Origin of the sequence: Anaerotaenia torta, assembly GCF_050433395.1 — a bacterium.
GTDB classification, from domain to species: Bacteria; Bacillota; Clostridia; order Lachnospirales; family Lachnospiraceae; genus Mobilitalea; species Mobilitalea torta.
Genome location: NZ_JBNPXH010000006.1, coordinates 173,014 through 230,684 on the forward strand (window position 1 = coordinate 173,014; position 57,671 = coordinate 230,684).

Genomic DNA, 57,671 nt, shown 5'->3' on the forward strand with positions numbered 1-57,671 from the left:
CATCCAGTCAGGATATCCGTCTGACCGGAGAATATAAGCTGACCTGGGACAGGGATTATACGGTAATATTGAAGAACAAAGCGTTGATCTTATAGTGATAGATTGGAGATGAATGAATGCAGAGATTATGTGTAAGCGATAATCGAAGGTTTTTAACCCTGGAGGATAAGACGCCCTTCTTTTGGCTGGGGGATACTGCGTGGGAATTGTTCCATAAGCTCAGTCTGGAGGAAATCGATTATTACCTTCGAACCAGAGCAGGACAGGGTTATAATGTAGTACAGGCCGTACTGCTGTCCGAGCTGGATGGTATTCATACCGGTAATTATTATGGTAAAAAACCCTTGGGCGAAACGGAGCAGGGCTATGATCCGGCATTGCCATTGTTAGAGGGAGAATTCTCCTATTGGGATATGGCAGACGCTGTAATTGAGATGGCCGGGAAACATGAGATCTATCTGGCTCTGCTGCCTTCCTGGGGCGATAAATGGAATCTGGCGCAGGGAGCGGGCCCGGTAGTTTTTAATGAGGACAATGCCTATGCCTACGGACGCTTCTTGGGGCAAAGGTATCGAAATTGTAATAATATAGTATGGGTGATGGGAGGAGACCGGGATCTTCATACCCTGAAGCATTTTCATATCATTGAAGCTATGGTGAAGGGAATCAAGGATGGAGGAGCTGCTCAGCTAATGACCATGCATCCCATGGGATGTAAAAGCTCTTCCCATTACTTTCATGAAGCGAAGTGGCTGGATTTTAATATGCTGCAGTCCAGTCATGGCAGCAGGAATTACCCGAACTATAGGATGGTTGAAACCGATTATCATAAGATGCCCGTCAAACCGACCCTGGATGGAGAGGCCCGCTATGAGGATATTGCAGTAGGCTTCCAGCCGTCCAATGGATATTTTGATGAGCACGATGTGAGGCAATCGGCTTACTGGGCGGTATTCTCGGGAGCTTTTGGCTATACCTACGGGCATAATAGCATCTGGCAGATGATTAGATCGACGGAGATTAATGAGACATACATTATGGATTGGAAGAGAGCGCTTACCCGAGCCGGAAGCAGGCAAATGATCTTTCTGAAGGAGTTGATGCAGAAATACTCCTGTTTCGACTGGGTGCCTGCCTCCTATTTGGTGAAAAACAACCCTGACGGTGCAAATCATATGACGGTATGCAAGGGCAGCGATTATATCATGGTGTATTCGCCCAATGGAGTACCTTTTGAATTCATTAATGATATGGATTTCAAACCGATAAAATCTCTCCGCTGGTTTTGTCCCAGGAATGGGGAGATCCTGATACAGTCAGAAAGTGTTTCTGAATCTGGTAAAATGATACCGCCTTCCGCCGGAAGAGGGCAAGATTGGGTATTGATCATAAGATAAGGTAAAATACTTGGCTCTGTCGCAGCACGTCGAAAGAAGGGCAGGCCGCCAACTAAGAGGCTTTTCTCCGGAATCATGCCGATGGCTCCGGTCAGGAAGTCTTTATAAGCAATTCTTTTGTCTCCGGTAATCCATTGCCCCTCATGCTCCCAAATTTCTTGCTGCTTCTGTTTTGTCAAAACATCTTTGGCGTCCTCACGCAGGGGACGCCCTTTCTGAATATTCACAATCATTGTTGCCTGGTCAAGCATCTTTTTGATTTCCTTAATATTGTTAGTAGACAATACAAAGATATTAGTATCAACATAAATCTTGTATGTCTTTGCGTAATCTATATCAGCTGCCGTAATTTCAATTTCAAGCTCGTTGGAATACAAAGCATTTGCTCCGTAATGATTTCTTCGGTTATACCATCCGGTTCGGCTTTTGCTTCTTCCGCCAAATCGGCAGCAAAAGCTGTCATAGAAAATACGAAAACCTCGAAAAGGGATAGTAAAATCCCGAAGAAAAGGTAAACAGCAGAATACAGTACAGACGGAGGCTTACATAAATTAATAATTTTATCGTTGAACATATGTTCTTAATGGGGTATAATGAATAGAGATGGCATATTTTAAAATTTCAATAAAATCAGGGAGCAGCTATGCATCGCTTTTATGTAGAGAAGGAACAGATTGCAGATCACACCGCGGTCATTACCGGCCCGGATGTCAATCATATCAGGAATGTTCTGCGTATGAGAGCCGGGGATGAAATAATAATTTGTAATGGACAAGGAAAAGATTGTTATTGTATAATTAATAGGGTGTCCGAGAAGGAAGTGATTGCCGAGGTACAGTCGGTACAGGATACCGGTACCGAGCTGAAGGCGGGAATCACCCTGTTCCAGGGGCTGCCAAAGCAGGATAAGATGGAGCTTATTATTCAAAAGGCGGTTGAACTGGGGGTCTATGAGATTGTTCCGGTGATGACCAGGCGGGTTATCGTGAAGCTGGATGATAAGAAGAAGGAAGAGAAGAAACTGGAGCGATGGCAGGCAATCGCCGAAGGGGCCGCCAAACAGTCCGGACGGGGGATCATACCGGTCATTCTGCCGGTTCAGACCTATGCCCAGGCAATGGAATATGCAAGGACCCTGGACTGCAATATCATTCCTTATGAGAATGCCAAAGGCATAGAATATACAAGAGAGATCATAAACAGCCTGTCACAATACCGCCGAATTGGGGTTTTCATCGGACCGGAGGGGGGCTTCGAGGAAGCGGAGATAGAGTATGCCGCCGAACGGGGAGTTCATCCGGTTACGCTGGGAAGGCGGATTCTGCGGACGGAGACAGCCGGAATGGCGGTTCTGTCCATGATGATGCTGGCGCTGGAGGAAGGCGGAAGGTAGGAATGAATGTTTTTTAGGAGGTAAGTTACCAATGGAGATACAGCTTTGGAGAGAGATACTCGACCCTTATGCCCTGGCGGTGGATGAATTGATTATTAAATTCAACCATATCATTGATGAATATAAGCATGTGGGTGCTTATTCACCGATTGAGCAGGTGACAGGCCGTGTAAAAACGATATCAAGTATTCTGGAGAAAGCCCAGAAGAAGAATTTTGAGTTGGGCCAGTTTGAGGAAATGATTGACGATATTGCAGGAATTCGTATCATCTGCCAGTTTGTTGAAGATATTTACAAGGTGGTGGATATTATTAAGAAGAGATCCGATATGAGAATTAAGAGAGAGAAGGATTATATTAATAATATGAAAAAGAGCGGTTATCGCTCCTATCATTTGATTGTTAATTATGATGTGGAGACTCTGAAGGGAAAGAAGGAGCTTCAGGTAGAGATACAGATCCGAACCCTGGCAATGAATTTCTGGGCAACCATTGAACATTCCCTTCAATATAAGTATAAGCAGAATATGCCGGAGCATATCAGGGAGCGCCTGACTTCGGCGGCGGAGGCAGTCCTGATTCTTGATCAGGATATGTCGGTGGTCCGGGATGAGATTATGGATGCGCAGAATTCCTTTACGGTTAAGGCGAATATCGTGGCAGATATTCTTACCAATATACAGAACCTGTATAAGGTGGCGAAAAAGCAGGAGGTCATCTCCATTCAGGATGAATTCTTCCGCATCTACCAGAACGGAGACCAGGAGGAGCTGACCAGGTTCAGTCAGGAGCTGGATATGATATCTGCCCGCTACCGCGCCCAAAGCCTGAGATAAGAATAACGGAGAGAGAGAATGAATTTACCAAAATCTTTTGAGGACAGAATGAGAAAACTTTTAGGGGCTGAATATGAGGAATATCTGGCGTGTTATACCAAGCCGCATTATGGCGGAGTGCGTATCAATACGCTGAAGACAAGCCCAGAAGAATTCGAGGATATCTGTCCTTTTGAATTGAAACGAATCCCCTGGATTGAAACGGGGTACTATTACGATATACAGGAGCAGCCGGCTAAGCATCCCTTCTATTACGGGGGAGTGTACTATATCCAGGAGCCCAGCGCCATGACACCCGCCAGTCTGCTGCCGGTGGAGCCTGGAGATAGGGTGCTGGATATCTGCGCCGCACCCGGCGGCAAGAGCACGGAGCTGGGAGCCCGGCTGAAGGGGCAGGGCGTGCTGGTATCCAATGATATCAGCAATTCCAGAGCAAAGGCGTTATTGAAGAATATTGAACTGTTCGGTATCCGCAATGCCTTGGTGCTGTCGGAAGCGCCTAACAGGCTGGCGGAATATTTTGAAGGATATTTTGATAAGATACTGGTTGATGCCCCCTGTTCCGGTGAGGGGATGTTCCGTAAAAGCCCCGCCATTATAAAGAACTGGGAGCAGTATGGGGTGGAATATTACAATAAATTACAGAAAGAGATCATACTCTTTGCGGCGAGGATGCTGAAACCGGGAGGATATATGCTTTACTCCACCTGCACCTTTTCCCCGGAGGAGAATGAAGGTACCATTGCCTATTTGATGGAGCAGTGTCCCGAATTTCACGTGGTGCCGGCGCTTCCGGGAGGACGGGCTGCCAGCTATGAGGGATTTGACCGGGGCAGGCAGGAATGGCTTAAGGAATTGGAGAATCCCCCTCAGCTGGCCAAGGACCGGGAACAGGAGCTGGCTCACGGGATACGGCTATGGCCCCATAAGATAGAGGGAGAGGGTCATTTTATCATTCTGCTGCATAAGGATGAGAGTGATTCCGTGGGTTGGGAAAGAGCAGAAGCTGGGAGAGTGACTGCGCCTTCCGAGAGAACAGGGGAGAAAAGAGCGGCTGTGCCCTTAGAGAGAATAGGAGGAAGAGCGGCTGAGCTTTCAGACAGAACAGGGAACAGCAGAGGACAGGCAGGACGGCAGAAACAATTGACGGGAAGCCAGAAGCAATTGGGAAGCCAGGGGCTTCTGACCGAGGAGGCGATGGACTTTATTCGCAATATTAAGTTTCCAGTCAGGGAAGAGCTGCTGCATGTCCATGAGGACCGGGTATATTTGCTGCCCGAAGGCTTGCCCAATCTGAAGGGGCTTCGCATTCTTCGCCAGGGGCTGCTGCTGGGTGAGATGAAGAAGCAGCGTTTTGAACCCTCTCAGGCGCTGGCCTGTGCTTTGACCGTCGAGGATTATGGCAGGGTGCTTCGATGGAAGGCGGAAGATCCCAATGTGATCCGTTATCTCAAGTGTGAAGCCATCGATGTGGGAAGAGAGCTTGAGGATGGCTGGTACCTGGTCTGTGTGGAGAAGTTCCCACTGGGCTGGCTCAAGGCAGCGAAGAATAGCTATAAGAACAAGTACCTCCCCGGTTGGAGATGGGTTTAAGCGTTCTATATCATAGATGGAGATGGAAAATGGCAGAACAGTTACGTCTGGATAAATATTTAGCTGATATGGGAATCGGCACCAGAAGCGAGATTAAGGAATGGATCCGCAAAGGAAGAGTGACGGTGAATCATTCTATTTGCAAGAGGCCCGAGCAGAAGATAGAGATTAAAACCGATCATGTGACTTTTGATGATAAAGAAGTGTGCTATACAAAATATCAATACATCATGCTTCACAAGCCTGCCGGTGTGGTGTCGGCAACGAATGATAAACTCAGCACCACCGTGCTGGATCTTATCCAAGATAAGAAATGCAAGGATTTATTTCCTGTGGGAAGGCTGGATAAGGATACGGAAGGGCTGCTGCTCATCACCAATGACGGTGAGCTGGCTCATCAGCTTCTGTCTCCTAAAAAGCATGTGGATAAGGTGTACTATGCGAAGGTAAAGGGCAGAGTGGTGGAAGAGGACCGGAGGAGGTTCCTGGAAGGTGTGGATATTAAGGATGCGGAGCTGACGCTTCCGGCCAGGCTTAGGATTCTTGTCTCCGGTGAACTGTCCGAAATTGAGCTGACAATTCAGGAAGGCAGATACCACCAGGTCAAGAGAATGTTTGAGGCTGCGGGCAAGGAAGTGGTCTATCTGAAGCGCCTGTCCATGGGAAGCCTGGAGCTGGACCCGAATTTGAAGCCGGGAGAATACAGGAAATTAACAGAGAATGAATTAGAACAATTGAGGAAACAGCAGGTATGAACGGAGGCATCCGATTCATTGTACTGGAATGGAGATTGTCATGTTAAAGGATATCGATGCGGTAATATTTGATTTAGACGGAACCCTGGTGGATTCCATGTGGATGTGGAGAAGGATTGATATTGAATACCTTGCCCGGTTCGGCCTGGATATGCCGGAGGATTTGCAGAAAAGTATAGAAGGGATGAGCTTTTCTGAAACGGCAGTATATTTTAAAGAACGCTTTCAGCTTCCTGACAGTGTGGAGCAGATTAAGCAGGACTGGAATGAAATGGCCTGGGAGAAATACAGGAATGAGGTGCCTGTCAAGGAGGGCGTTATGAAATTCCTGCGTTACCTAAGGCAGGAAAGGATTCCGGCAGGGATCGCCACCAGCAATTCCAGGGAGTTAGCGGAAACGGTACTGAAAAAGCATGATATGGAAGAATATTTCACATCGATCCGCACCTCCTGTGAGGTTGCCAAGGGCAAGCCCTTTCCCGACATCTACCTTTTGGTGGCGGAGGACCTGGGAGTGGAGCCGCAGCGCTGCCTGGTATTTGAGGATGTGCTGCAGGGCGTAATGGCCGGAAAGAATGCCGGTATGAAGGTTTGCGCAGTCTATGATGAACATTCTTCAAAGGATAGAGAAGCGAAAATCAGACTTGCAGATTATTATGTTCATTCCATAAGAGAGGTTCTACATGCGTAGAATGCGGGCGGTGTATCAATGAATTGAATAATTGTATACGTTACTGAAGTTTTCTTTATCGCGTCACTCCCTTTTCGGGAGTGTGGATTGAAATATTAGTCGGAGGGATAAATCGTGAAGCAGTTTTATGTACAACAGAATGAGGCGGGACAGCGGCTGGATAAGCTGCTGGCTAAAATATTGAATAAGGCGCCGAAGAGCTTTATCTATAAGATGCTTCGCAAGAAGAATATTACCTTGAATGGAAAAAAGGCCGACGGTTCTGAGAAGCTGGCGGTACAGGACGAAATCAAGCTGTTTCTCTCCGATGAAACCGTTGCTTCTTTTCAGGAAGAAGATCAGACTACAATGGTAGAATATGAGTTGGATATCCTTTATGAGGATAAGCATATCCTGCTTTTGAATAAACCCCAGGGAATTCTGTCGCAGAAAGCGGAAAAAGGGGATATCTCCATGGTGGAGCATGTGATTTCCTATCTGATTGCCAGCAACCAGCTCACCAGAGAGCAGATGGTCAGCTTTAAGCCGTCGATTTGTAACCGGCTGGACCGGAATACTGGCGGAATACTCATTGCAGGAAAATCACTGGCAGGCCTCCAAGAGATGGCCAGGCTTTTGAAGGACCGTTCCCTCGGCAAGTATTATTTGTGCATTGTAAAGGGAAGAGTGGAGCATAAAGAGCGGATGGAAGGCTATCTGAGTAAGGATGAGAGTAAGAATCAGGTGAAGGTTCTTGCCCGGCCTTCCGAGGATGCGGAATATATCTGCACGGAATATGAACCCATTGCTTATTCCGGGGATAAGCACACACCGGCAGCGGATGCTTTATCGGCGAAACAGGCTCCGTTGGCAAATTACACCTTGCTCAGAGTGAAGCTGATTACGGGAAAATCCCATCAGATCAGGGCTCATCTCTCCAGTTTGGGACATCCGATTATTGGCGACTATAAATATGGAGATCAGAAAACGAATCACTACTTTAAGATAAACTATCAGCTTACCAGCCAGCTTCTGCATTCCTATCAGATCGTATTTCCCGAGATAAAGGGGGAATTCTCCTATCTCTCCGGTAAGGTCTTTACTGCCGGACTGCCCCGGCAGTTTGAACAGATTCGGAGGGAATTATTCGACGGCAGTGAGGCAAAGGAGGGATAGGGATGCCATCATGGAACTCCAGGGGATTAAGGGGCTCCCTGTTAGAGGAGATTATTAATTATACAAACACCAGGTACCGGGACAAGGGGCTGGCACTGATACAGAAGGTACCGACGCCCATTACCCCCATTAATATCGATAAGGAGCACAGGCATATCACTCTGGCTTATTTTGAGCAGAAGAGTACGGTGGACTATATCGGGGTGGTACAGGGAATTCCGGTATGCTTCGATGCCAAGGAATGTGCGGTTGATACCTTCAGCCTGAACAATGTCCATGAACACCAGATTACGTTTATGAAGGAGTTTGAACGGCAGGAAGGAATTGCATTTTTACTGATTTATTTCAGGAAGAGGGATATTTATTATTACCTTACTCTGGACAGGCTCTGTGAATTTTGGGACCGGGCACACAACGGAGGGAGAAAGAGCTTCCGCTATGAGGAACTGGAGGATGGATATCAGATTTCCCTGCAAGGCGGGGCCTGCATTCATTATCTTCCGTTAATTCAGAAGGATTTGGAGCGTAGGGAGAATGCCAGGATGAATAGTGATTAAACAGCTTTACAACAATACCAAAAAGCAGCAGCCGAGTCTATTGATTTGTTGCAGCAGCTTAGAGGAACTGGTCCAAAAGGATACATTCGGTAATTTTCAGCATATATATTATAAAATCATAGGGTAGATGAATGAGGAGGAGAGTTATGAAGCTATACATTAAACAGAAAGTATTTTCCTGGCGCGATCAGTTTACGGTAAAGGATATGAGCGGGGATGACCGGTACTTTGTGGAAGGAGAATTGTTTTCATGGGGGAAGAAGCTGCATGTGATGGATGTTCATGGAAGGGAAGCGGCTTTTATCCAGCAAAAGCTATGGTCCTTCCTGCCGAAATACGATGTTTTTATAGACGGCAGGCACATCGCAGAGATCAGGAAGGAGTTTACCTTCCTGAGAGCACGTTATACCATTGAAGGACTTAACTGGATAATAGAGGGGAATTTTTGGGATCACCGTTATGAAATCACCCAGGGAGGCAGAACGGTGGTTTCTGTTCAAAAGGAATGGTTCACCTGGGGGGACAGCTATTCCCTTGATATTCAGTCCCCGGAGGATGAGATTTACGCACTGGCTGTTGTGCTGGTAATTGATTGTGTCACGGCGCAGCAAAGTAATAATTAAAGCTATCCGGAGGAGATTTTATGACAGATATCATTATTTGGAGTCTTGTTGCAGGAGTGATTGTATGTGGTCTGCTATTGCATATCTATGTATGGAAGTATTATCACTATATCTGTCCAAGGTGTTCCTGCCCCTTTAAGCCGACCTTTTTTCGCTCTCTTATAGCGGTTAATGCTGCGGAGCATCGGAAAATGAAATGTCCGCACTGTCATCTTGAAGGATATATGGAGGCGGTAAAGGATAAACCCAAGGGAAGAAAATGAGCGGGGAATGCCACACCTTGGCCATCGAGATTTTTACGGAGACAGGGCGGATTATGGGGTGTTCCCTATAACCGAAAGATAGTTAACAGTTTCCGGGAGCTGACCAGCATGTTAATAAAATGATTAGTACATACAAATAATCCGATAAAGAAGGTCTTAAAATGAGCACAGAGATCCAGATCAGGATGGCAACGGAGCTGGACGCAGAAGAGCTTTTAAAGGTATATGCTCCCTATGTTACGCATACGGCCATTACTTTTGAATATAAGATCCCATCCATTGCAGAGTTTTCACGGCGTATTAAGAACACTCTGCAAAGATATCCTTACATTGTTGCGGTGGAAGAGAATCACATTGTCGGCTATGCATATGCGTCCGCGTTCAAAGAGCGCGCGGCATACGACTGGGCGGTTGAAACTACCGTGTATTTGAAGCAGGACTGCCGGGGCAAGGGTTTGGGCAAACAGTTATATTTTACTTTGGAAAATATCCTTCAGCATCAGAATATTATTAATTTGAACGCCTGTATTGCATATTCCTCCGTCGGAGACAGCCATCTTGACAATACAAGCGTGGCTTTTCATGAACACCTGGGGTATTCGAAGGTGGCCCATTTTACAAAGTGCGGATATAAATTCGGCAGGTGGTATGATATGATCTGGATGGAGAAAATGCTGGGAGAACATCCGGACACTCCTGATCCGGTTATTCCAATTTCAAATATCATTTTATGAGGGGGAACTATGAATTACACACATTTGGTATCGGTTGCAGCCTTAGTAGTCAATGAAGAGAGGGAAGTGCTTTTAATTAAAAGCCCGGATCGCGGCTGGGAATATCCCGGCGGGATAGTGGAACCGCATGAAACCTTACAGGAAGCCCTCTTCAGGGAAGTAGAAGAAGAGACCGGCGTGCAAATAGAAATTATAAGCTTTGTGGGCATCAGCAAAAACCTTGACAGAGACATTGTTAATATTGATTTTGTCTGCAAATATACCGGCGGGGATTTACAGACCAGCAACGAAAGTTTAGAAGTAAAATGGGTGAGCAAAGAACAGGCCTTTGAATTAGTTCAATATCCCCTAACTCAAAAAAGATTGAAAAATATGTTGTCCTGTGAAACGAAAATGTATTGTTTCGGATTTAAAAAAGAGCCGTTTCAAGTGATGGATGAAGCGGATTATCCGATAGGATTGATGTGACCAATTCTTATGGTATAATTCTTATGGTATTCATCCCGGCTCCTATAGCGGTACGCCTGGCTGCAGATCATACTTCTTTAATTATAGAAGCGTTTGATCTGCATCTGTTTTAATTTAAATCTGTTCGGATGCGTTAAACTATAAATTAATTATGGTGTTGACATGCTTCTATTTATAAATTATAATGTAAAGCACATTATCGTGATAGCGAATTATCAAATCACCGTGATAAAGTAAAAACCAGTACAATTAAGGGAAAGGCTTGGTGCTGACCATGAAAGACAAATTACTGCATACACCGGAGGGAGTCAGAGATATTTACAATTCAGAATGCGCAACAAAATTAATGCTGCAGAATAAACTCCATCATGTGCTGGAGCATTATGGCTTTCAGGACATTCAGACCCCCAGCTTTGAATTTTTCGATATATTTAATCAGGAGAGAGGAACGGTGTCCTCGAAGGATATGTATAAATTCTTTGACCGGGACGGGGAAACCTTAGTGCTACGCCCGGACATTACTCCCTCCATAGCCCGTTGTGTGGCAAAGTATTATAAAGAAGAGGACATGCCCATCCGGCTTTGTTATATTGGGAATACCTTTATTAATAATTCCAGCTATCAGGGAAAGCTGAAGGAAGCTACCCAGCTGGGAGCGGAGCTTATGAACGACGGCAGCATAGAAGCGGATGCAGAGCTGCTGGCACTGACGGTTGAATGCCTGCTGCAGTCGGGGCTGAAAGAGTTCCAGTTAGAGATCGGCTATGCGGACTTCTTTCGTGCTCTGGTGGATGAGGCAGGCTTTACCGAGGAAGAGGAGATCACCAATCTTCGCATCCTGATCTCTAAGAAAAATATGTTTGGGGTAGAGGAGATCATCGGAGCCAGGAAGATGAGCGAGGAATGCCGGGAAATCTTTCTGAAGCTGCCGGAGCTTTTCGGAACCCTTGATATCCTGTCCTATGCCGGAGAGCTGACCTCCAACCCGCGTGCAAAGAAGGCGATTCAGCGCCTGGTTAAGATCAATGAAATTATGTCGGAATACGGTTATGAAAAATATATTTCCTTTGACCTGGGCATGCTCAGCCAGTATGACTATTACACCGGAATCATTTTCAAGGCATATACCTACGGCACCGGTGATGCGGTGGCAACCGGAGGCAGATATGACAATCTGGTGGTGCAGTTCGGCAAGGAGGCCCCGGCCATCGGGCTGGCCATTGTAATCGACCAGCTGATGCTGGCTTTGTCCAGACAGAAGCTGCTGGAAGAACCGGAGGCCCAGGATACCCTGATCCTGTTCCGGCAACAATATCGCAAGCACGCTATTTCCCTGGCAAAGCATTTCCGGAAGGATGGAATTAATACGATTCTACAGATGTCGAATGAAGAATTTTCACTGGAGCAGTATAAAGCTTATGCAAAGCGGATGAGTATCGGAGGAATTCTATTGCTGGAGAATGCGGAAGAGATTACGGTTGTGGATGTGGCTTCGGGAACGGTACAGGCTGCTCCGATGCAGGAGTTTCTTCAATAAGGAGGGAGGATATTATGAGATATATTACCATTGCTCTGGCAAAGGGCCGGCTGGCATTTCATACATTGGAGATGCTGGAGAAAATCGGAATTTCCTGTGATGAGATAAAGGATAAATCCTCCAGAAAGCTGATTTTTGTAAATGAGGAGCTGAAGCTGAAGTTCTTTCTGGCAAAAGCCAGTGATGTGCCCACTTATGTGGAGTATGGAGCTGCTGATATCGGCGTTGTGGGAAAGGATACCATACTGGAGGAAGGCCGCAAGATGTATGAGGTGGTGGACCTGGGGCTGGGCAAATGCAGGATGTGTGTGGCTGGACCCGCTTCCGCCAGGGAATTGCTGAAGCACGGGGAGCTGATCCGGGTAGCTACCAAATATCCCAATATAGCCAAGGATTATTTCTATAATAAGAAGCATCAGACCGTGGAGATTATCAAGCTCAACGGTTCCATTGAATTGGCCCCCATCGTCGGGCTCTCCGAGGTCATCGTAGATATTGTGGAAACAGGCTCCACCCTCCGGGAAAACGGACTTATGGTGCTGGAGGAGATCTGCAGCCTGTCGGCCCGTATGGTGGTCAACGAGGTAAGCATGAAGATGGAGCATGAGAGAATCTCCAAAATAATACGGGATCTGAAGGATGTTGTACAGGGAAATAACGAAGCGTTGGAAAGGGCGGGACAGATATGAGAATCGTTGAGCTGAATGCGGAAACCAGAAAGAATATATTAGAGGACCTGTTAAAGAGAAGTCCGAACCAGTATGAGCAATACGCCGATAAGGTGGCGGATATCTTAAAGGAAGTAAAGACCAGAAGGGATGAAGCCCTGTTTGAATACACAGAGAGGTTTGATAAGGCAAGAATTACGAAGGAAACGATCCGGGTTACGGAGGAGGAGATAGACGACGCATATACTAAGGTGGATTCCTCCGTCGTGGAGGTCATACGCAAGGCTATCAAAAATATTGAAAGCTATCACAGCAAACAGAAGCAGTATGGATGGTTTGATACTACGGAGAACGGAACCATCCTGGGGCAGAAGGTAACTCCCATCGCTGCCGCAGGAGTATATGTGCCGGGGGGTAAGGCAGCCTATCCTTCCTCCGTGCTCATGAATGTGATTCCGGCCAGGGTCGCAGGCGTTACCAGAATAGCCATGACCACCCCTCCCGACCGGGAAGGCAGAGTGAATCCGGGAACTCTGGTAGCCGCAAGGGAAGCCGGAGTGACAGAAATCTATAAGGCGGGAGGAGCCCAGGCAATTGCCGCTCTGGCCTATGGTACGGAGAGCATCGCCAAGGTAGATAAAATTGTTGGCCCCGGCAATATCTATGTGGCATTGGCAAAGAAAGCCGTCTACGGACATGTCAGCATTGATTCCATCGCAGGACCCAGTGAGATTCTGGTATTGGCCGATGAGACCGCCAATCCCCGGTATATTGCGGCAGATCTGCTGTCCCAGGCGGAGCATGACGAATTGGCCTCCGCAATCCTGATTACCACCAGCAAGGAGCTGGCCCGGAAGGTATCCCAGGAGGTAGACCGGTTTGTTCAGGAGCTTTCCCGCAGTGAGATGATACGCAGTTCCCTGGATAATTACGGGTATCTCATGGTGGCGGAGACCCTGGAGGACGCCATTGATGCTGCCAATGAAATTGCTTCCGAACACCTGGAAATCATGACAAAGGATGCTTTTATGGTTATGACGAAGATCAGAAATGCGGGCGCGATCTTTATCGGAGAATATTCCAGCGAGCCTCTGGGCGACTATATGGCCGGACCAAACCACATCCTGCCTACCAACGGCACGGCAAAATTCTTCTCACCCCTGGGGGTGGATGATTTCATCAAGAAGTCAAGTATCATTGCCTATTCCCGGGAAGCTCTGGAGCCGATCTATAAGGATATTGTAAAATTTGCCGATTCGGAGGGATTGACAGCACATGCCAATTCTATTGCGGTACGTTTTGAATAAGATAGGAACGCATTGTTTCGGTTCGTCGAGAAAAGAAGTTTGACATTTAATTGACGTATAGTATAATTAAAGCGGAATGAGCATGATGCGAGCGTGCTCGCGATCATGCGATTGGAGCTGAAGATCATGAACATATCTTTGTTCATGATATAATTAAAGCGGAATGAGGAAATGCAAGCTTGTTTGCGGTTTCCGACTGGAGCTGAAGATCATGAAAGAGAGAAGTATACAGAAAGTGAGGAACATGCAGGATGACCATCCGAAATGCAGTGATAAGCCGTAAGACAAGGGAGACGGAGATCGATATGGAATTTACTGTGGACGGAAGCGGCAAGGCAGAGATTGAGACCGGGGTCGGTTTCTTTGATCATATGCTGGATAGCTTTTCAAGACATGGCTTCTTTGATCTGAAGCTGGCGGTAAAGGGTGATTTATACGTGGATTCACACCATACGGTTGAGGATACCGGTATTGTTCTGGGACAGGCGATAAAAAAAGCATTAGGGGACAAGCAGGGGATAAAACGTTATGGTTCCTGCATTCTTCCCATGGATGAGAGTCTGGTGCTCTGCGCCATTGATTTATCAGGACGGCCTTATTTGTCCTATGAGCTGGATCTCACGGCAGACAGGCTGGGATATATGGAAGCGGAGCTGGTAAAGGAATTTTTCTATGCTCTTTCCTATTCGGCCGGCATGAACTTACATATCAAAAAAATCAGCGGCGGCAATAACCACCACGTGGCGGAAGCGGCCTTCAAAGCCTTTGCCAAGGCTCTGGATGAGGCCTGCGGCTATGACCAGCGGATCAGCGGGGTATTATCAACAAAGGGTTCCATGGAATAGACCTTCCTATAATGTGGGATGATAGAATATGGATCCACCGCTCATTAATTTTTAACTGCCAGGGGCAGAACGGAGGCTGATATGAAATTATTTCCGGCAATTGATATAAAAAACGGGCAATGCGTCAGACTGAGACAGGGCAACTTTCAGGATGTATTGGTATATTCTGACGTACCTTTAAAAATAGCAAAACAATGGGAAGCTGCAGGGGCTTCCTTTATCCATATAGTGGATCTGGACGGAGCTCTGGTGGGACATTCCGTGAATGATGACGTGATCAAGAGTATTGTAGCCGAGGTTAAGCTTCCGATCCAGGTGGGCGGCGGTATCCGGACGATCAAAGACATTGAGAATAAGCTGAACCTGGGAGTGGAGAGAGTAATCATCGGAACCAAGGCGGTGAAGGATCCTGCCTTTATCAAGGAAGTGGTTACCGCTTTCGGGGCGGAACGAATTGTTATCGGTATTGATGCCAAGGATGGCATGGTTGCCATTGAGGGCTGGGAGAAGGTCAGCAACTACCAGGCGACCGCTCTGGCACTGGAAATGAAGCAATATGGAGTACAGACCATTGTTTATACGGATATTTCCAAGGACGGCATGCTGCAGGGGCCGAATATTACCCATACCAAAGAGATGATTCAGATCAGCGGATTAAATATCATTGCTTCCGGCGGCGTATCCTCCATGAAGGATCTGGAGATGCTGGAGGAGATTAAGGCCTATGGGGCTATTGTGGGAAAGGCGCTGTATGAAAACCGAATTGATCTCAGGCAGGCCGTCAGTCTCTATGAGAAGATGAAGTAAAATTCCAGGAGGTATATAGAAAATGTCATACAAGAGGATAATCCCCTATATTAATGCGGAGAATGAGATCCCGGGCAATGTACGTAAGCTGGCCAGGGAATATTCCTCCGGGGGAGCGGACGGACTGCTGATTTATAATTATTCCAAGGATGAGAAATCCAGAGAAGAGTTCCTGGCGTTAGCCAAGGAGCTATCCAGAGAGATAGATATTCCTTTTATCCTGGGCTGCTATGTGCAGCGATTGGAGGATATTAAAAAAGCGATCTATACCGGTGCGGATACGGTACTGATAAAATACACCCTCTTAAACAGCAAGGAACTGCTGAAGGAGGCCGCCGGACGTTTTGGCTCCCAAAAGCTGATGGTAGAAATCGATATGATGGATTGCATGGATACCGACAATGGTAAGCCGGGCGGCACAGATATCTGTCATGCCCTGGCGGAGTACGGAGCTGGTGCGCTTCTGGTCAAGCATGTGGCACTGTCGGTGAACACCAAAGCAAAGATGGAAGCATCGCCAATTCCCGTTATCATCCGTGACAGCCTGATCCGCAATGATATCGGCAATTTGCTGGAGATACCCAATGTGACGGGCGTATCCACGAATTTTTACGAGAATAAGGATATTATGAAGGCGAAGCAGGCCCTGCAATCTGAGGGAATCCAGGTGAACACCTTTAAAAGCAAGCTTCCCTTTTCCGAGTTTAAGAAGGATACCAACGGCCTGGTACCGGTAGTTGTACAGGATTACCGTTCCAGGGAAGTATTAATGCTGGCATATATGAATGAGGAAGCTTATCAGAAGACCGTTGTGACAGGGCGCATGACCTATTACTCCAGAAGCCGTCAGGAGCTGTGGACGAAGGGGGAGACCTCGGGGCATTACCAGTATCTGAAGGAGCTGTCCCTGGATTGTGACAGCGATACCCTCCTGGCCCGGGTGCAGCAGATTGACGCTGCCTGCCACACCGGCAATTACAGCTGTTTCTTCACGGAACTGGTGAAGAAGGATTATAAGAAAATCAATCCCTTCCATGTCTTCCAGGAGGTCTATGATGTTATTCAGGAGCGGAGGAAGAATCCCAAAGAAGGCTCTTATACCAATTATCTCTTTGACAAGGGAATCGATAAGATATTGAAGAAATGCGGAGAGGAAGCCGCCGAGATTATTATTGCTGCTAAAAATCCGGATTCCCAGGAGCTGCGGTATGAGATAGCGGATTTTCTCTATCACCTGATGGTCTTAATGTCGGAATGCAATCTGGACTGGGAGGACATTACCACAGAGCTGGCCAATCGAAAATAGCGGTTCTTATACTAGGATGTGACAGGGAGTGTTATGTTAAAAGCCATGATAAGGTGCTTAGCATAACACTCCCTGCGTAAGAACGAAAATAGTGATTGAATATTTAGACAAATTATTTTATACTAAGAGCTGTCAGCATGACCGGGTGTCCCGGACAAACGCATCGTTTTCGGGGAGGAGATGCCGAAACGGTTTTGCTTCATTGACAGCTGATGCAAGTCTGTTTAAAAATTTATATGATACAAATTTATATTATACAGGAGGCAAGTAACGTGCAAACATATGGAGTAAACGAACTGAGAAAAATGTTTCTGGAATTTTTCGAAAGCAAGGGGCACCTGGTGCTTAACAGCTTTCCTTTAGTTCCTCATAATGATAACAGTCTGCTGCTGATCAATTCCGGTATGGCTCCCTTAAAGCCGTATTTTACCGGACAGGAGATCCCGCCCAGAAAGCGTGTGGCCACCTGCCAGAAGTGTATCCGTACCCCGGATATTGAGAATGTTGGCAAGACGGCAAGACATGGCACTTTCTTTGAGATGCTGGGGAACTTCTCCTTTGGCGATTATTTTAAGCAGGAAGCCATTGCCTGGTCCTGGGAATTCATGACTAAGGTAGTGGGGCTGGAAGCGGACCGTCTGTATCCTTCCGTCTATGAGGAGGATGATGAGGCATTTGAGATCTGGAATAAGGAGATCGGAATTGCACCGGAGCGGATCTTCCGCTTTGGCAAGGCGGATAATTTCTGGGAGCATGGAGCCGGTCCCTGCGGTCCCTGTTCGGAGATTTATTATGACAGGGGTATTAAGTACGGCTGCGGGAAGGAAGGTTGTACCGTCGGCTGTGACTGTGACCGATTCATTGAGATATGGAATAATGTATTCACCCAGTTTAACGGCGATGGAAAGGGCAATTACGAAGAGCTGGAGAATAAGAATATAGATACGGGCATGGGGCTGGAGCGTCTGGCTGCCGTTGTTCAGGATGTGGATTCCATTTTTGACGTGGATACCATGAAAGCAATCCGTGATAAAGTCTGTGCACTGGCTCATGTCCAGTACAAGACGGATGAGAAGAAGGATGTCTCCATCCGTAAGATTACGGATCACATCCGTTCCACCACCTTTATGGCCTCCGACGGCGTTATCCCTTCCAACGAGGGCAGGGGCTATGTTCTGCGCCGGCTTCTCCGGGGAGCTGCCCGTCATGGCAGGCTGCTGGGGATAGAGGGCAATTTCATGGCGGAGCTGGCTAAGGTTGTAATAGAGGAGCACAGGGACGGCTATCCCGAATTGGAGGAGAAGAAGGAATATATTATGAAGCTCCTCACCATAGAAGAGGAGAAATTCAATAAAACCATAGACCAGGGACTTGGAATCCTTGCCGAGATGGAGAAGGAGCTGGAGAAGAGCCGGTCCAAAGTGCTGTCCGGCGAGAACGTATTCAAGCTGTATGATACCTATGGCTTTCCTCTGGACCTGACAAAGGAAATATTAGAGGAGAAGGGCCTGGAGGTAGATGAAAAGGGCTTCCGCGCTGCCATGGAGGTACAAAGGGCCACGGCCAGAGGCGCCCGCGGGACTACGAATTATATGGGAGCGGAGGAGACCGTATACCAGCAGCTGGATGCGGCGCTTACCTCGGTATTTGTAGGGTATGAGACACTTACCCATTCTTCCCCGATTATTGCGTTAACCACGGAAACAGAGCTGGCAGATGAGCTGATCGCAGGACAGAGGGGAACCATTCTGGTTCAGGAAACCCCCTTTTATGCAACCAGCGGCGGACAGGCAGCGGATACCGGGAGCATCCGTACCAAAGAGGCGGAATTCGAAGTGGAAGACACCATTAAGCTTCCCGGCGGCAAGATCGGGCATGTAGGAACCGTTACAAAAGGTATCTTCAAGCTGGGGGACAAGGCGGAGCTAGAAGTGAACGCGGCGCAGAGAGCGGCAACGGCAAAGAATCACAGCGCTACCCATCTGCTGCAGAAAGCTCTCCGCACTGTGCTGGGAGCCCACGTAGAACAGGCTGGCTCCATGGTAAGCGAGGATCGGCTGCGCTTTGACTTCACCCATTTTTCGGCTCTTACTCCGGAGGAAATCAGCCGTGTGGAGGAACTGGTCAATGAGCAGATTTCCAACGGACTTCCGGTGAACACCAGGATCATGAACATTGAGGCGGCCAAGAAGGAAGGCGCCATGGCATTATTCGGAGAGAAATATGCCAATGATGTCCGTGTCGTATCCATGGGAGATTACAGCAAGGAGTTGTGCGGTGGCACACATGTGTCCAATACAGGCGTGATAACCGTATTCAAGATTTTATCCGAGGCAGGCATTGCCGCAGGGGTAAGACGAATCGAAGCGCTGACCGGCAACGGTGTTCTGGCTTATTACAGAGAGCTGGAGCAGGAGCTGAACGCGGCGGCCAGAGCAGCCAGGACGGAACCGTCCCAGCTGACGGCCCGTATTGAGAATTACATGGAAGAAATCAAGGCGTTAAAATCAGAAAATGAAAAATTAAAGAGCAAGCTGGCAGGCAACGCTCTGGGGGATGTCATGAACCAGGTGGCCGAGGTCAAAGGAGTCAGGCTCCTGGCGGTGAAGCTGCCGGACGTGGATATGAATGAGCTTCGCAACCTTGGCGACCAGCTGAAGGAGAAGCTGGGCGAGGGCGTCATCATCCTGGCATCCGCAACCGCACCGGATAAGGTGAATCTGCTTGCAATGGCTACAGAGGGTGCTATGGCAAAGGGAGCCCATGCGGGTAACTTGATTAAGGCATTGGCGGCTCTGGTAGGCGGTGGCGGCGGCGGCAGACCGAATATGGCACAGGCGGGCGGTAAGAACGCGGCGGGTATTGATGCTGTGATTTCTGCTGCGCAGGAGGCACTGGGCAGCCAGATAAAATAGTTTAATAGTTTATTTGTGTTTTGATGTAGGCTTGTTTTTATTACAAATGTCTGGTTTTACTTTGTAGTATACTTATAATACACAATCTACCAAAAACACTTGACAATCTTCAAATGTGGCACTATAATCATTTTAGTGCTATTCAAAAAATACCCAAACAGTTGTTTACGCACAATATACAACTGGAGGGAGGTTAGGTGTGAGAATATGTCCAATGTAATTGTAAAAGACAATGAAACATTAGATAGTGCTCTCCGCAGATTCAAAAGAAACTGCGCGAAAGCAGGTATCCAGCAGGAGATCCGTAAAAGGGAGCATTACGAGAAGCCCAGCGTAAGACGTAAGAAGAAGTCTGAAGCGGCAAGAAAACGTAAATATTAAAAATCAGTTTTGCTGGTTTTTAACGAGAAAAAGCTTTGCTTTTTCGAGTCCATATTAAAATTAATATGTATTATGAAAGAAACTTCCGGCAGTAACTGCTGGAAGTTTTTTGTTGTATGGGGAAGTTCTTCCTGTCATGTAGTCTACTTATTCCGCAAATTTCATATATTATGAATGAAAGCCTGCAAAACAGACTTTAGGGAGGAGCGGTCTGATGCAGGCAGGAATGGAGGCGGGATATGAAGGGACGTCTGAAATCATCCCATAAGCAGTTTAAAAAGGATGCAAAAAATACACTTTATGCAGGTCTTCAGCCAAAGAAGAAAGAAAAAAAGGAAGAAAAGCTCTCTTTCACAGAAGAGATATCCAACCGCCTGGGGCTTCCGGCGGATATCCTGGCCGGTGCGCCGATTATTACAGCCACCGGAAGAAATGAATTGTCCATCGAAAATTATAAGGGAATCATTGAATATAACGGCAATTTGATCAAGGTACAAACAAAGCAGTGCAAGGTCTGTATTGAAGGAAAACAGCTGGATATTCTGTATTTTACCGAGGATGAGATGCGGGTTACCGGATACATACACGCCATTTATTATCAATGACGGGGACCGGTCAAAGGACCGGGTATAATTACATAGGATGGCTGTATACGTCCATAGGAGGGGAATTCTATGTTAATGAAGCTGCTTCGCTGGATCAGAGGTATCCTTTGCGTGGAAATCAGCGGAACGGCACCGGAGCGGTTTATCAATCTGTGCTGCAATAAGAAAATATTTATCTGGAACCTGAAGCAGGCGAACACCGGTTACCAGTTCCATATCCTGGCGAAAAATTATAAGAAGCTGAAGCCCATAGCAAGAAAGACAAGAATTGTTCCCAAAATAAAAAGGAAAACCGGTCTGGTCTTCCTGCTCCACCGATACCGCAAGCGTATCGGATTTTTTGCCGGCGTGCTGCTATGCATGGTATTAATCTATATCCTTTCTCTGTTTATATGGGATATCAGCATTCTGGGCGGTTCCAAATATACGCCGGAGGCCATGCTTTATTTTTTGGAAACGAATCACATTCAGACAGGAATACGGAAGAAGCAGGTAAACTGCCAGGAAATTGAGGAAAATATCCGGCTTGCCTATAATGATATCGGGTGGGTATCCGCCGAGATCAGAGGAACCCGGCTGATTATCAAAATTACGGAGACCAATATGCCGGCCCCCGCAAGGGAGGCGCTGGCCCCCAGCCATATGGTAGCCACCAAAGACGCCATTGTGAAGAAGATCATCACCCGATCCGGCACCCCCATGGTGAAGATTGGGGATGTAGTGAAAAAGGGAGACATCCTGGTGTCGGGAATCCTGTCGATTATGAGTGATTTCGATGAGGTTCTGCGAAAGGAACCCACTGTGGCAGATGCGGACATCCGGTGCAGCTCCTATTATGATTATCAGGATGCCTTTTCCATGACCTATATTCATAGGAATTATACGAAAAAAGAGAAAAAGGGCTATTACATCAATCTCTTTGAAAAGAAATTATTTTTATATAATCCTAGTAATTCTTATGCCATGTATGATATAATTGTAAACGAAAAAGCCCTTCATGTGACTGACAGTTTTTACCTTCCCTTTCGGTATGGTACGATTACCACCAGGGAATATGAGGAGGAAAAGCGTAAGTTTGCGGAGGAAGAAGCAATCAGCAGGGCAAGGGAGCGGCTCAACAGATATCTCAACCGGTTAGCGGAAAATGATGTTATAATAAAAGAGAATAATGTAAGAATAACGATAGAAAATAATAAATGTATTGCCAAAGGAAGAATTCTTGTTGAGGAACCGGCATGGGAATATAAGACAATCCTTGAAAATGAGTGGAGGACAGAGACAGCGGATGAGCATAACGGAGACAATCATTGATATACCCGCAGAGCATGAGAAAAATGTATTTGGCGGGTTTGACATTCATGCGAAAATTATTGAGAGAGCCTTTCATGTTACAATCATCGCCAGGAACGGCGAGGTGAAGGTGGTTGGAGCAGGGGAAGAAGTAGCGAAGGCAAAAAGTGTATTTCTGCAGCTTTTGAAATTATCAAAGAGGGGCAACCAGATTACAGAACAGAACGTAAACTATGCCATTTCTCTTTGCCATGAGGATAAGGAGGAGGCAATTGTTGAGATAGACAAGGATTTAATCTGTCATACTATCAGCGGTAAGCCGATTAAGCCCAAGACCCTCGGACAGAAGACCTATGTGGATCAGATCAGAAAAAAGATGATTGTTTTTGGAGTAGGCCCTGCCGGAACCGGTAAGACCTATCTTGCTATGGCCATGGGAATTACGGCCTTCAAAAACGACGAAGTAAATAAAATCATCCTCACCCGCCCCGCCATTGAGGCAGGTGAGAAGCTGGGATTCCTGCCCGGTGATTTGCAGAGCAAGGTGGACCCGTATCTGCGGCCGCTGTATGATGCCCTGTATCAGATTATGGGGCCGGAGACTTATTTGAAGAATGCAGAAAAAGGCCTGATCGAGGTGGCTCCCCTGGCTTACATGAGGGGGCGCACTTTGGAGAATGCCTTTATTATTCTGGACGAGGCGCAGAACACGACGCCGGCCCAGATGAAGATGTTTTTGACCCGTATCGGTTTTGGCTCCAAGGTGGTAATTACCGGTGACCGGACACAGAAGGATCTTCCTGCGGGCCAGAGCTCGGGATTGGATATTGCATTGAAGGTTCTGGGGAAGATGGAGGATATCGGATTCTCCTATCTGACCAGCCAGGATGTTGTGAGACATCCCCTGGTGCAGAAGATCGTCAAGGCGTATGATGCATATGAGGAGAAGCAGCAGCGCCGCGAGAGCCGGTCTTATGACGGCCATGAGAAGCAGCGCAGACGTGAGGGCCGGTCTTATGACGGTAATGAGGATAAGCAGAGAAGACAGACGGCTCATGCTATGTCCGATAAGAAATTTCGACAGGTGAGTTATAAAACCGCAAAGATCAGGGGAAGCCGAGATGGAAGCAGATAAGATAACAGCGGATACAGAAACAGACAAGAATAATGGGATGATAAAAAAGGAAATCCAGGATAGAAGGAATGGTTCTATCCTTATTGCTGTGCTGCCTGTTCTGGCTGTAGCCCTAGTGATTCTATCCGGCTTTCTTCAGGAAATGTCCGGGGCGGAGATTGCCAGAGCTGCGGTTTTGACCGTAATACTGACGGCGGTAGTTGTCTTTTATATCCGGCTGTATGCGGAGACCGTTCTGAATAAGAGATTGGCTAAAACGATAATTGTCCTGAGTTATCTGGGATCCATCGTTCTTCTGATGGCGGTTCCGGGGCCCAGTTTATACAGCCTGTGGATGATCGGCGGGCTGTTGGCGGCCATGCTGCTGGATCACAGGCTGGGATTGATTTTTCACTTCAGCCTGTCCTTTATCCTGGGGATTCTTTATTCGCCGAGGCCGGAGACAATCATTCATATTCTGATCATCGGCGTGATCATGAATCTGCTTTCCGGAGCGCTCAGAAACAGGTCCACCGTGGTTTATGCCGTGATCATTGTGCTGTCTACCAATGTGACCCTGTCCTTTACCATTAATAACTTTGTTTTTGATTCCCGGGAAAGCTATAATTACCTTTACTCCATGTTCAGTATGCTGGCGGTGCTGGCTTCAGCCTTTGTCCTGTGCCTCTTATATGACAGCAGAGAGACCGATGGCCAAGAAGAACTGGCATCCAGGGAAGGAGAGAAGGAGGTGCCGGAACTGCTTCTTGCCGCGTCAGTGGAGGAAGAGTCTGTGCAGCCGGGGCCTGTCTCTGATACCAGCGCCAGCTACGAGGTGCTCTGCTCCCTGGAGAATGAGCTGATGGTGAAGCTGAAGGAGCATTCTGAGGCGCTCTATGAGCATGCTCTCCGGATAGCGGAGATCTCCGGCAGGGCTGCGGGACAGATCGGAGCCGGAGAGCAGCTGGCCTATGCAGGCGGCCTGTATCACGAAATCGGTAAAATAAAAGGAAAGAATTACATAGAGGAGGGACTGGCAATTGCAGAGGAATATGCCTTTCCCAAGGAATTAAAAGCTATTGTAAAAGAGCATAATATCAAGTATGACAGACCGGGCTCCGTAGAGGCCGCCATAGTAATGCTCACAGACAGCGTTGTATCTACCATTGAATATATATCCGGTTCCGGGGAACATAAATATGCACCGGAGAAGATTATTGATAATATATTTCAGATGCGAATGGAAAAAGGAAGTCTTGATCAATCCGGTCTGTCCCTGAGGGACTACAAGCTTCTAAAGGAATTTTATCTGGGGGAGTACCGGAAGAAAGAGAAGGAAGGAACAGACAAAGTCGGAGGGATAAAACCATGACAATACATTTTGATTATGAGGTTGAAGCATCCTTCGATTTTGATTTTGAAGCGATGGGAAGGAGCGTCATTGAGGCCTGTCTGGATTATGCGGACTGTCCTTATGAAACGGAAGTCAGTATCCTGCTGACGGATAATGAACAGATCCGCCAGATTAATAAGGAATTCCGGGGATTGGACGCTCCCACGGATGTGCTGTCCTTTCCCGCAGTGGATTATGAAGAGCCGGGAGATTTCTCGGGGCTGGAGGAAGCATCGGCGGATTATTTTCATCCGGAGACCGGAGAGCTTTTGCTGGGGGACATTGTGATCTCTCTTGACCGCGCCAGGGAACAGGCTGAGGAGTACGGTCATTCCTTACTGAGGGAGCTGGCCTTTTTACTCACTCACAGCATGTTCCACCTTTTTGGTTATGACCATATGGAGGAAGAGGAGCGCCGGGTCATGGAGGACAAGCAGAGGGATGTGCTGGACAAGCTGGAGATACCGCGATAATCTTTGACCTGATAATGACCGTATGATATTGGAAGAAAGGCACGGATGATTTATGAAAAAAATTGTGTATTATTTATTGATCATACTGATCCTGGCGGCAGCCCTGACCGGATGCAAGAAGAACAAGGGGAATGGCGACAGCATAATTCAGGATTATGAAAATCCCTATGATGAAACCGATGTGACACTGACGCCCAGTGCCTCGCCCACCGTTACCGAGGAGGCAGCCGTTCCTACGCCGGAGGAAGCCAATCATGAGGGTGAGATGAGAAGCTATCTCACCGGCCTGTGGGTGCCGGAAGAGATTGGTACAAAACGGCCCTATGCATTTCAGTTCAGCAATTTTAAAACCGTATCCAATCAATGGGGTATCGGTCAGGCGGATATTGTATATGAGTGCATGGTGGAAGGCGGCATCACCCGACTGCTGGGAATCGGAGAGAATTATACCGGGGACAGGCTGGGGTCTACCCGCAGCTCCCGCCATTACTTTGCCAGCATTGCAGATGAATATGATTCCATTTATATTCATTACGGAAAGACCAAATACGCGGTTTCAAAGCTGAAGCAGCTGGGAATTGATAATCTGGACGGAGAGACCGGAATCGGCGGCACCGTATTCTACAGGGATAAGACCATGAAGGCGCCCCACAATGCCTTTGCTTCCCTGAAGGGAATCCTAAAGGGCATTGAGAAAAAGGGCTATGAAACAAAATATGCCGAGGGTTATCAGCCTCATTATTCTTTCTATGAAGAAGATATGGAGCTGGTATCTTCCGAGGAAGTGAAGAAGCTGACCTTGAAATTCTCCTCTTATACAAAACCTTATTTTGAGTATAATGCGGAGAAGAAGCTTTATTACCGTTATCAATTCGGCGGTCCCCATAAGGATTCCCTTACGGGGGAGCAATTAACCTTTAAGAATATTCTGGTTCAATTCGTGAAGGAATGGAATATTGATAAAAACGGTTACCAGACCATGGATCTGGAGGATGCCAGCGGAACCGGATATTATATAACCAATGGCAAGGCGGTGAATATTACCTGGAAGAAGAATGAAGCCAAAAGCTTTATGCGTTATTATAATGAAGCGGGGGAGGAACTGACCATTAATCCGGGCAAGACCTTTATCACCCTGTTTCCCAGGGACCGCACAAAGGATGTAGTTATCGAATAGCCGTATAAACTGGTTTTCACAAGATAAAGGATTATAGTATACCGAGAGAAAGGAGTAGAAACATGTCAGCAAGAAGCAAGAGCAATCATTTTCTGGTACAGGGTAGCATTCTGGCGGCTGCTTCTATCTTAGTCAGAGTAATAGGGCTGCTTTACCGCATTCCCATGGTACGGATTATCGGAAAAGAGGGCATGGGTCTGTACTCCAATGCGTTTGAGGTTTATAATATGGCGCTGATCCTTTCCTCTTACAGCATTCCTCTTGCCGTATCCAAGCTGGTGGCAGTCAGAAGGGTGAAAAAGGAGTACCGGAACTCGTACCGGGTATTCTTAAGCGCGATGCTTTTTGCGGCGGGAATCGGATTGATCGCCACAATGCTTCTCTTCTTCGGGGCGAATACCTTGGCCACCTTATTGTTTGACAGTCCGGATACCGCGTTGCCTCTGAGGGTGCTGGCTCCCACCATATTTGTTTTTTCCGTGATGGGAGTGCTGCGGGGGTTCTATCAGGGGAAGAATACGATGATTCCCACGGCGGTATCCCAGGTACTGGAGCAGCTTGTCAATGCTGCCGTCAGCGTATACGCCTCCTGGGTTTTAATAAAAAATAACAGCGCGTCCCCGAATATGTCTTCTTACGGTGCGGCGGGAGGCACCCTTGGAACCTTTATTGGCGCCTGCATCTCATTGATCTTCCTGATCTTTGTTTTCGCGGTCTATAAACCGGTACTGAACCGGCAGCTGAGGCATGATAACTCATCCCGCCGGGAAAGCTACCAGGAGCTATTCCGTCTGCTGCTGCTGACTATTGCACCCATTATTCTGAGCCAAACGGTGTATCAGATCAGCGGTCTGATCGACAGCTCTCTCTTCGGGCATATCATGAAGAACAAGGTCATTGCGGCTTTTGATCTTCCGGTTCTGATGAAGGAGGGCGCCGTGGCGGGCCAGCTCTACATAGAACGGTTCCGCAACGCGCTGATCGGTATTTACAGCGGAGAATACAGGCTGCTGACCAATGTGCCGGTTGCCATAGCCACCTCCATCGGGGCGGCCATTGTCACCACCGTATCTGCGGATATGGCCAATGGCATGGCGGATTCCATCCGGCATAAGGTACATGCGGCAATTAAGTTCAATATGATCATTGCCATTCCCGCCGCCGTGGGCATGGCAGTTCTGGCATCTCCTTTTATGCTCCTGGTGTTTAATGAGGAGCATCAGCTGGCAGCCAATCTGATGATGCTGGGCTCTGTTTCCATTGTATTCTATGCATATTCGACGGTTTCCTCATCCATCCTGCAGGGCATCGACCAGATGCGGCTGCCGGTAATACATTCCGCCATATCCCTGGGAATCCATGTGCTGCTGGTGTTTCTGCTGCTTTACTTTACACCGCTGAGCACTTACGCTCTGGTAATCGGCAATGTCACCTTTCCCCTGATCGTGAGCATTCTGAATTGGATGGCAATCGGAAGGTATCTGAACTACCGGCAGGAGCTGATGAAAACCTTTCTCATTCCGGCCTTAAGTGCGGCATTGATGGGAGCGGTAACTTATTTTGCCTATCTGGGGCTACGCCTCTGGACCGGGAGCATGGGGCTTTCCACCCTGCTGGCCGTGCTGCTGGCTCTTCTGGTATATTTTACCTCCTTAATCCTGCTGAAGGGAGTAAATGAATCAGAGCTGGGCTTTGTACCAAAGAGCGGGGGAATCATCAGAATACTGAAAAAAATGCGTTTATTATGATTGTTTCATACAAATTACAAATAAAAGAATGGATTAGAGAACAGTTCTGCTCGTTTCTATGTGTTTTTATTGATATGAAATTTATTATATGACACAATTATAGCCAAGGCATTAAGAAAATTGTTGATACTTGATGATACACTGAAAAATATAGGGAGGGGGAGTTACATGAAGAGAAAAGTTGTGGAGTGGATTAAAAGGGTAGTAGTAATTATGTTCATCTTATCTTGTATAAACTTACCTACATATGTGGCAGCTAGGGATGAGGCAGATATGATTGGCAACGCATACAGTGGCACACATTTCTACACTCATGAAACAGAAGAGTATCTTATAAATCCTACAGATAATCTTCTTGAGTTTTCTGAATTATCATATAAAGGAGAAGACACAGGAATGGTTGAAGTTACGGGAGCTTATCTCCTCGATGAAGAGGGTAATATCGACCGTGAGACCTGCGCAGAAAATATTACTATCCCTTCTACAGTTACATGGAATGGTAAAGAATACAAAGTAGTATCAATTGGTGGGCAGGCTTTTCTGTGGAAAAAGGTGTTAAAGAAAATCACATTACCAGATAGCTTAATAAAGATTAAAGGTGATTGTTTTCTAGGCGCAGGTATTACAGAGATAAATATACCTGAAGGAGTAACCACTTTAGGTGGTAAGGCTTTTTATTATACCGATATAGCGGAGATATTTATCCCAAAGAATGTAACAACTATTTCTGAAGGTGCATTAGCAAATTGTCAGTTTTTAAGAAAAATTACAGTCGATAAAGAAAACAAGTACTTTAAAACAGATGAAGATGAAAAAATACTCTATACAAAAGATGGAAAAGAACTACTGCTTGCAATTGCTTCAAGTAATTCTTTCATTGTAGAAGAAGGTGTTGAGGTTATTCGTGCGTATGCTTTTTCGTGTAATTATTTTTCCATTGATTCCGTAAGTAATGGATATTATATTACTAAACTTACATTGCCGAAAACGCTTAAATACTTACGTTCTGTCCCAGACACTTTAGACATAATAGAATTCAAAAGTAAAAATCCTCCGGTAATTGACTGTGTAATTTTATCTGACCCTGTAATTGTACCAAAGGGTGCTGAGAAAGCTTACAGTAAGGTGACCTATAACTTACAAGATATTCTACCGTCTATTGTAAGTTCAGTCAAAACATTAAAGCACAATGAAAAGTTCATTAAGGAAATCCCGCAAAGTGACTTTAATAATAGTTTAAAAAGAGAGATTTCAAAGGATGTCAAGAAGGTAGCACAATCCATAATGAAAAAATACAAAACAGATAGAGATCGTTATATAGCGGTACACCGTTATATAGTCGAAAACTTTACTGAAGACCCGTCCATGTACCTTTATGGTTATGGCAATTCTCAACATTCAACCGCTTCAAAAGTGCTGAAGCACAAAATATTTACAGTGGAAGGTGTTGAAGATTTAAGATCACAATTACTCACTGCATGTAAAATAAAGAACTTAGTCATTCCATATTCTAAAAATGGACGTACCGATAAACAGTATTTATTAAATGTTGCCATTGTCGATGATAAACGTGTACTTTCAGATGTGACTTTTGAGAATGCTTGTTTGACTACATTCAAGGATAGGAAACAGGATCTTGATTTAAGTCATGTCAATGTATTCGGAGGTAATTTTATACCTTTGGAAACTCTTTCTGTGCTAGGTTATAAATTAGGAGAGAAATAATATTAACTTTTGAAATATCTCAGAGAGGTTGATTCGCAATGAATTAATCTCTCTTTTTTGTTTTCACAATGGGGGACGCATAAGTTTGATTTTACAGTTACAGTTAATAAGAATATTATCCTATGAAAGGTAAGATTTGCTTGATGTACCCTGTAGAATAAGCTATACTAATGATATAGATTACGCAAATTATGTTGATAAATGTCGAAATATGCTGGAAATGAGCTGTAATGGAATAAAAGCGATATTGACAGAATGGGGGATCGCATGAAGAAAGAAAAATGGAATTGGAATAAGAAATTTAACCGTTTAAATTTAATGCTTCTGGCAGGTATCTGCCTCATGGCTGCGGCTTTCTCTCTGCACGGCTCTCCATCTGCCAATGCAGAGGAAACCTCTGGCGGGATGCAGGAGCTGGAAGGCAAGCGCATACTTTTCATCAGCTCTTACAGTGAAAGCTTTGTAACCGTACCGGATCAGATTAAAGGCCTGAGCTCGGTGCTGACACCCAAGGGGATCAGCCTGGACATAGAATACATGGACACCAAGAGATTCTCCGGTGAGGAGATTATTGATCGGTTTTATGAGAGTCTGACCTATAAGCTGAAGAAGCTTCCGGTGTATGATGCCATAATTGCAGGAGACGATGCGGCGCTGCAGTTTGCCATGGATTATCAGAAGGAGCTTTTCCCGGAAATACCGATTATCTTCTTTGGCATCAACGATAAAGAGAGGGCTAAGAAAGCGGATGCCAACCCTTACATGGCAGGCGGTGTGGAAGAGACTTCCCTGGTTGAGAATATCGAGCTTGCGCTCCGGTTCAATCCCAAGGCGAAGAGAGTGGTCGGTATTATTGACGGGACCTTGACCGGTCAGGGGGACCGGAAGCAGTTGGAGGATGCCGCTCTGGCTTTTCCGGATCTGGAATTTACCGCCTTTAATGCCTCCGAATGTACCTTTGAAGAGTTCGGCAAGAAGCTGGAAGCCTTGGACAACCATTGCATTATACTGTTTCAGAGCATGAATCAGGACGGTACGGGAGCATATCTGGAGCTGGAGGAACAATTCGCATTTCTGAGGAAGCATACAAAAGTTCCTATATACCGTGCCAGTGTGGGCGGAATAGGAGACGGCCTGCTGGGCGGATGGATGATTGATTATGAGGAGATGGGGAGAGCTGCGGCTGAAATGACCTGCAGGGTATTGTCCGGAACACCGATTCATACCATTGCTCTGCTGGAAGAGACACCCCACTACCATATTTTTGATTACGATATTATACAGAAATACGGGATTGATCAAAAGCTCATACCGGAGGGAGCGGTGTTGTTTAATAAGGAAATCTCCCCTCTGGAACGTTACCGCAAGTTGCTGATTGGTGCCGGGATCGTATTTGTCGTCCTGGCCATATTCACGATTATTCTTTTTATTCAAAATATAAGGTATAGGAAAATGCAAAGGGAGCTCCAGGAGAGTCATGAGCAGCTGGTGTCCACCTATGAGGAATTGACGGCCTCGGAAGAAGAACTCAAGTCCCAGTATGAGAAAATAGAAATTATGGCAAAGCATGATTATCTGACGAATCTGCCAAATCGCCTGCATTTTCTTGAAGAACTGTCACATGAACTGGAAATTGGGTCCTATGGGGTGGTCATGCTCCTTGATATTGATAATTTCAAGGGGATTAATGATACTCTGGGGCATGTATACGGCGACCGGCTCCTGCAGGAGGTGGGAGAACGGCTGTCCGGTCTTCAGGATGACCGGATGTTCTGTGCCCGTTTCGGCGGAGATGAGTTCCTGATTTTAATCAAAGGGATTAAAGAGAAGGAAGAGATTCAGACCTATATTCGAAGTCTGCAGGAGGCATTCGAGGAAGCTTTTGTAATCGATGAAATTGAAAACAGCATTAATTTCAGTATGGGAGTTACCCGCTATCCCAAGGACAGTGACAATCTGGACCAGCTCATTATGAACGTGGATACGGCAATGTATAAGGTAAAGCACAATGGTAAGAATAATTACATCTATTACCAGGAAGAAATGAAGGACGAGATAAAGACAAAGAAGGAGCTGGAGGGACTTCTCCGGCAGGCTCTCCGGGAGGGAGGGTTTTATCTTTGCTATCAGCCCCAATTGGAGGTGGAGACAGGAGAGATTGTCGGTTTTGAGGCATTGGTCCGTCTGAAGGACTGCAATATCAGCCCGGGCATATTTATACCTGTTGCCGAAGAGACGGGACATATTGTCGCGATAGGCCGGTGGGTAGCCGAAGAGGCCATAAGACAGCTGGCGGATTGGAGAAAGAAGGGTTTTGCGGAAAGAGTGATATCCATAAACTTCTCCAGCAAGCAATTAAGGGACAGGGAATACACCTCTTATTTAATGGAATTATTAAAAGCATACGAGGTCTCTCCCAAATCTCTTGAAATTGAAATCACGGAGAGCATTTTCCTGGAAAAGGATATTCAGACCATGGAGTTCCTGGAAGGCTGGAAGGCATCGGGACTGCAGATTGCATTGGACGATTTTGGAACCGGGTATTCTTCTCTGAATTATCTTACCTATATTCCGGTGGACAAGATTAAGCTGGATAAGACCATTAATGATAAATTCCTGCTGCCCGGCAATATGGAAGTTATGAATAGTATCATTTCCCTGGCTCATGGTCTGAAACTGAAGATCACAGCCGAGGGAATTGAGGATTACGATAAATATCTCCGGCTGAGAGAGAGCGGGTGTGATTATATTCAGGGTTACCTGTTCAGCAAGCCTCTCATCGTAGATGAGCTTGAAAAAATATATCATTTGAATTTGTTGGATAAATTAAAGAAGGAGTTAAATTCTGATTTCAATCATTGAATTGTATAAATAAGTAAATTTCGGAGATAATTAAGCCGAAGGAGTGGTTTCATTATGAAGCTAAGAAAGGCGATAATTTATCTCGGAAGCTTTGCTGTATTAAGCATTATGTTCAGTGTCTGCTATTATATGAGCTATTTGCACGCGTTGAAGGATTTTAACCAAAAGGCCATTGAACACAAGGATCAGCTTAGTTTGCTGACCAGGGCGGAAAATCCTATGCCCGGGGCGGAAAATTCTATGCCAGGGGCGGATAAGACTGTGCCAGAGGCGGAAAATCCCACGCCGGGAGCCCAGGATCTCCAGTCTGCGGAAGCAGGCGGGAATACGGAAGCAGTGGAGGTGGACGAGCATTCAGAGGATGCGGTGCTGCCGACAACAAAATACATCCTTGAGGTCTACGATATGAAAACGGATACCGTCAGTACCCAGGAGCTGAATCCGCCCGCATATCTGGTTGGTCTGACCCGGCCCCAGGTGGAGGATTATCTCAGAACCTATATGAGTGATCTGCCCCTGTCGGAATATAATAAGGGCTTGTTTTCTTATGAATTAGTGCGGTTTTCCAAGGCGGAGGTCGTGATTAAAAAGACCTATAATGAGGATTTTGTTCCTTTCCGCTTTTATGTGGTGGTTAAGGACGGCTATGTGGTGGTATACAACAGTGATTTGAAGAGTGTCCATACCTACACGCATATTCTTGCAGCCGATCTGCCGGAAGAGGATCGTATTGCTCTGAGTCTGGGCATCTATGTGAACAGCTTGGATGAGTTGTATTCCCTTCTGGAAAGCTACTCAAGCTAAGGTTGTATGCCATGGCCGCACAAGCATGTTCGTCTATGGCATACAAATCCAATCACATGTCTTCCATACAGTGCATCAGGGGAGCGCCATGCCCTTTGCCCTGCTCACTTCTGAACTGCAACAGGCGAAGGGAATGGGGAAAAACAAAGAAGTGCTTGAAATAATGCCTCCGTTAAAATATAATGAAACAAATATAATTCTGTCACTGGTTCTGTATTTGTTCATGGGAGGCTGTGCGGGTGAAGTATGATATAATCATCGTTGGCGCCGGAGCTTCCGGTCTGACCGCCGCAATTGCGGCAGCCAGGGAGGGAAGTTCGGTGCTTGTGATTGAACACAAGGATAAAGCGGGTAAGAAGATATCTGCAACCGGCAACGGAAAATGCAATTTTACCAATATAGTTCAAAACCCGGATTGTTACCGGTCAGACGACAGTACATTTGCCAGCAGGGTACTGTCTTGTTTTGATGTTCAGAAAACCCTTCGTTTCTTTGATGAATTAGGAATTTATCCAAGGGAGCGGGAGGGTTATTATTATCCCAATTCGGAGCAGGCCGCCAGTGTGGTGCAGGTGCTGCTGATGGAGGGAATACGCCTGGGAGTGGTTTACCGGTACCAGGAAAGGGTGGTTGGGATTAAGAGCAGTAAGAAGGGCGGAGAATATATAGTGTCTACCCTGAGGCTGCCGGAGAAGGAAGATGGCTCCTACCAGTGCCGAAGACTGATTCTTGCGGCCGGGGGCTGTGCTTCCCCTCAGCTTGGCTCGGACGGAAGCGGTTTTCGCCTGGCGGAAAGCCTCGGACATCGGATAATCAAGCCGCTTCCCGCATTGGTACAGCTGAAGTCACCGGACAGATACTGCAAGACTGTATCAGGAGTCCGCACCATAGCGAGGGTGGAAGCCTGCACGCAGAAGGGACGATTGTCCGTGGAGCAGGGGGAAATCATTTTTACGGATTACGGCATCTCCGGCATACCTGTATTTCAAGTCAGCCGCTATATTGCCAGAGCCTTGGATCAGGGAACCGTCTGCTGGCTCCTGTTGGATTTTATGAAAGATCTGCGGGAAGAGGAGCTTAAGGAGAAGCTTAGAATGCGGAGCAGTCAGAATCCTCATAAGACCCTGGAGGAGATGCTGATCGGTCTGCTGAATCATAAATTAAATTACATGCTGCTGAAGGAGGCGGGGCTGGATCCGGCTCTGCCATCTTCCAGGATTACCGGCAGGGAATTGGAAAGGCTGGCGCGGCAGATGAAGCAGCATAGAATGCAGATATGCGGAACCAATTCCTTTGAGCAGGCACAGGTCTGTGCCGGAGGAGTGGATACCGGGGAGGTGGAGGCTGCTACCCTGGAGTCGCGGCTTCACAAAGGGCTGTATCTGACGGGAGAGCTGCTGGATGTGGACGGCACCTGCGGGGGATATAATCTTCAGTGGGCCTGGAGCACCGGGTATCTGGCAGGCAGGGCGGCAGGCAGTATAAAGGAGTGAAGCATATGATTAGAATATCCCAGTTAAAGCTTCCGGTACAGCATCGGGAGGAGGAGGTAAGAGCTGCCGCGGCGAAGGCCTTAAGGCTTCCTCCGGATCGGATCGAGGGCTGTTATATCGTGAAGAAATCCATTGATGCCAGGAAGGACGAGGTGAAATACAGTTATACCGTCGATGTATCCCTTAGGCTTAAGCCGGGGGAGAAGGAAGAGACGATCCTGGAACGCTGCAGAAACAGCAATGTAACCAGGGCAAAGACGGAAAGCTACAGCTTTTCCCCCCAGGGCACGAAGCGGCTTGCCATTCGGCCCGTGGTGGTGGGGACCGGCCCCGCGGGACTGTTTGCCGCTTATCTGCTGGCAAAGCATGGCTACGAGCCCCTGGTTCTGGAGCGGGGCTATGAGGTTGCCAGAAGAGTGGAGGCCGTGGAGCATTTCTGGAGAACCAATGAGTTAAACCCGGAATGCAATGTTCAGTTTGGAGAAGGCGGTGCGGGAACCTTTTCCGACGGTAAGCTGAATACCATGGTGAAGGATGCCCAGGGCCGTTACCGGCTGGTAATGGAGACCTTTGCCGCCTTTGGCGCCCCGCCGGAGATTTTGTACCTGAATAAGCCCCATATCGGCACGGACCGGCTCAGGCTGGTGGTGGAGAATATGAGGAAGGAGATTGTCCGGCTGGGAGGCGAGGTTCGCTTTGGAGCCGCTCTGACGGATCTGGTAATTGAAGCCGAGGAGCTGAAGGCAATTGAAGTCAATCACGGGGAGCTGCTTCCCTGCCAGGTGCTGGTGCCGGCCATCGGGCACAGTGCCAGGGATACCTTTCTTATGCTCCGGCAGCGGGGATTGGAGCTTTCCCCCAAGGCGTTTGCTTTGGGCCTTCGGATTGAGCATAAGCAGAGTCTCATCAATGAAGCCCAGTATGGAGGGGCCTCTGTCCATCTGCCGGCTGCGGACTACAAGCTGACCCATCAGACCGGGAGCGGACGGGGCGTGTATTCCTTCTGTATGTGTCCGGGCGGCTTTGTGGTAAATGCATCCTCGGAGCAGGGGCATCTTGCCGTGAATGGCATGAGCAACTACCGCCGTGACGAGGCCAATGCCAACAGTGCCATTGTGGTGACGGTGCAGCCGGAGGACTTCGGCACATCAGATCCCCTGGGGGGAATTGCATTTCAGCGGAGCTGGGAGCAGGCGGCCTATGAGGCGGGCGGGGGACAGGTGCCGGTACAATTGCTGGGGGATCTGTTCCGTGACCGGGCAAGCGTCACCATCGGCGGCATTGCTCCGAATATTAAGGGGGCTTACCGGCTGACGAACCTGGCCCGGTGCCTGCCTCCGGCAGTCATCGCTTCCATTAAGGAAGGAATTCTGGCCTTTGACCGGAAGATTCGCGGCTTTGCCAGTGAAGAGGCAGTGCTGGCGGGAGTGGAAAGCAGAACCTCTTCTCCGGTACGGATTCATCGGGATGAGAATTATGAAGCTAATATAAAAGGCATCTATCCCTGCGGGGAGGGGGCCGGCTACGCGGGCGGCATTACCTCGGCGGCGATAGACGGAATTAAGATATTTGAAGCCATAGCAGGCAGATACAGCAGAAAAACGACTAATTAATCCGGAGGATAATGAGAATGCAGGGCAGAGAGCAGTTAAAGAACAAGAAAAGAATTGTAATTAAAATCGGATCGTCATCCTTGACCCATTCGGAGACGGGAAGCTTAAATCTGGATAAGATGGAGCGGCTGGTTCGGATTCTCACGGATCTCCGCAACCAGGGAAAGGATGTGGTACTGGTAAGCTCGGGAGCAATTGCCGTAGGCAGAAAAGCCCTGGGTATCCTGAAACGTCCTACGGAGAGAGCCGTAAAGCAGGCCTGTGCGGCGGTGGGCCAGGCCAGTCTGATGATGGTGTACCAAAAGCTGTTCGGAGAATACCACCAGACGGCTGCCCAGATCCTGATGACAAAATACACCATGATGAATGAAATCAGCCGTTACAACGCCAAGAACACCTTCGAGGAACTGTTCTCCATGGGCGTGATTCCCATTGTAAATGAAAATGATACGGTTTCCACAGAGGAGCTGGATCTGGACTTTGGTGACAATGACACCCTGTCCGCCATTGTAACGGCCCTTATCGGGGGAGATCTGCTGATCCTTCTGTCGGATATTGAAGGCTTATATACCGATGATCCCCATACCAATAAGGAAGCCAGACTGATTCCCTGTGTGACGGAGATTAATGAGGAGCTGGCAAATATGGCAAAAGCATCCACCAGCGCCGTGGGAACCGGAGGAATGGCAACCAAGGTGTCCGCTGCCAGGATTGCCACGGCATCCGGTGCGGATATGGTGATCACAAACGGGGATAATGTGAGGAACATCAATCATATCATAGAGGGAAGAGAGACAGGAACCCTGTTTCAGGCACACAAGCAGGACGATTTTAATATTATGGACTATATTTATTCAAAACAATATCAGAACCAGTGAGACAGCGCACGAATAAGCAGGCAAGGAGATTTAATATGGATGAACAGAGGATTACCAGAATTAACGAATTATACCATAAGTCACAAAAAGAGGGTTTGACGGAAGAGGAAAAACAGGAGCAGGATAGACTGCGCAAGGAATATGTTGCCGCAATCCGCCAAAATCTCAGGGGATCTCTGGAGAGTGTTTCCATCGTCAATCCCGATGGCTCTGTGGAAAAGGTTTCGGACCGCAGAAAGAACAGATCGTAGGCTTAGATTAGCATCGGATTAAAGAACAGCTCGCAGACTTAGATTAGAATCAGATTAATCCGGAATAAGAAGGATTTAATCTAAAACACCGTGATTTTTTAAGAATAGGATGATATACTATGACAACAAAGGCTGAGATAAGGAGCCGGATGAAATCGGAACGGAGCCTGATAGGAGAGCAGAAAAGGCTTGAATGGAATGAAGCTATTTTCCGAAGGGTAATCGAAACCAAAGAATACAAGACTTCCGGGGTATTACTGGGCTATGCATCCTTTGGCGCGGAGACGGATACCGAAGCTATCCTGGCTCATGCACAGAAGCTGCAGAAAAGGGTGTATCTGCCCAGGGTGGAGTCCAGGGAGCGGATGGAATTTTACCTGTTTCCTGAGGGGGCGCAGCTGTGCGTCAGCCGCTTCGGAGTGCCGGAGCCGGTGCCTGACACCGCGATGGACACCGCGATGCGTTATACTCCGGAGGAAGCTCCGCAGGAGAGACCCGTAATGCTGATGCCGGGGCTGGCCTTTGACCCTATGGGGAACCGCATCGGATACGGAGCAGGATACTATGATAAATACCTGGCGGATTTCCCGGAGGATTATTTTTTCAAAATCGGGATCTGCTATGACTTTCAATTGTTAGAGCATATTCCTTCCGGACCCCATGATATCCGGGCGGATATGGTGATCACGCCTGCCGGCAGCCGGCTTAGGTGAGACGCAAGGTAAGAAGGAGAGGAGGAATTTAGATGAATTACCTGGAACAACTGGGAAGCAACGCAAGAAAAGCGGCAAGTGCCTTGAATGTACTGGGTCAGGAGGAGAAGAGCCGGGCATTAAGAGCCTGTGCCCAGTCTCTCATGGATGCCAAAGCACGAATCCTGGAAACCAATGAGGAAGATGTGCAAAAGGCGGTGCAGGACGGAATGAAGGACTCTTTGGTAGACCGGCTGAGACTGACCCCGGAGCGGATCAGGGGGATGGCAGATGCGATCCTTAAGGTGAGTGAATTGCCGGATCCCATTGGTGAGGTGCACTCCATGACCGTACGTCCCAACGGGCTGATGATCGGACAGAAGGCAGTTCCCCTAGGCGTAATCGGCATTATCTATGAATCCAGGCCCAATGTTACGGCAGACGCCTTCGGACTGTGCTTTAAAACCGGAAATGCCGTTATTCTGCGGGGAGGTTCGGATGCGATACAATCCAATAAGGAAATCGTTAAGGTGCTGAAGGAAGGACTTGTCTCGGCCGGAGTGACGGAGCACGCGGTCCAGCTGGTGGAGGATACCTCCAGGGAGACGGCAAGGGATTTCATGAAGCTGAATGCCTATATCGATGTCTTAATACCCAGGGGCGGCGCCGGATTAATTAAAACTGTAGTGGAGAACAGCACAATTCCTGTTATTGAAACAGGGACGGGAAATTGCCATATTTATGTGGACGAATATGCGGATCTGGGCATGGCTCTGGAGATTATAGACAACGCCAAGACCCAGAGGCTGGGGGTCTGCAATGCCTGTGAATCCCTGGTGATTCATGAAAAGGTGTGCAGGGAGTTCCTGCCCTTGCTTTATGAGCGTTTGCAGGAGAAGGGAATTGAGATCCGGGCCGACGAAAGGGCCTGTGACCTTCAACAGGGACTGCTTCCCGCATCGGAAGAGGATTATGCCGCAGAGTATCTGGATAAGATCATTTCCCTTAAAGTGGTCTGCAGCATTGAGGAGGCAATTGAACATATTAATCATTACAGCACCAAACATTCTGAGGCAATCATAACGGGGGACTACAGTCATTCCATGAAGTTTTTGAATGAGATTGATTCTGCGGCGGTCTATGTCAATGCATCTACCAGGTTTACCGACGGAGAGGAGTTCGGTTTTGGCGCGGAAATCGGCATCAGCACCCAGAAGCTTCATGCCAGAGGCCCCATGGGCTTAAAAGCATTAACCACCGTGAAATACATTATCTTCGGAAACGGACAGATCCGCAAATAAGACGGCCCGGACTGTGCGGTTTATACAAAAAATAAAAGGAAGCAGGATGGTATATATGGAAGAAAAAAAGGTATATGATTTTCCTCCCAGGAAGGGAGCCGGTGGCTTTATGAAGCGATTTGGCAGGCTGACCGCCCTTCTTGTGGTTATAGTAATACTTATTATTGTGGTCTTCAACTCGTTTTTCACCATTAAGGAGCAGGAGCAGGCGGTAGTCACCACCTTTGGAAAGGCCAAGACGGTCAACACAGCAGGGCTGCATTTTAAGATACCCTTTGTTCAGGAGGTCCAGAAGGTGGACACCACAATCCGGGGATTGGCCATCGGGTATGATATCAATACGGGTGAGAAGACGGAGATGGAGTCCATGATGATCACCAGAGATTTTAATTTTGTTAATGTGGACTTTTTCCTGGAGTATAAGGTATCCGATCCGGTCAAGGCGGTATATGCCTCGGAGGAGCCCATCACTATTCTGAAGAACATAGCCCAGAGCAGTATCCGTATGGTAGTGGGCGGTTATGATGTTGACAGCGTAATTACTACCGGTAAATATGAGATCCAATCCGCCATCAAGGCAGCCATTCTTGAGGAGCTGGATAAGCAGGATATCGGTATCCAGCTGGTGAATATTACAATTCAGGATGCCGAGCCTCCGACAGATGCGGTTATGGAAGCCTTCAAATCCGTTGAAACAGCAAAACAGGGCAAGGAGACCGCGGTAAATAACGCCAATAAATACCGGAATGAGCAGCTGCCCGAGGCAGAGGCAAAGGTGGATAAAATCCTTCAGGAGGCCCAGACCTCTAAGACCCAGCGTATCAATGAGGCCAATGCGGAGGTAGCCCGTTTTAATGAAATGTATAAAGAGTACACCAAATATCCTTTGATTACAAAGCAGAGAATGTTCTATGAGGCCATGGAGGAGGTTCTCCCCTCCTTAAAGGTTATTATTGACAGCGGGGACGGGGAGATACAGAAGCTGCTTCCCCTGGACAGTCTGCTGGAAGGAGGAGCGAATTAATGAAAAAAATAAGAAACTTCACGGGAATTCTGGTCCTGCTTCTGGTGGTTGCAGGTTTGATTATCTCCCTGTCGGCAACCATTGTCACCAAAGAGGATGAATACACCTTGGTAAAACGCTTCGGTAAAATTGAAAGGGTGAACAGCGAGGCAGGGCTGTCTTTCAAAACCCCTTTTATTGAGACTGTGGATGTGCTTCCCAGGAATATTCAGTTCTACGATATGCAGGAGTCCGATGTGATTACTATGGATAAGAAGACCATGGTGGCCGATAGCTATGTCCTGTGGAAGATAACAGATCCCATTCGCTTTGCCCAGACCTTGAATTCATCGGTAACAGCTGCCGAAGGACGAATTGATTCCATTGTTTATAACACAATGAAGAGCGTAATCAGCAGCCTTTCCCAGGCAGATGTCATCAGCGGCAGGGACGGGGAATTGAACCTGGCGTTCATGGAGAGCATCGGCTCCTCCCTGGACCCTTACGGAATAGAGCTGATCGCGGTGGAGACAAAGCACCTGGATCTTCCCGGCAATAATAAGAATGCCGTCTTCGAGCGTATGATTTCCGAACGTGCCCAGATGGCTGCAACCTATACGGCAGAGGGGGAATCAGAGGCCCAGAAGATCCGCAACACCACGGATAAGGAGGTTGCCATCAGCATCTCCAATGCAGAGGCGGAGGCGGCCAAGATCACTGCGGAAGGCGAGGCGGAGTATATGAGAACCCTCTCTCAGGCCTATGCAGACGCGGCTAAGAGCGATTTTTACACCTTTATCCGTTCTCTGGAGGCGGCAAAGACATCCTTAAGCGGAAGCAATAAGACCCTGATCCTGTCCAAGGATTCACCAATTGCGAAAATCTTTTATGAAGTGGAATAAAGGCCGTCCTTTGTATTTTTGTTCATGATAATCAGAAGAGCCTCATATAATGATGTGAAGAAGGATTCCTGCGGTAACGCAAGGGAAGGAACGTGAGTGCCTGTATGATAATTGATCTGACGGAGCCGGATTTTCATTATGATAAATTTGTGAAAGCAGCGAAAAGCCTGGCGAAGCAATATGAAAGCATACTTGAATATGTCACGATTGGCGAGTCCCATGACAATCGTGACATTATTTTGCTGAAGCTGGGATTGGGACAAAAGCATCTGGTGTGCTGCGGAGGGGTACATGCAAGGGAGATTATCAACCCCATTGTCCTGCTGCGGATTACGGAGTATTATGCGGATTTGTATCTGAACTACCGGCAGCAAAAGAGAGATTTGAAGAAAAAGCTGGGCAGCCCCCATATACGTCCGGAGGGGGAGGGTACCCTGCTGACCATGTACGGAGAGATGCTCTATGGGGCCTTTATCCATGAGCTGCTTCATACCTATACCATATTGATGGTGCCCCTGTTGAATCCGGATGGATACATGATTGCACAGAAGGGCTTTGGCAGCATTCGTGACCCCGGGCTCAGGGAGCAATGCCAAGCCATAGGACGGTGTTATCTGGAGTGGAAGGGGAATGCCCGGGGAGTGGATATCAACCGGAACTTTCCCAGTCAGTTCTGGGTCAGAAAATTCGAAGGAGATCATCCGGCCAGTGAAAATGAGACCCAAGCTTTGATCCGGCTGTTCCAGGAATATAATACCTCAGGGTTTCTGGACTTTCATTCCAGGGGGAAGGAAATCTATTATTACCGTAACCGGATGCCGGACAGCTATAACAGCAGACAGCTTGAGATTGCGGAGCGGCTCTGCCGCATTGCCAATTATGAGCTGGTGCCGCCGGAGGAGGAGATTGGGATTGGTGACAGCGGAGGGAATACGGTGCATTATTACTCGGAGTATTTCCATAAACCGGCGCTGACCATTGAGACCGTAGAAGATGAGGCCGGATTTCCCATGGGGGATCGGTACCGGATCTCAACCTTTGAAGAGCTGAAGCTGCTAATTTCTGAATTCGGAAGTATGCTTCTTTGAAAAAATCTATTTACAAATCATATCGAAAAATGGTATACTTGCGCCGAACGCAGTGAGCGTGCATTAGAGTACGTACCGCCATAGTATATGATTTTGAATGGAGAAGGAACAGCATGGAAATGAATTTCGATAACATAGATATCACGAAGGAGCCTCCGGTGGAAGAGCCTCACCGCCAGTGGTATTATATTGCCAAATGCAGAGAGATTATCCGGAAAAGAACAGAGGAATACCAGCGGCCCCTGACCTATTGCATTACCACCTTCGGCTGCCAGATGAACAGCAGGGATTCGGAGAAGATAGCGGGGATTCTCAAGCATATCGGTTATGTGGAGGTGGATTCCGAGGATGCGGATTTTGTAATCTACAATACCTGTACCGTAAGAGAGAATGCCAACAACCGGGTCTATGGAAGGCTGGGCTATGTTGGCAAGCTGAAGAAGAAGCATCCGGGTATGATCATTGCCCTGTGCGGCTGTATGATGCAGGAGGCCTCCGCGGTGGAGAAGATACAGAGCAGCTACCGCTTTGTAGACATTATCTTCGGCACCCATAATATCTTTAAACTGGCGGAATTATTGCAGATCCGGCTGGATTCCCAGCGGATGGTCATCGATCTGTGGAAGGACACGGAGCTGATTGTGGAGAATCTCCCCAATGACCGGAAATACCAGTTTAAGGCGGGAGTCAATATTATGTTTGGCTGCAATAATTTCTGCAGCTATTGCATTGTCCCCTATGTCAGAGGCAGGGAGAGGAGCCGTAATCCCGAAGATATTCTGGAGGAGATCCGGGGACTGGCCAGGGACGGCGTGGTGGAGATCATGCTGCTGGGGCAGAATGTGAACTCCTACGGCAAGAATCTGGAGACACCGGTCACCTTTGCCCAGCTTTTAGAGAAGGTGGAAGAGATTGACGGAATTGAACGAATCCGCTTTATGACCTCCCACCCCAAGGACCTGTCCGATGATTTAATTGAGGTTATGAAAAACAGCAAAAAAATATGCAAGCACCTTCATCTGCCCATTCAGTCCGGCAGCAGCCGACTGTTGAAGATCATGAACCGGCGTTATACCAAAGAAAGCTATTTGGAGCTGGTGGATAAGATCCGTGCGGCAGTTCCGGACATTTCTCTGACAACGGATATCATTGTCGGCTTTCCGGGGGAGACGGAGGAGGATTTTGAGGAGACCATGGATGTGGTCAGAAGAGTGGGCTATGACAGCGCATTTACCTTTCTTTATTCCAAACGTACCGGTACTCCCGCGGCAACCATGGAAGGCCAGGTTGAAGAGGCTGTGGCGAACCGGCGGTTTGACCGGCTGCTGAAGGAGATCCAGAAGAGCTCCGCCCGGTCCGCGGGAAAGGAGGAAGGGACGGTACAAAAGGTTCTTGTGGAAGAGGTTAATGAACAGACTCCGGGTCTTTTGACCGGAAGGCTCAGTAATAATCTGTTAGTTCATTTTAGCGGATCAGAGGATCTGATCGGAAGGCTTGCAGAGGTACATTTGAAAGAAAGCAAGGGCTTCTATTACATGGGAAGCCTTGTGAAATATTGATCTGAAAGACACGCTGCCGGTGTTGTATGCTGCAATCGTACCAATATGTCCGATCGGCACACAACACCGGCAAGCTGTCTTGAAGGGTGCAGGAAGGTTCCTTTATAACTTTTGAAAGGAATCTTTCTCTATGATCAATACGGTAAAGCCGATATAACGTCAGAATAGATAAATTATTCGTCTGTCCACTTGACATATTAGTAAAAACAGTATAAAATTTAAGTGTTGTATTTTGGCTTACCATGTACAATGAAAACTGAATAAGGAGGTGCTCCTGTGCCAGAGGCTTTGTATTATGTAATTGCTATTGCAGTAACCTTGGTGATAACAGCTATTCTTACCTGGTTTTTTGCAACTGCCTATCACAAGAAAGTCTATGAAGCGAAGATTGGCAGTGCGGATGAGAGGGCGAGAGAAATCATAGATGAAGCGTTAAAAACAGCTGAAACTAAGAAGCGCGAAGCTTTACTCGAAGCAAAAGAGGAATCTTTGAAGGCAAAGAACGAATTCGATCGGGAAACCAAGGAACGCAGGGCTGAGTTACAGCGCTACGAGAAACGGGTTTTAACGAAGGAAGAGACCTTGGACCGCAAAACCGAAGCACTGGAAAAAAAGGACGCCAGACTCACTGCAAAGGAAGCCGAGCTTGATAAAGTAAGGCAGGAAGCGGAAGAATTCCATTCAAAACAATTGCAGGAGCTGGAGAAGATTTCTGGATTAACCTCCGAACAAGCTAAGGAATATCTGATTAAGACTGTTGAAGATGAAGTAAAGCATGAAACTGCTCTGTTAATCAAGGATTTGGAAAGCAAAGCCAAAGAAGAAGCAGAGAAAAAGGCAAAGGATTATGTAGTCACAGCAATTCAAAGGTGTGCTGCAGATCATGTTGCAGAAACAACGATTTCCGTTGTTCAGCTGCCCAATGATGAGATGAAGGGAAGAATCATCGGCAGAGAGGGACGTAATATCAGGACGCTTGAAACCATGACCGGTGTGGATCTGATTATTGATGACACACCAGAAGCTGTTATTTTATCAGCATTTGATCCGATTCGCAGAGAAGTGGCAAGAATTGCCCTTGAAAAGTTGATTGTGGATGGACGAATTCATCCTGCAAGAATTGAGGAGATGGTAGAAAAGGCTCAGAAGGAAGTGGAAGTTATGATCCGGGAAGCCGGCGAAGCCGCTACCCTGGAGGTAGGAGTCCACGGAATTCATCCTGAGCTGGTCAAGCTCCTAGGCAAGATGAAATTCAGGACAAGCTATGGACAGAACGCGTTAAAGCATTCCGTTGAAGTAGCGATCCTATCCGGTCTTCTGGCAGCAGAAATCGGCGTGGATGTCAGACTTGCAAAGCGTGCCGGATTATTACATGATATCGGTAAATCAATTGATCATGAAGTGGAAGGAACCCATGTGCAGATCGGTGTGGACTTATGTAGGAAATACAAGGAGTCACCTGTCGTTATTAACGCAGTGGAATCACATCATGGAGATGTGGAATTCCAGAATTTGATCTCTTGTATCGTTCAGGCAGCTGATACGATTTCAGCGGCAAGGCCCGGTGCAAGGCGTGAAACATTAGAAACATATACCAACAGATTAAAGCAACTCGAAGATATTACCAACAGCTTTAAGGGAGTAGATAAGTCATTTGCTATTCAGGCAGGCAGGGAAGTCAGAGTAATGGTGGTACCGGAACAGATCAGCGATGCTGATATGGTGCTGTTAGCTCGTGATTTATCTAAGAAAATCGAGAATGAACTTGAGTATCCAGGACAGATTAAAGTCAATGTAATCAGAGAATCCAGAGTTACTGATTACGCGAAGTAAAATTCTTAATTGAGTAAATAGTCGGAACGAAGTAGAATACTACATTGGTTCCGGCTATTTTTTTATTGTATTGAAAATCCGTACCCGTATTTAGATGAGTGGTTTGTATAAATATAGAAATGATGTATAATAAATATGAATTATATTTTAAAAAGCTGGATATAGGGTGAAAATAATTAAGTATAGAAAATAAAATATTTAATTAGTAAGGTGCTGACATGGGGTTGCAGAATAAAATTAAGTAATAGTACGGCGTAAATGGGGAAGAGCGTTACAAATAGTTCCTTTTTCATTATCGATATGCACAAAGTGCACAAAAAGTCTTTCGCAGGAGGACAAATGAAAGCCACGGAAAATACTTTTTTGATATTTTTTGATATTTTTGTTGCAATCTTTGACTTTATATATTACAATGGGTAAAGATTTCAATAGAAGGCATTATTAAATATGAATAAGGATGGTGTAAAAGCGATGGCGTTATCATTATCAAAAAAGGCTCAGGCGGTGAAGCCTTCATCTACCCTGGCAATAACGGCAAAGGCCAAGGAACTCATGAGTAAGGGAATCGATGTTGTTGGATTTGGTGCGGGGGAACCGGATTTTGATACTCCGGATAATATCTGTGATGCAGCGATTAAAGCAATCCATGATGGATTTACAAAATACACACCCGCAGAGGGTACCCTGGAGCTTAGGAAGGCGATTTGCGATAAGTTCCTGAGTTTCAACAAGATAAGCTATGAGCCGAGCCAGATCGTGGTAAGCAACGGCGGAAAGCATTCCTTAACCAATATCTTTGAAGCAATCTGCAATCCTGGAGATGAGGTAATTATTTTATCTCCCTATTGGCTGAGTTATCCGGAGATTGTTAAGCTTGCCGATGGTGTGCCCGTATTTGTCCGGGGAGAGAAAGCCAACCATTATAAGGTGACCGCGGCTCAGATTGAGGCGGCCTGCACCGATAAGACAAAGGCGCTGATCCTGAACTCACCCAGCAATCCCTCCGGCATGATCTATAACCGCGAGGAATTGGAAGCAATTGCAGAGCTGGCGGTAAGGAAGGACTTTTACGTTGTGTCTGATGAGATGTATGAGCATCTGATCTATGAAGGAGAAGCCATCAGTATCGCTTCCCTGGGCGAGGAAATATATAAGCGTACCATTACCTGCAGCGGTGTGGCGAAGAGTTATTCCATGACCGGCTGGAGAATTGGCTTTACCGGCTCCTCGAAGGAGATTGCCAAGCTGATGGGAAGTGTACAGAGTCATCAGACCTCCAATCCCAACTCCATTGCCCAGAAGGCGGCTCTGGAAGCAATTACCGGTCCTCAGGAGTCGGTATATAAGATGCATGCCGAGTTTAAGAGGAGACGTGATTTCATGGTCACGAGAATCGGAGAGATTAAGAATATCTCCGCTTTAACACCCCAGGGCGCATTCTATATGTTTGTAGATATCAGCAAGCTGCTGGATAAGGAGTATAATGGCGAGAAGGTACAGGATGTGGATCGGCTGGCAAAGATTCTCATCGAGGATTACAATGTGGCTGTCATTCCCTGTGCGGATTTTGGATTTGCGGATCATATCCGTCTGTCCTACGCTATTTCCATGGAGAAGATCCAAAAGGGGCTGGATAGAATAGAAGCGCTGGTTGGGAAGCTGGGATAACAGAAAGTTAATCCTATGATAACAATAAGGTTCGTCCCCATCACATGGTGTAAGCTGGGGGACGGACCTTTTTGGATTAATTTTGACATCCGAATCCTATCTGTGTTAAAATACAGAATGAAGTAGAATTATAAATGAAAAACAGAGGAAAGAGGGAAATAATATGGCATTATTTGGATTTGTCGGAGCCGGGAATATGGGATATCCGTTGATTAAGGCCGCAAGCACGGCCTTTGGTAAGGATGAGGTGGTCTTTACCGATACTTCACCTCAGCGCTGTGAGTTTGTTGCAAAGGAAACGGGAGCGTCTTTTTTTGAAGACAGTCTGGAAACAGTCAGACAATGCCGCTATCTGGTCCTGGTAGTGAAGCCTCAGTTTTTTCCTCAGGTCTTGAACCAGATTAAGGATACCGTTTCGTCGGATCAGATTATTATCTCCGTTGCAGCCGGGGTTTCCATTGCAGATATCAGGGGGATTCTGGGCGAACAGATCAGAATCGTAAGAGCAATGCCGAATACTCCTGCGCTGGTGAACCTTGGGATGACCGGTGTCAGCTATTCCAAAGAGGCTTTCAAGGAAGAGGAGCTTCTTGTAATGGATCGTTTCTTCCGCTCTTTCGGAAAATATGAGGTATTTGATGAGAGCTTGATGAACGCCGTAGTCTGTGCCAATGGAAGTTCTCCTGCCTACGTATATCTCTTTATTGAAGCGCTGGCGGACAGTGTGGTTGCCCGGGGTATTCCAAGGGATAAAGCCTATGTGCTGGCGGCCCAGACGGTAATGGGAGCCGCCGCCATGGTTTTGGAGACCGGCGAGCATCCCGGCAGGCTGAAGGATCAGGTATGTTCTCCGGGAGGAACCACCATAGCCGCCGTGAAGGCTTTAGAAGAGCACGGACTTCGCAATGCAGTCATGAAGGCCACCGATGCCTGCTATGAGAGAGCGGTGGAGATGAGTAAAAGATAAGAGGAATGCTGTGCGAGTCATTGTTCTGTTAATAAGAGGAGCAATGACAAAGGCTGAATAGCCGGATTTATTAGAAAAATAGGGAGGGTGCTGCATTGGCCGGCATCCGGCTGGAGGAAATTATGATCCCATACAAGAGATTGAGAAGAGACCTGGTGCATCAGGGAAGAATTATCGATTATTACAGCGATACCATTGAGATTAACCAGGGTAAGACCACTACCTTTGATTTTATCAATCACAAGGGGGCATCTGCCATGGTGCCCGTGGATGACCAGGGGATGATTCTTATGGTACGCCAATACCGGAATGCGGTTGACAGCTATTCCCTGGAGATTCCCGCAGGGGGCTTAAATCCGGGAGAGGATAATGAAACCTGTGCCATCCGTGAATGCGAAGAAGAGACAGGTTATAAGGCAGGAGAGGTGCATCATCTGATTGATGTCTATACCACAGTTGCCTTCAGCAATGAGAAAATCTGCATCTACTATACCACGGGAATAACCCCTTCAAAACAGAATCTGGACGAGGATGAATTCGTTACCATTGAGCGCTATTCCCTGGAGGAGCTGACCCGGATGATACTGGACGGGGAGATCAAGGATGCCAAAACGGTGGCAGCCCTGCTGGCCTACCGGGCTAAAACCGGACAGTAGCTATATATTAAGCTTTGCCTAAAGAACCTCCGCTCCCCGCCAGATCCCTTTTATTTGCCTTTCCTTCGTGCGTTCAGAGCGCTCCGCTTCACAAGAAGCACTCAGCCGGTCTGCATAAAAGGGATCTGGCGGGGAGCGGAGGTTCTTTAGGCAAATCGGCAATGCTTGTTCTATTTTTTGCCCTGCTTCATATGATATAATAAAAACGTGGCAGCATGATGGAGCTTGTTTGAATCATGCGAAGGGAGAGGAAGACCGGGAAAAGGATTGCTGTTCCTGACCGGAGGCTCTCTGATGACGGGCAGGTAGGAGAATGAAGCGGTTAAAATTACAGATTGGCCGCCCTGGTGTAATTCAGGCGGCGATAATACTGATGATTATTGGTCTGATCCTTGGGATAGTCTGTGCCAATATGTTCCGGGGGAACTTTACAAAGCAATTGCAGATATATGAAGGAAATGTATTTGCCAGGATCGTGGGCAGTGAGATTAATTACACGGGGCTTTTCCGGTATGTGCTGGGGAATAATTTCGGTGATTTTATTCTGTTCTGGCTGCTGAGCCTCACTATTCTGGGCATACCATATATGACCTATAAAATTGCCTCTTTTGGCTTTTTTACCGGTTTTTTCATCTCGGCAGTCACCATGGAATATGGAATCAAGGGCTTTTTGCTGGTTCTGGCATACGTCTTTCCCCACGGGCTGCTGTATCTTCCCATTGCCCTCATCTGTCTGCACAGGGGCTTTCGTCTGTGCCGGGAGATCTACCAGTCGGGGCATACCAGCCTGAAAGCTCTGGCAGGGGCGGTTAAGATAAGCCTTCCTGTTATTGTTCTGCTGGCAGTCGCACTGGTTTTTGCCAGCTTTCTGGAGGCATATCCGGGAGCATTTTTCCTTAAGAAGGCTTTGGGATTATTCCTGTAATTCAGCAACAATCCAACTGATATATAGCGAAGGAGGGGGTACCTTGGAACAATTGATCTCCGGTTTTCTGCAATATCTCCGGGAGGTGAAGCGTGCATCGGATAATACGCTGCAGGCCTATCAGAATGATTTGAAAAAACTCCGCCTTTTTCTGGAGAGGCAGGGAATCCATTCCGTTGATAAAATCAGCGAGACAAATTTGAATTCCTATATCCTGAGCTTGGAGAGGGATGGCTTATCCCCTGCATCGGTGTCCAGAAACATTGCCGCAATGAAGGCATTTTTCCTGTATCTCATTAAGCACCGGCTGCTTCAGAGTGATCCCTCGGAGCGGATGAAGCCCCCCAGAGTACAGAAAAAAGCCCCCGGTGTGTTGAAGATGGATGTGGTTGACCGTCTGCTGCTTCAGCCGGACGGCCGGACAAAGAAGGGAATCCGGGACAGGGCCATGCTGGAACTGCTGTATGCCACCGGAATTAAGGTATCTGAATTGATTGCCCTGAAGCAGGAGGACGTAAATCTGACCTCCGGATATATTACCTGCGGGGAAAGGCGGGAGCGCAATATTCCTTTCGGGAAGACGGCCAGGGAGGCTCTGGAGGCCTATTTGACAATCAGGGAGGAAGCCTTTGCAGGGAAAGAAAAGGAGAGCCGGTTCCTGTTTCTGAATTCCTCAGGAGAGGCCCTGACCCGGCAGGGACTGTGGAAGCTTCTGAAGGCCTATGCAAAGCAGGCCGGTATGGAGGAGGTCAGCCCTAATTCTCTCCGGCATTCCTTTGCCGCCCACATGCTGGAGAACGGAGCGGATCTCGGCAGCGTTCAGGAGTTTCTGGGCCATGCTGATATCGCCACAACCCAATGGTATCTCAACAACGGCGCTAAGAACAGCCGTGAGGTATATATGAATACACATCCCAGAGCCTAGGGTATGGTTTCAACCATAATCATATCATATAATCAATCAGACAGTCATAATAGATCAGCCTGTGGATGCCGGAGAACCATGTCCTCCGGTATCCACAGGCTGAATTGTAATAACAGCACACCGGCGTCTTATATCCTTTATAGAGTGTCGGCAATGGCATAGATCAATTTCTCGGAGGCATCCCAGCCGAGGCAGGGATCGGTAATGGATTTCCCGTAAACATGCTCGGTCACCTTTTGGGAGCCCTCTTCAATATAGCTCTCAATCATAACCCCCTTAACCATGGAGGCGATTTCGGCGGAATGTCTGCGGCTGTGCAGCACCTCCTTGACGATGCGGATCTGCTCCAGGTACTGCTTGTTGGAGTTGGCATGGTTGGCATCCACAATGATGGCCGGATTCACCAAGTTGCGCTCATTGTACATGGATGCCAGAAGATTCAGATCCTCATAGTGATAGTTAGGGATGGACTGGCCGTGCTTGTTAACGGCACCCCGGAGAATCGTATGGGCCAGAGGGTTGCCGGAGGTGTTCACCTCCCAGGTGCGGTACAGAAAGGTATGCCTTGCCTGGGCGGCAACAACGGAATTAAGCATAACGGAGAAATCTCCGCTGGTGGGATTCTTCATGCCTGCGGGAACGTCCATGCCGCTGATGGTCAGCCGGTGCTGCTGATCCTCCACGGAGCGGGCACCCACGGCAACATAGGAGAGAATATCTTCTACATAGGGCCAATTTTCAGGGTAGAGCATCTCGTCTGCAGCGGTGAGGCCGCTTTCCGCAATGGCACGAAGATGCATCTTACGCATGGCAATCAGACCTTCCTGAAGATCCGGTTCCTTCTCCGGGTCCGGCTGGTGCACCATTCCCTTGTATCCTTCGCCCGTGGTTCTGGGCTTATTGGTATAAATTCTTGGAATCAGTATCACCTTATCTCTAACCTTATCCTGAACCTTTGCCAGGCGGGAAATATAATCACATACCGCATCCTCGTTATCCGCGGAGCAGGGGCCGATAATTACCAGAAATTTATCAGAATCGCCGGTGATAACGTCTTTTATTTGCTTATCCCGCTCCTTTTTGCAGAGAACATCCCGGGCGGGCATGGGATATGCCCTGGCCAGTTCTTCCGGCGAGATAACTTCTTTTATGAATTGAAAGCTCATAGTCTTAAATCTCCTCGTTTTTTGTGTATCATTTTATCCTTTTTTTCTACATTCGTCAATCACATAATTCCTGTTTGCAGGAAAACGGCCTAAAACAGCATAAAATCAAAGATAGATGCATAATGAATGCATGGAAGGGTTATAGTTCAATCTGCGGCAGGGAGAAGACGGAACTGTATCCTTAAAAGACAATTCTGACTGGGGGCCGGGATATGAAAAAATGCCGTGGGACCAAGGAGGGAGCCTTACGTCGTTTTCTGGGGAAGTGCGTCGTCATAAGCATTTCCTTACTTATTATTTTTCAGCTGCTGTATGAGCATTCCTCCGTGTTTTATCGGGTCAATAATGTGTTTCGCAGGCGGGCTACCGTCAATGCGCACTTGAATGAGAATGATCTGTATCTGCTGAAGGGGGAGGAATTTCATCTCTATGTTATTGCATTGAATCAAAGAGTTTCTTTTTCTTCCACTAATTTCTGGGTTGCAGGGGTTAATTTTAACGGGCGGGTCTTCGGTTATCAGACGGGGCATTGCTTTATACTGGCAAAGGTGGATGATCAGATATTGAAATGCCGGGTTCATGTGATGGACATCAGCAAGGAGAAGCTGAACCTGAAGGTCGGCGGCACCCACCGCCTCCGAATCCATGGAAGCAATTCCTTTGTGCGGTGGAAAAGCTCCAATCCGGAGGTGGCCACCGTCAATATGTTCGGAAAGGTGAAGGCCAAAAAGCGGGGGAGGACTGTAATATCCGCTAAAATTAAGGGGAAAACCTTGCAATGTGAGGTAAGGGTGAAATAATAAGACAATTTATCATAGGATTGGTCTAAAATCCGAGAGCCTGGATTAAAATAGTAATAATACTTTTTTTGGAGTCATTATGAAAAAAATTATTGCAGTGGTCCTGCTGTGTTCCATGCTTCTTGCCCTGCCCGCCGTCGGAGTAGTGAATGCACAAGATGTGCAAATTCGAAATACCGCAATCGCACAGGGAAAGTCTACCGCACCAAAGAAGGAAGGAGATGCCATCACAGTTTCGGCGACAGCCTCCGTGCAGTTGGACATGGCGTCACGTTCTGCAGTGTTAATAGAAGGTTCTACCGGAACTGTTATTTTCGACAAGAATAAGGATGAGAAGCTCCGGCCTGCCAGCATTACCAAGATTATGACCTTATTGCTGATTTTTGAAGCTCTGGAGGCGGGGCAGATATCCCTCACGGATGAGGTCAGCGTGTCCGAATATGCCGCATCCATGGGCGGTTCCCAGGTATACCTGGAGCCCTTTGAGGTGCAGGATGTGAATACCATGATCAAATGCATCAGCATTGCCAGCGCCAATGATGCCTCGGTTGCCATGGCTGAGAAAATAGCCGGCTCCGAGGAGGAGTTCGTTGCGCGGATGAATGAAAGGGCAAAGGAACTGGGCATGAACAGTACGCATTTTGTAAATTGCTGCGGCCTGGATGTGGATAATCACTACACCTCCGCCTATGACGTGGCGCTGATGTCCAGGGAGCTGATTATGAACCACCCTCAGATCAGCGATTATTCCACGGTATGGATGGATACTATTACCCATACCACGAGAAAGGGCACCAGTGAGTTCGGCCTGACCAACACCAATAAGCTGATCAAATTCTATGAGGGTATCACCGGTTTGAAGACCGGCTCCACCAGCCTGGCGAAGTATTGCCTCTCGGCTACGGCAAAGAAGGGGAATATGAATCTGATTGCAGTCATCATGTCGGCCCCGGATACAAAGACCAGATTTATGGAAGCGTCAAAGCTTTTAAACTATGGCTTCGCCAATTACAGCATCTTTACCGATAATAATTCGGATACGGTGCTGGAGCCGGTGAAGGTCAGCCGCGGGGTGGCGGATACCGTGAAAGGAAGAGCCGCGCAGGAATTCTCCTATCTCTGTTCCAAGGGGAAGAGTGCGGATGGAATTCGCAAGGAGGTGGCGCTCTATGAAAAGGTGGAGGCGCCGGTTACCCAGGATTCCAAAATAGGAGAGATTGTTTATTACCACGATAAGGAGAAACTCGGAACGGTTGATATTCTTGCGGCGGAAGCAGTGGATAAAGCAGGCTGGAAGCATTATTTTGTAAAAGTCATAAAACGGCATTTTATTGGAAAATAAGAGGCCCCGGAAGGAACAGGAAAAAAGCTATCAGCGAAAGCTCTTAGCTTTTTTTCTGTTTTACTGCAAGAAATGTCAGGTTGAAATTTTATCGAATTTTTGTTATTCTTTGGTATAGAAAAGAATAATGCCTGCCGATTGCGAAATGAGGCTGCCGATAGCAGCCTCGGCTGCAGGTAGCTTATTGACATCGGAAAGCTGAACTAGTATAGTTAATAGGTACGATATCCGGTCCCCTTCAGGGGAAGGATAATCGCGCAGGAGATAATCCAACAGGAACAGGGAGGAGCCGGGTATGCCAAAGGATATGATGATATACGGGGTTATTGTGCTTCTTATTCTCTGGATCATAATAGAACAGAGGCTGCTTGTTACCTCCAAGTATACCATAAGGTCTGAGAAGCTGTCCCGGAAGTCGGGGGCTGTCAGCTTTGTGGTTCTGGCAGATCTGCATAACTGTGAACTGGGAAAGAGGAACCGGCGTCTGTTACGGAAGGTGGAAGCTCTTGCTCCGGATTTTGTTCTGGTGGCGGGAGATATGGTAAATAAGACAGGAATTTCTTATCCCGGGAAGGCCAGCCTTCTTATGGAAGACCTGGCGAAGAAGTACCGGGTGTTCTATGCCTATGGAAATCATGAGCAAAGGCTGGAGCAGAAGGAGAAGAAGGACGGGCAGCCTTGGACCGAAGAGGAGCTGTCCAGCCGAGCCGCTTGGATGGAATTCAAGAATCGGATGAAAGAAGCCCAGGTAAAAATCCTGGATAATGAGAGTGTGATGCTGGAATCAGAGTCCGGTTGCTTAAGATTTACAGGGGTATCCATTGAAGAGAAGTATTTTGGATTTCATGCCTTCCAGGATATGGAGGTCTCTTATCTGAACTCTGTGCTGGGGGAAAGCAATCCGCCGGGGATGCCGAAGGAGTGCTTTCAGATATTGATTGCCCACAACCCGGTGTTTTTTGATACCTATGCCCGGTGGGGGGCGGAGCTTACCCTGTCCGGTCATGTCCATGGAGGAATGATGCGTCTTCCCGGTCTGGGAGGTGTGCTGTCCCCTCAGGCCAGATTTTTCCCTAAATACGATGCGGGACATTATGTCATACATGGCAGGTCTGGCGAAGGCTCCGGAGAAAGCAAGGGCGCGTCCGGGCACGGAGTGCGGTACCGTGAGCGCAGGGATTCGCGGAATCAGGCAGGGATGAAGCATATGGTGGTATCCAGAGGACTGGGTTCCCATTCCATTATGCCGCGGATCTTTAATATACCGGAGCTGGTCTATATCCGGCTTACCGGTGAGGAATAATGGAATATAAAATATAAAACAGCGTCAGGGAAAGGAACAGCATGAGTATTCCGGTGAAATTGGAAGCATTTGAAGGGCCGTTGGACCTTTTGCTTCATTTGATCGATAAAAATAAAGTTAATATCTATGATATTCCTATTGTTTCAATTACGGAGCAGTATCTGGACTATATAAAGCAGATGGAGGCCAGGAATCTGGAGCTTATGAGTGAGTTTCTTGTGATGGCCGCCACGCTGATCAATATCAAATCCAAGATGCTGCTGCCGGCGGAGGAGACGGAGGATGAGGAAGCGGTGGATCCCAGGCAGGAGCTGGTGGAGCGGCTGCTGGAATATAAGATGTATAAATACATCTCAGAAGAACTTAAGGGCCGGGAGATGGATGCCTCCAGAGTGCTCTTCAAGCCTCCGACCATCCCTAAGGAGATTGCGGATTACCGGGAGGAGATCGATGTGGAAGAGCTGCTGACGGATCTCACTCTGTCCAGGCTGCATGAGATCTTTAAGTCTATTGTGAAAAAGCAGGCGGATAAGATTGATCCGATTCGAAGCAAATTCGGGAAGATTGAAAAGGAAGAGATCAACTTGTCCCGGAAATTTGTCCAGATACAGGAATACGGATTATTGCATAAAACCTTTTCCTTTCGCAATCTATTGGAAGCCCAGCATACCAGAATGGAAATGATCGTAACCTTTCTGGGTGTTTTGGAGCTGATTAAGATCGGAAGGCTTGAGATCCGGCAGGATTGTCTATTTGCGGATATCAGTATTACCTATCTTGCGGCAGATATTATAACAATGGAGGAGGCAGGCTTTTAATGGAGCTGAAGATGCTGGAAGCACAGATTGAAGCAATCTTATTTACCATGGGAGAAGCGGTTGAGGCGGAGCGGATCGCTGGAGCCCTGGAGCATGATGCGGAGACGGTCCGCAGAATCGTCCGCAATATGATGGACCAGTACGAGAGTGAGGACCGGGGAATACATATTATCGAGCTGGACGGGGCGTTCCAGATGTGCACCAAGCCCTCCATGTATGAATCTATCATTAAGATCACCCATATTCCCAAGAAGCATATATTAACCGATGTGCTGCTGGAGACGCTGTCCATTATTGCCTACAAGCAGCCCATCACCAAGCTTCAAATCGAAGCGATCCGGGGGGTAAAATCGGATCATGCCGTCAATAAGCTGGTGGAGTACAATCTGGTCTGTGAGATGGGAAGAATGGATGCTCCCGGAAGGCCGATTCTCTTCGGAACCACCGAAGAATTCCTGAGAAGCTTCGGGCTGCAGTCCCTGGAGGCACTTCCGGTGATGAATCCGGAGAAGCTGGAGGATTTTAAGCTGGAAGCGGAAGAAGAAGCCCAGCTGACATTGGATATTTAGGTGCCGCAGTGCGGAGGCTGAATAGGATGCCGCCTCATATAGGATGGAGGACATAGGATTTCTGTTCTTGAAAATACGCCTTATTTATGATATAGTTAGTACTAGGTATAATTAAGCACAGGCATACTTTATATGCTCTATAAAAATGAATAAGGAGGTTTCACAATGGGTAAAAAAGCAGTTGCAATTGCTAATCTTGATGTGGAAAAATTAATTCAGATGCTGAATGAGGCTTTGGCGGAAGAATGGTTGGCCTATTATCAATATTGGATAGGTGCAAGAGTTATGGAAGGGCCGATGAGAAGTGAGATTGAGCCGGAGCTTTTACTTCATGCTACCGAAGAGCTGGGACACGCTGTGCTGCTGGTGGATCGTATTCTTCAATTAGGCGGAACTCCGATTTTGAATCCCAGCCAATGGAAGGATTTTGCCAAATGTGATTATGAGGAGCCTACCGATCCCTATGTTGAGGTTATTTTAAACCAGAACCTGACGGGA

Annotated in this window: 52 protein-coding genes and 2 pseudogenes (2 of these 54 only partly in view); 52 read left to right on the plus strand and 2 right to left on the minus strand. The window is 47.4% G+C overall.

The features are described 5' to 3' along the window. A protein-coding gene (locus tag HNQ56_RS11650) for a beta-glucosidase (protein ID WP_429146049.1) crosses the window boundary here: on the plus strand, nt 1-95 show its final stretch. The gene continues 1,966 nt to the left of window position 1, outside the view; the window shows 95 of its 2,061 coding nt (coding positions 1,967-2,061); the start codon falls outside the window, past its left edge; its stop codon occupies nt 93-95. A 21-nt stretch (nt 96-116) separates the two neighbouring features. After that, entirely contained in the window at nt 117-1,397 is a 1,281-nt protein-coding gene (locus HNQ56_RS11655) for a glycoside hydrolase family 140 protein (RefSeq protein ID WP_429146052.1), read from the plus strand. Between the two features lie 331 nt (nt 1,398-1,728). On the opposite strand, the gene HNQ56_RS11660 is transcribed toward HNQ56_RS11655, so the two are convergent. Next, nucleotides 1,729-1,971 carry a hypothetical protein gene (locus tag HNQ56_RS11660; protein WP_429146055.1) on the minus strand — a complete coding sequence of 81 codons (243 nt, stop codon included), beginning with the start codon at nt 1,969-1,971 and terminating at the stop codon, nt 1,729-1,731. Nucleotides 1,972-2,040: 69 nt separating this feature from the next. Between HNQ56_RS11660 and HNQ56_RS11665 the strand changes: the two genes are divergently transcribed. The 44 genes and pseudogenes from HNQ56_RS11665 (at nt 2,041) to HNQ56_RS11880 (ending at nt 51,175) form a co-directional block, all read left to right on the plus strand. After that, complete coding sequence (locus HNQ56_RS11665; protein WP_429146058.1) at nt 2,041-2,790, plus strand: 16S rRNA (uracil(1498)-N(3))-methyltransferase; 750 nt, start codon at nt 2,041-2,043, stop codon at nt 2,788-2,790. 31 nt (nt 2,791-2,821) lie between these two features. After that, entirely contained in the window at nt 2,822-3,625 is an 804-nt protein-coding gene (locus tag HNQ56_RS11670; protein WP_429146061.1) for a GTP pyrophosphokinase, read from the plus strand. Nucleotides 3,626-3,643: 18 nt separating this feature from the next. Continuing rightward, entirely contained in the window at nt 3,644-5,218 is a 1,575-nt protein-coding gene (locus HNQ56_RS11675; RefSeq protein ID WP_429146064.1) for an RsmB/NOP family class I SAM-dependent RNA methyltransferase, read from the plus strand. Between the two features lie 29 nt (nt 5,219-5,247). Next, nucleotides 5,248-5,973 (plus strand): pseudouridine synthase, encoded by a 726-nt coding sequence (locus tag HNQ56_RS11680; RefSeq protein ID WP_429146067.1) that lies wholly within the window; start codon nt 5,248-5,250, stop codon nt 5,971-5,973. A 40-nt stretch (nt 5,974-6,013) separates the two neighbouring features. Next, nucleotides 6,014-6,664, plus strand: coding sequence for an HAD family hydrolase (locus HNQ56_RS11685; protein WP_429146444.1), 651 nt, complete (start codon nt 6,014-6,016; stop codon nt 6,662-6,664). 114 nt (nt 6,665-6,778) lie between these two features. Further along, nucleotides 6,779-7,819 carry an RluA family pseudouridine synthase gene (locus HNQ56_RS11690; protein WP_429146070.1) on the plus strand — a complete coding sequence of 347 codons (1,041 nt, stop codon included), beginning with the start codon at nt 6,779-6,781 and terminating at the stop codon, nt 7,817-7,819. A gap of 2 nt (nt 7,820-7,821) precedes the next feature. Then, a complete protein-coding gene (locus HNQ56_RS11695) occupies nt 7,822-8,376 on the plus strand; it encodes a Holliday junction resolvase RecU (protein ID WP_429146073.1) in 555 nt (184 codons plus the stop codon). A 146-nt stretch (nt 8,377-8,522) separates the two neighbouring features. Continuing rightward, entirely contained in the window at nt 8,523-8,999 is a 477-nt protein-coding gene (locus HNQ56_RS11700; RefSeq protein WP_429146075.1) for an LURP-one-related/scramblase family protein, read from the plus strand. A 424-nt stretch (nt 9,000-9,423) separates the two neighbouring features. Next, nucleotides 9,424-9,996 (plus strand): GNAT family N-acetyltransferase, encoded by a 573-nt coding sequence (locus tag HNQ56_RS11705; protein ID WP_429146077.1) that lies wholly within the window; start codon nt 9,424-9,426, stop codon nt 9,994-9,996. 9 nt (nt 9,997-10,005) lie between these two features. Further along, nucleotides 10,006-10,464 (plus strand): NUDIX hydrolase, encoded by a 459-nt coding sequence (locus HNQ56_RS11710; RefSeq protein ID WP_429146080.1) that lies wholly within the window; start codon nt 10,006-10,008, stop codon nt 10,462-10,464. Nucleotides 10,465-10,738: 274 nt separating this feature from the next. Beyond that, nucleotides 10,739-12,001: an ATP phosphoribosyltransferase regulatory subunit gene (gene hisZ / locus HNQ56_RS11715; RefSeq protein WP_429146083.1), complete on the plus strand. Its 1,263-nt coding sequence runs from the start codon at nt 10,739-10,741 to the stop codon at nt 11,999-12,001. A gap of 14 nt (nt 12,002-12,015) precedes the next feature. Next, the gene (hisG, locus tag HNQ56_RS11720) at nt 12,016-12,690 is read left to right on the plus strand and encodes an ATP phosphoribosyltransferase (protein WP_429146086.1); all 675 of its coding nucleotides are present in this window, start codon (nt 12,016-12,018) and stop codon (nt 12,688-12,690) included. Then, on the plus strand, nt 12,687-13,976 hold the full coding sequence (hisD, locus tag HNQ56_RS11725) for a histidinol dehydrogenase (RefSeq protein ID WP_429146089.1): 1,290 nt from the start codon (nt 12,687-12,689) through the stop codon (nt 13,974-13,976). Before hisG ends, hisD begins: the two co-directional genes overlap by 4 nt. A 251-nt stretch (nt 13,977-14,227) precedes the next feature. Beyond that, nucleotides 14,228-14,821: an imidazoleglycerol-phosphate dehydratase HisB gene (gene hisB, locus HNQ56_RS11730; RefSeq protein ID WP_429146092.1), complete on the plus strand. Its 594-nt coding sequence runs from the start codon at nt 14,228-14,230 to the stop codon at nt 14,819-14,821. A gap of 81 nt (nt 14,822-14,902) precedes the next feature. Beyond that, complete coding sequence (gene hisA, locus HNQ56_RS11735; protein ID WP_429146095.1) at nt 14,903-15,628, plus strand: 1-(5-phosphoribosyl)-5-[(5-phosphoribosylamino)methylideneamino]imidazole-4-carboxamide isomerase; 726 nt, start codon at nt 14,903-14,905, stop codon at nt 15,626-15,628. Between the two features lie 22 nt (nt 15,629-15,650). Then, nucleotides 15,651-16,934, plus strand: a complete 1,284-nt coding sequence (gene hisIE, locus HNQ56_RS11740; RefSeq protein WP_429146098.1) for a bifunctional phosphoribosyl-AMP cyclohydrolase/phosphoribosyl-ATP diphosphatase HisIE — start codon at nt 15,651-15,653, stop codon at nt 16,932-16,934. Between the two features lie 272 nt (nt 16,935-17,206). Continuing rightward, the gene (gene alaS, locus HNQ56_RS11745) at nt 17,207-19,849 is read left to right on the plus strand and encodes an alanine--tRNA ligase (RefSeq protein ID WP_429146100.1); all 2,643 of its coding nucleotides are present in this window, start codon (nt 17,207-17,209) and stop codon (nt 19,847-19,849) included. Nucleotides 19,850-20,056: 207 nt separating this feature from the next. Next, nucleotides 20,057-20,230 (plus strand): 30S ribosomal protein S21, encoded by a 174-nt coding sequence (gene rpsU / locus HNQ56_RS11750; protein WP_228352766.1) that lies wholly within the window; start codon nt 20,057-20,059, stop codon nt 20,228-20,230. Nucleotides 20,231-20,469: 239 nt separating this feature from the next. Further along, entirely contained in the window at nt 20,470-20,835 is a 366-nt protein-coding gene (locus HNQ56_RS11755; protein WP_429146103.1) for a YabP/YqfC family sporulation protein, read from the plus strand. Between the two features lie 69 nt (nt 20,836-20,904). Next, a complete protein-coding gene (yqfD, locus tag HNQ56_RS11760) occupies nt 20,905-22,146 on the plus strand; it encodes a sporulation protein YqfD (RefSeq protein ID WP_429146106.1) in 1,242 nt (413 codons plus the stop codon). Then, nucleotides 22,121-23,074, plus strand: a pseudogene (locus HNQ56_RS11765) (PhoH family protein); the annotation flags it as partial. The gene yqfD and the pseudogene HNQ56_RS11765, both read left to right, overlap by 26 nt. A 172-nt stretch (nt 23,075-23,246) precedes the next feature. Further along, nucleotides 23,247-24,611: an HD domain-containing protein gene (locus HNQ56_RS11770; RefSeq protein WP_429146109.1), complete on the plus strand. Its 1,365-nt coding sequence runs from the start codon at nt 23,247-23,249 to the stop codon at nt 24,609-24,611. After that, on the plus strand, nt 24,608-25,105 hold the full coding sequence (gene ybeY, locus HNQ56_RS11775) for an rRNA maturation RNase YbeY (protein ID WP_429146111.1): 498 nt from the start codon (nt 24,608-24,610) through the stop codon (nt 25,103-25,105). The genes HNQ56_RS11770 and ybeY overlap by 4 nt, the downstream gene beginning before the upstream one ends. Nucleotides 25,106-25,157: 52 nt before the next feature. Next, nucleotides 25,158-26,282 (plus strand): DUF3048 domain-containing protein, encoded by a 1,125-nt coding sequence (locus HNQ56_RS11780; RefSeq protein ID WP_429146113.1) that lies wholly within the window; start codon nt 25,158-25,160, stop codon nt 26,280-26,282. Between the two features lie 62 nt (nt 26,283-26,344). Continuing rightward, the gene (locus tag HNQ56_RS11785) at nt 26,345-28,030 is read left to right on the plus strand and encodes a putative polysaccharide biosynthesis protein (RefSeq protein WP_429146116.1); all 1,686 of its coding nucleotides are present in this window, start codon (nt 26,345-26,347) and stop codon (nt 28,028-28,030) included. Nucleotides 28,031-28,198: 168 nt separating this feature from the next. Next, nucleotides 28,199-29,755 carry a leucine-rich repeat domain-containing protein gene (locus HNQ56_RS11790; RefSeq protein ID WP_429146119.1) on the plus strand — a complete coding sequence of 519 codons (1,557 nt, stop codon included), beginning with the start codon at nt 28,199-28,201 and terminating at the stop codon, nt 29,753-29,755. A gap of 267 nt (nt 29,756-30,022) precedes the next feature. Then, complete coding sequence (locus HNQ56_RS11795) at nt 30,023-32,617, plus strand: EAL domain-containing protein (protein ID WP_429146122.1); 2,595 nt, start codon at nt 30,023-30,025, stop codon at nt 32,615-32,617. Nucleotides 32,618-32,671: 54 nt separating this feature from the next. After that, nucleotides 32,672-33,421 carry a BofC C-terminal domain-containing protein gene (locus HNQ56_RS11800; protein WP_429146124.1) on the plus strand — a complete coding sequence of 250 codons (750 nt, stop codon included), beginning with the start codon at nt 32,672-32,674 and terminating at the stop codon, nt 33,419-33,421. A 239-nt stretch (nt 33,422-33,660) separates the two neighbouring features. Continuing rightward, nucleotides 33,661-34,914: a BaiN/RdsA family NAD(P)/FAD-dependent oxidoreductase gene (locus HNQ56_RS11805; protein WP_429146127.1), complete on the plus strand. Its 1,254-nt coding sequence runs from the start codon at nt 33,661-33,663 to the stop codon at nt 34,912-34,914. A 5-nt stretch (nt 34,915-34,919) separates the two neighbouring features. Then, complete coding sequence (locus HNQ56_RS11810; protein ID WP_429146129.1) at nt 34,920-36,527, plus strand: NAD(P)/FAD-dependent oxidoreductase; 1,608 nt, start codon at nt 34,920-34,922, stop codon at nt 36,525-36,527. Between the two features lie 11 nt (nt 36,528-36,538). After that, on the plus strand, nt 36,539-37,405 hold the full coding sequence (gene proB / locus HNQ56_RS11815; protein WP_429146132.1) for a glutamate 5-kinase: 867 nt from the start codon (nt 36,539-36,541) through the stop codon (nt 37,403-37,405). Between the two features lie 35 nt (nt 37,406-37,440). Further along, on the plus strand, nt 37,441-37,656 hold the full coding sequence (locus tag HNQ56_RS11820) for a DUF896 domain-containing protein (protein WP_429146135.1): 216 nt from the start codon (nt 37,441-37,443) through the stop codon (nt 37,654-37,656). A gap of 119 nt (nt 37,657-37,775) precedes the next feature. Continuing rightward, the gene (locus HNQ56_RS11825; protein WP_429146138.1) at nt 37,776-38,369 is read left to right on the plus strand and encodes a 5-formyltetrahydrofolate cyclo-ligase; all 594 of its coding nucleotides are present in this window, start codon (nt 37,776-37,778) and stop codon (nt 38,367-38,369) included. A gap of 32 nt (nt 38,370-38,401) precedes the next feature. Continuing rightward, on the plus strand, nt 38,402-39,649 hold the full coding sequence (locus tag HNQ56_RS11830) for a glutamate-5-semialdehyde dehydrogenase (RefSeq protein ID WP_429146141.1): 1,248 nt from the start codon (nt 38,402-38,404) through the stop codon (nt 39,647-39,649). A gap of 55 nt (nt 39,650-39,704) precedes the next feature. Further along, nucleotides 39,705-40,673 carry an FtsH protease activity modulator HflK gene (gene hflK, locus HNQ56_RS11835; RefSeq protein ID WP_429146144.1) on the plus strand — a complete coding sequence of 323 codons (969 nt, stop codon included), beginning with the start codon at nt 39,705-39,707 and terminating at the stop codon, nt 40,671-40,673. Further along, complete coding sequence (hflC, locus tag HNQ56_RS11840) at nt 40,673-41,554, plus strand: protease modulator HflC (RefSeq protein ID WP_429146147.1); 882 nt, start codon at nt 40,673-40,675, stop codon at nt 41,552-41,554. The genes hflK and hflC overlap by 1 nt, the downstream gene beginning before the upstream one ends. A 104-nt stretch (nt 41,555-41,658) precedes the next feature. Beyond that, on the plus strand, nt 41,659-42,642 hold the full coding sequence (locus HNQ56_RS11845; RefSeq protein ID WP_429146150.1) for a M14 family zinc carboxypeptidase: 984 nt from the start codon (nt 41,659-41,661) through the stop codon (nt 42,640-42,642). A gap of 113 nt (nt 42,643-42,755) precedes the next feature. Then, the gene (gene miaB, locus HNQ56_RS11850) at nt 42,756-44,201 is read left to right on the plus strand and encodes a tRNA (N6-isopentenyl adenosine(37)-C2)-methylthiotransferase MiaB (protein WP_429146153.1); all 1,446 of its coding nucleotides are present in this window, start codon (nt 42,756-42,758) and stop codon (nt 44,199-44,201) included. Nucleotides 44,202-44,477: 276 nt separating this feature from the next. Next, a complete protein-coding gene (gene rny / locus HNQ56_RS11855; RefSeq protein WP_429146155.1) occupies nt 44,478-46,034 on the plus strand; it encodes a ribonuclease Y in 1,557 nt (518 codons plus the stop codon). Nucleotides 46,035-46,481: 447 nt separating this feature from the next. Beyond that, entirely contained in the window at nt 46,482-47,702 is a 1,221-nt protein-coding gene (locus HNQ56_RS11860; protein ID WP_429146158.1) for a pyridoxal phosphate-dependent aminotransferase, read from the plus strand. Nucleotides 47,703-47,865: 163 nt separating this feature from the next. Continuing rightward, the gene (gene proC, locus HNQ56_RS11865; RefSeq protein ID WP_429146159.1) at nt 47,866-48,669 is read left to right on the plus strand and encodes a pyrroline-5-carboxylate reductase; all 804 of its coding nucleotides are present in this window, start codon (nt 47,866-47,868) and stop codon (nt 48,667-48,669) included. A gap of 95 nt (nt 48,670-48,764) precedes the next feature. Continuing rightward, nucleotides 48,765-49,325, plus strand: coding sequence for an NUDIX hydrolase (locus HNQ56_RS11870; protein ID WP_429146162.1), 561 nt, complete (start codon nt 48,765-48,767; stop codon nt 49,323-49,325). Between the two features lie 313 nt (nt 49,326-49,638). Continuing rightward, a complete protein-coding gene (locus HNQ56_RS11875) occupies nt 49,639-50,250 on the plus strand; it encodes a stage II sporulation protein M (protein ID WP_429146165.1) in 612 nt (203 codons plus the stop codon). A gap of 43 nt (nt 50,251-50,293) precedes the next feature. Beyond that, complete coding sequence (locus tag HNQ56_RS11880) at nt 50,294-51,175, plus strand: tyrosine recombinase (RefSeq protein WP_429146167.1); 882 nt, start codon at nt 50,294-50,296, stop codon at nt 51,173-51,175. A gap of 137 nt (nt 51,176-51,312) precedes the next feature. Here HNQ56_RS11880 and HNQ56_RS11885 read toward each other — a convergent pair. Then, nucleotides 51,313-52,350 (minus strand): annotated as a pseudogene (locus HNQ56_RS11885) (3-deoxy-7-phosphoheptulonate synthase); the annotation flags it as partial. A 203-nt stretch (nt 52,351-52,553) separates the two neighbouring features. On the opposite strand from HNQ56_RS11885, the gene HNQ56_RS11890 reads away from it, so the two are divergent. From HNQ56_RS11890 to HNQ56_RS11915, 6 genes are all read left to right on the plus strand, one after another. After that, nucleotides 52,554-53,141: an Ig-like domain-containing protein gene (locus tag HNQ56_RS11890; protein WP_429146170.1), complete on the plus strand. Its 588-nt coding sequence runs from the start codon at nt 52,554-52,556 to the stop codon at nt 53,139-53,141. A 79-nt stretch (nt 53,142-53,220) separates the two neighbouring features. After that, the gene (locus HNQ56_RS11895) at nt 53,221-54,483 is read left to right on the plus strand and encodes a D-alanyl-D-alanine carboxypeptidase family protein (RefSeq protein ID WP_429146171.1); all 1,263 of its coding nucleotides are present in this window, start codon (nt 53,221-53,223) and stop codon (nt 54,481-54,483) included. Between the two features lie 295 nt (nt 54,484-54,778). Beyond that, nucleotides 54,779-55,786 (plus strand): metallophosphoesterase, encoded by a 1,008-nt coding sequence (locus HNQ56_RS11900; RefSeq protein WP_429146174.1) that lies wholly within the window; start codon nt 54,779-54,781, stop codon nt 55,784-55,786. A gap of 41 nt (nt 55,787-55,827) precedes the next feature. After that, nucleotides 55,828-56,604: a segregation and condensation protein A gene (locus HNQ56_RS11905; protein ID WP_429146176.1), complete on the plus strand. Its 777-nt coding sequence runs from the start codon at nt 55,828-55,830 to the stop codon at nt 56,602-56,604. Beyond that, nucleotides 56,604-57,173: an SMC-Scp complex subunit ScpB gene (gene scpB / locus HNQ56_RS11910; RefSeq protein WP_429146178.1), complete on the plus strand. Its 570-nt coding sequence runs from the start codon at nt 56,604-56,606 to the stop codon at nt 57,171-57,173. Before HNQ56_RS11905 ends, scpB begins: the two co-directional genes overlap by 1 nt. A gap of 165 nt (nt 57,174-57,338) precedes the next feature. Next, on the plus strand, nt 57,339-57,671 hold the 5' portion of the coding sequence (locus tag HNQ56_RS11915; RefSeq protein ID WP_429146181.1) for a ferritin-like domain-containing protein. 180 nt of this gene lie beyond the right edge of the window; only the first 333 of its 513 coding nucleotides appear in the window; its start codon is at nt 57,339-57,341; its stop codon lies off the right edge, out of view.

Bases quoted from the DNA above. Each gene is read 5' to 3' on its own strand.
- HNQ56_RS11655 (WP_429146052.1), top strand. From the start codon at position 117: ATGCAGAGATTATGTGTAAGCGATAATCGAAGGTTTTTAACCCTGGAG.
- HNQ56_RS11660 (WP_429146055.1), bottom strand. From the start codon at position 1,971: ATGTTCAACGATAAAATTATTAATTTATGTAAGCCTCCGTCTGTACTG.
- HNQ56_RS11665 (WP_429146058.1), top strand. From the start codon at position 2,041: ATGCATCGCTTTTATGTAGAGAAGGAACAGATTGCAGATCACACCGCG.
- HNQ56_RS11670 (WP_429146061.1), top strand. From the start codon at position 2,822: ATGGAGATACAGCTTTGGAGAGAGATACTCGACCCTTATGCCCTGGCG.
- HNQ56_RS11675 (WP_429146064.1), top strand. From the start codon at position 3,644: ATGAATTTACCAAAATCTTTTGAGGACAGAATGAGAAAACTTTTAGGG.
- HNQ56_RS11680 (WP_429146067.1), top strand. From the start codon at position 5,248: ATGGCAGAACAGTTACGTCTGGATAAATATTTAGCTGATATGGGAATC.
- HNQ56_RS11685 (WP_429146444.1), top strand. From the start codon at position 6,014: ATGTTAAAGGATATCGATGCGGTAATATTTGATTTAGACGGAACCCTG.
- HNQ56_RS11695 (WP_429146073.1), top strand. From the start codon at position 7,822: ATGCCATCATGGAACTCCAGGGGATTAAGGGGCTCCCTGTTAGAGGAG.
- HNQ56_RS11700 (WP_429146075.1), top strand. From the start codon at position 8,523: ATGAAGCTATACATTAAACAGAAAGTATTTTCCTGGCGCGATCAGTTT.
- HNQ56_RS11705 (WP_429146077.1), top strand. From the start codon at position 9,424: ATGAGCACAGAGATCCAGATCAGGATGGCAACGGAGCTGGACGCAGAA.
- HNQ56_RS11710 (WP_429146080.1), top strand. From the start codon at position 10,006: ATGAATTACACACATTTGGTATCGGTTGCAGCCTTAGTAGTCAATGAA.
- hisZ (WP_429146083.1), top strand. From the start codon at position 10,739: ATGAAAGACAAATTACTGCATACACCGGAGGGAGTCAGAGATATTTAC.
- hisG (WP_429146086.1), top strand. From the start codon at position 12,016: ATGAGATATATTACCATTGCTCTGGCAAAGGGCCGGCTGGCATTTCAT.
- hisD (WP_429146089.1), top strand. From the start codon at position 12,687: ATGAGAATCGTTGAGCTGAATGCGGAAACCAGAAAGAATATATTAGAG.
- hisB (WP_429146092.1), top strand. From the start codon at position 14,228: ATGACCATCCGAAATGCAGTGATAAGCCGTAAGACAAGGGAGACGGAG.
- hisA (WP_429146095.1), top strand. From the start codon at position 14,903: ATGAAATTATTTCCGGCAATTGATATAAAAAACGGGCAATGCGTCAGA.
- hisIE (WP_429146098.1), top strand. From the start codon at position 15,651: ATGTCATACAAGAGGATAATCCCCTATATTAATGCGGAGAATGAGATC.
- rpsU (WP_228352766.1), top strand. From the start codon at position 20,057: ATGTCCAATGTAATTGTAAAAGACAATGAAACATTAGATAGTGCTCTC.
- HNQ56_RS11755 (WP_429146103.1), top strand. From the start codon at position 20,470: ATGAAGGGACGTCTGAAATCATCCCATAAGCAGTTTAAAAAGGATGCA.
- yqfD (WP_429146106.1), top strand. From the start codon at position 20,905: ATGTTAATGAAGCTGCTTCGCTGGATCAGAGGTATCCTTTGCGTGGAA.
- HNQ56_RS11770 (WP_429146109.1), top strand. From the start codon at position 23,247: ATGGAAGCAGATAAGATAACAGCGGATACAGAAACAGACAAGAATAAT.
- ybeY (WP_429146111.1), top strand. From the start codon at position 24,608: ATGACAATACATTTTGATTATGAGGTTGAAGCATCCTTCGATTTTGAT.
- HNQ56_RS11780 (WP_429146113.1), top strand. From the start codon at position 25,158: ATGAAAAAAATTGTGTATTATTTATTGATCATACTGATCCTGGCGGCA.
- HNQ56_RS11785 (WP_429146116.1), top strand. From the start codon at position 26,345: ATGTCAGCAAGAAGCAAGAGCAATCATTTTCTGGTACAGGGTAGCATT.
- HNQ56_RS11790 (WP_429146119.1), top strand. From the start codon at position 28,199: ATGAAGAGAAAAGTTGTGGAGTGGATTAAAAGGGTAGTAGTAATTATG.
- HNQ56_RS11795 (WP_429146122.1), top strand. From the start codon at position 30,023: ATGAAGAAAGAAAAATGGAATTGGAATAAGAAATTTAACCGTTTAAAT.
- HNQ56_RS11800 (WP_429146124.1), top strand. From the start codon at position 32,672: ATGAAGCTAAGAAAGGCGATAATTTATCTCGGAAGCTTTGCTGTATTA.
- HNQ56_RS11810 (WP_429146129.1), top strand. From the start codon at position 34,920: ATGATTAGAATATCCCAGTTAAAGCTTCCGGTACAGCATCGGGAGGAG.
- proB (WP_429146132.1), top strand. From the start codon at position 36,539: ATGAGAATGCAGGGCAGAGAGCAGTTAAAGAACAAGAAAAGAATTGTA.
- HNQ56_RS11820 (WP_429146135.1), top strand. From the start codon at position 37,441: ATGGATGAACAGAGGATTACCAGAATTAACGAATTATACCATAAGTCA.
- HNQ56_RS11825 (WP_429146138.1), top strand. From the start codon at position 37,776: ATGACAACAAAGGCTGAGATAAGGAGCCGGATGAAATCGGAACGGAGC.
- HNQ56_RS11830 (WP_429146141.1), top strand. From the start codon at position 38,402: ATGAATTACCTGGAACAACTGGGAAGCAACGCAAGAAAAGCGGCAAGT.
- hflK (WP_429146144.1), top strand. From the start codon at position 39,705: ATGGAAGAAAAAAAGGTATATGATTTTCCTCCCAGGAAGGGAGCCGGT.
- hflC (WP_429146147.1), top strand. From the start codon at position 40,673: ATGAAAAAAATAAGAAACTTCACGGGAATTCTGGTCCTGCTTCTGGTG.
- HNQ56_RS11845 (WP_429146150.1), top strand. From the start codon at position 41,659: ATGATAATTGATCTGACGGAGCCGGATTTTCATTATGATAAATTTGTG.
- miaB (WP_429146153.1), top strand. From the start codon at position 42,756: ATGGAAATGAATTTCGATAACATAGATATCACGAAGGAGCCTCCGGTG.
- HNQ56_RS11860 (WP_429146158.1), top strand. From the start codon at position 46,482: ATGAATAAGGATGGTGTAAAAGCGATGGCGTTATCATTATCAAAAAAG.
- proC (WP_429146159.1), top strand. From the start codon at position 47,866: ATGGCATTATTTGGATTTGTCGGAGCCGGGAATATGGGATATCCGTTG.
- HNQ56_RS11875 (WP_429146165.1), top strand. From the start codon at position 49,639: ATGAAGCGGTTAAAATTACAGATTGGCCGCCCTGGTGTAATTCAGGCG.
- HNQ56_RS11890 (WP_429146170.1), top strand. From the start codon at position 52,554: ATGAAAAAATGCCGTGGGACCAAGGAGGGAGCCTTACGTCGTTTTCTG.
- HNQ56_RS11895 (WP_429146171.1), top strand. From the start codon at position 53,221: ATGAAAAAAATTATTGCAGTGGTCCTGCTGTGTTCCATGCTTCTTGCC.
- HNQ56_RS11900 (WP_429146174.1), top strand. From the start codon at position 54,779: ATGCCAAAGGATATGATGATATACGGGGTTATTGTGCTTCTTATTCTC.
- HNQ56_RS11905 (WP_429146176.1), top strand. From the start codon at position 55,828: ATGAGTATTCCGGTGAAATTGGAAGCATTTGAAGGGCCGTTGGACCTT.
- scpB (WP_429146178.1), top strand. From the start codon at position 56,604: ATGGAGCTGAAGATGCTGGAAGCACAGATTGAAGCAATCTTATTTACC.